General features: G+C 62.9%; 47 protein-coding genes and 1 pseudogene (1 of these 48 only partly in view). 23 read left to right on the forward strand and 25 right to left on the reverse strand.

Features of this window, described 5'->3' with window-relative positions; all coding sequences use genetic code 11:
- Positions 1 to 167: 167 nt before the first annotated feature.
- The 7 genes from JNA92_RS15940 to fdhA all read left to right on the forward strand — a co-directional run bounded on the left by JNA92_RS15940 (position 168) and on the right by fdhA (position 9219).
- The gene (locus tag JNA92_RS15940) at positions 168 to 1421 is read left to right on the forward strand and encodes a serine hydroxymethyltransferase (RefSeq protein ID WP_241805617.1); all 1254 of its coding nucleotides are present in this window, start codon (positions 168 to 170) and stop codon (positions 1419 to 1421) included.
- A 15-nt stretch (positions 1422 to 1436) separates the two neighbouring features.
- On the forward strand, positions 1437 to 2687 hold the full coding sequence (locus tag JNA92_RS15945) for a sarcosine oxidase subunit beta family protein (RefSeq protein ID WP_241805618.1): 1251 nt from the start codon (positions 1437 to 1439) through the stop codon (positions 2685 to 2687).
- Between the two features lie 14 nt (positions 2688 to 2701).
- Positions 2702 to 3037 (forward strand): sarcosine oxidase subunit delta, encoded by a 336-nt coding sequence (locus tag JNA92_RS15950; RefSeq protein WP_241805619.1) that lies wholly within the window; start codon positions 2702 to 2704, stop codon positions 3035 to 3037.
- On the forward strand, positions 3034 to 6051 hold the full coding sequence (locus JNA92_RS15955) for a sarcosine oxidase subunit alpha (RefSeq protein WP_241805620.1): 3018 nt from the start codon (positions 3034 to 3036) through the stop codon (positions 6049 to 6051). Before JNA92_RS15950 ends, JNA92_RS15955 begins: the two co-directional genes overlap by 4 nt.
- 261 nt (positions 6052 to 6312) lie before the next feature.
- Complete coding sequence (locus JNA92_RS15960) at positions 6313 to 6945, forward strand: sarcosine oxidase subunit gamma (RefSeq protein WP_241805621.1); 633 nt, start codon at positions 6313 to 6315, stop codon at positions 6943 to 6945.
- 10 nt (positions 6946 to 6955) lie between these two features.
- The gene (purU, locus tag JNA92_RS15965) at positions 6956 to 7813 is read left to right on the forward strand and encodes a formyltetrahydrofolate deformylase (RefSeq protein WP_241805625.1); all 858 of its coding nucleotides are present in this window, start codon (positions 6956 to 6958) and stop codon (positions 7811 to 7813) included.
- A 206-nt stretch (positions 7814 to 8019) separates the two neighbouring features.
- On the forward strand, positions 8020 to 9219 hold the full coding sequence (fdhA, locus tag JNA92_RS15970; RefSeq protein ID WP_241805626.1) for a formaldehyde dehydrogenase, glutathione-independent: 1200 nt from the start codon (positions 8020 to 8022) through the stop codon (positions 9217 to 9219).
- Between the two features lie 42 nt (positions 9220 to 9261).
- Here fdhA and JNA92_RS15975 read toward each other — a convergent pair whose 3' ends face one another.
- The 4 genes and pseudogenes from JNA92_RS15975 to JNA92_RS15985 all read right to left on the reverse strand — a co-directional run bounded on the left by JNA92_RS15975 (position 9262) and on the right by JNA92_RS15985 (position 11482).
- Positions 9262 to 9471 carry a hypothetical protein gene (locus tag JNA92_RS15975; protein ID WP_241805628.1) on the reverse strand — a complete coding sequence of 70 codons (210 nt, stop codon included), beginning with the start codon at positions 9469 to 9471 and terminating at the stop codon, positions 9262 to 9264.
- A 150-nt stretch (positions 9472 to 9621) separates the two neighbouring features.
- Complete coding sequence (locus tag JNA92_RS15980) at positions 9622 to 9885, reverse strand: DUF3077 domain-containing protein (RefSeq protein WP_241805629.1); 264 nt, start codon at positions 9883 to 9885, stop codon at positions 9622 to 9624.
- 96 nt (positions 9886 to 9981) lie between these two features.
- Positions 9982 to 10163, reverse strand: a pseudogene (locus tag JNA92_RS26110) (hypothetical protein).
- A gap of 386 nt (positions 10164 to 10549) precedes the next feature.
- Entirely contained in the window at positions 10550 to 11482 is a 933-nt protein-coding gene (locus JNA92_RS15985) for an RHS repeat-associated core domain-containing protein (protein ID WP_241805631.1), read from the reverse strand.
- Positions 11483 to 11648: 166 nt separating this feature from the next.
- Here JNA92_RS15985 and JNA92_RS15990 point away from each other — a divergent pair, with 166 nt between their 5' ends.
- The gene (locus tag JNA92_RS15990) at positions 11649 to 12227 is read left to right on the forward strand and encodes a DUF2780 domain-containing protein (protein WP_241805633.1); all 579 of its coding nucleotides are present in this window, start codon (positions 11649 to 11651) and stop codon (positions 12225 to 12227) included.
- Between the two features lie 80 nt (positions 12228 to 12307).
- Here JNA92_RS15990 and JNA92_RS15995 read toward each other — a convergent pair whose 3' ends face one another.
- From JNA92_RS15995 to JNA92_RS16005, 3 genes are all read right to left on the reverse strand, one after another.
- A complete protein-coding gene (locus tag JNA92_RS15995) occupies positions 12308 to 12622 on the reverse strand; it encodes a hypothetical protein (RefSeq protein ID WP_241805635.1) in 315 nt (104 codons plus the stop codon).
- The gene (locus JNA92_RS16000; protein WP_347269623.1) at positions 12597 to 13538 is read right to left on the reverse strand and encodes an RHS repeat-associated core domain-containing protein; all 942 of its coding nucleotides are present in this window, start codon (positions 13536 to 13538) and stop codon (positions 12597 to 12599) included. The genes JNA92_RS15995 and JNA92_RS16000 overlap by 26 nt, the downstream gene beginning before the upstream one ends.
- Before the next feature lie 270 nt (positions 13539 to 13808).
- Positions 13809 to 14696 (reverse strand): acyltransferase, encoded by an 888-nt coding sequence (locus JNA92_RS16005; protein ID WP_241805636.1) that lies wholly within the window; start codon positions 14694 to 14696, stop codon positions 13809 to 13811.
- A gap of 182 nt (positions 14697 to 14878) precedes the next feature.
- Between JNA92_RS16005 and JNA92_RS16010 the strand changes: the two genes are divergently transcribed.
- The 4 genes from JNA92_RS16010 (at position 14879) to creD (ending at position 19071) form a co-directional block, all read left to right on the forward strand.
- Positions 14879 to 15379, forward strand: a complete 501-nt coding sequence (locus tag JNA92_RS16010; RefSeq protein ID WP_012316630.1) for an ATP-dependent zinc protease family protein — start codon at positions 14879 to 14881, stop codon at positions 15377 to 15379.
- 111 nt (positions 15380 to 15490) lie between these two features.
- Positions 15491 to 16171 (forward strand): two-component system response regulator CreB, encoded by a 681-nt coding sequence (gene creB / locus JNA92_RS16015; RefSeq protein WP_241805638.1) that lies wholly within the window; start codon positions 15491 to 15493, stop codon positions 16169 to 16171.
- Positions 16171 to 17604 (forward strand): two-component system sensor histidine kinase CreC, encoded by a 1434-nt coding sequence (gene creC, locus JNA92_RS16020; RefSeq protein WP_241805640.1) that lies wholly within the window; start codon positions 16171 to 16173, stop codon positions 17602 to 17604. Before creB ends, creC begins: the two co-directional genes overlap by 1 nt.
- A 138-nt stretch (positions 17605 to 17742) precedes the next feature.
- A complete protein-coding gene (gene creD, locus JNA92_RS16025; RefSeq protein WP_241805643.1) occupies positions 17743 to 19071 on the forward strand; it encodes a cell envelope integrity protein CreD in 1329 nt (442 codons plus the stop codon).
- Positions 19072 to 19300: 229 nt separating this feature from the next.
- Here creD and JNA92_RS16030 read toward each other — a convergent pair whose 3' ends face one another.
- From JNA92_RS16030 to aceE, 5 genes are all read right to left on the reverse strand, one after another.
- Positions 19301 to 19924 carry a glutathione S-transferase gene (locus tag JNA92_RS16030; RefSeq protein WP_241805645.1) on the reverse strand — a complete coding sequence of 208 codons (624 nt, stop codon included), beginning with the start codon at positions 19922 to 19924 and terminating at the stop codon, positions 19301 to 19303.
- 3 nt (positions 19925 to 19927) lie between these two features.
- Complete coding sequence (gene msrA, locus JNA92_RS16035) at positions 19928 to 20596, reverse strand: peptide-methionine (S)-S-oxide reductase MsrA (protein ID WP_241805646.1); 669 nt, start codon at positions 20594 to 20596, stop codon at positions 19928 to 19930.
- A gap of 165 nt (positions 20597 to 20761) precedes the next feature.
- A complete protein-coding gene (locus JNA92_RS16040) occupies positions 20762 to 23452 on the reverse strand; it encodes a putative bifunctional diguanylate cyclase/phosphodiesterase (RefSeq protein WP_241805649.1) in 2691 nt (896 codons plus the stop codon).
- 269 nt (positions 23453 to 23721) lie between these two features.
- A complete protein-coding gene (gene aceF / locus JNA92_RS16045; protein ID WP_241805650.1) occupies positions 23722 to 25371 on the reverse strand; it encodes a dihydrolipoyllysine-residue acetyltransferase in 1650 nt (549 codons plus the stop codon).
- A 13-nt stretch (positions 25372 to 25384) separates the two neighbouring features.
- A complete protein-coding gene (gene aceE, locus JNA92_RS16050) occupies positions 25385 to 28030 on the reverse strand; it encodes a pyruvate dehydrogenase (acetyl-transferring), homodimeric type (RefSeq protein WP_241805651.1) in 2646 nt (881 codons plus the stop codon).
- Positions 28031 to 28413: 383 nt separating this feature from the next.
- On the opposite strand from aceE, the gene glnE reads away from it, so the two are divergent.
- The 8 genes from glnE to JNA92_RS16090 all read left to right on the forward strand — a co-directional run bounded on the left by glnE (position 28414) and on the right by JNA92_RS16090 (position 38508).
- Positions 28414 to 31347 (forward strand): bifunctional [glutamate--ammonia ligase]-adenylyl-L-tyrosine phosphorylase/[glutamate--ammonia-ligase] adenylyltransferase, encoded by a 2934-nt coding sequence (gene glnE / locus JNA92_RS16055; protein ID WP_241805652.1) that lies wholly within the window; start codon positions 28414 to 28416, stop codon positions 31345 to 31347.
- Positions 31348 to 31547: 200 nt separating this feature from the next.
- On the forward strand, positions 31548 to 32597 hold the full coding sequence (waaF, locus tag JNA92_RS16060; protein ID WP_241805653.1) for a lipopolysaccharide heptosyltransferase II: 1050 nt from the start codon (positions 31548 to 31550) through the stop codon (positions 32595 to 32597).
- Positions 32598 to 33656 (forward strand): lipopolysaccharide heptosyltransferase I, encoded by a 1059-nt coding sequence (waaC, locus tag JNA92_RS16065; protein WP_241805654.1) that lies wholly within the window; start codon positions 32598 to 32600, stop codon positions 33654 to 33656.
- Positions 33656 to 34780: a glycosyltransferase family 4 protein gene (locus tag JNA92_RS16070; protein ID WP_241805655.1), complete on the forward strand. Its 1125-nt coding sequence runs from the start codon at positions 33656 to 33658 to the stop codon at positions 34778 to 34780. Before waaC ends, JNA92_RS16070 begins: the two co-directional genes overlap by 1 nt.
- Positions 34777 to 35583, forward strand: a complete 807-nt coding sequence (gene rfaP / locus JNA92_RS16075) for a lipopolysaccharide core heptose(I) kinase RfaP (protein WP_241805656.1) — start codon at positions 34777 to 34779, stop codon at positions 35581 to 35583. Before JNA92_RS16070 ends, rfaP begins: the two co-directional genes overlap by 4 nt.
- The gene (locus JNA92_RS16080) at positions 35583 to 36317 is read left to right on the forward strand and encodes a lipopolysaccharide kinase InaA family protein (RefSeq protein WP_241805657.1); all 735 of its coding nucleotides are present in this window, start codon (positions 35583 to 35585) and stop codon (positions 36315 to 36317) included. The genes rfaP and JNA92_RS16080 overlap by 1 nt, the downstream gene beginning before the upstream one ends.
- A complete protein-coding gene (locus tag JNA92_RS16085; protein ID WP_241805658.1) occupies positions 36314 to 37066 on the forward strand; it encodes a lipopolysaccharide kinase InaA family protein in 753 nt (250 codons plus the stop codon). Before JNA92_RS16080 ends, JNA92_RS16085 begins: the two co-directional genes overlap by 4 nt.
- Positions 37066 to 38508, forward strand: coding sequence for a lipopolysaccharide kinase InaA family protein (locus tag JNA92_RS16090; protein ID WP_241805659.1), 1443 nt, complete (start codon positions 37066 to 37068; stop codon positions 38506 to 38508). Before JNA92_RS16085 ends, JNA92_RS16090 begins: the two co-directional genes overlap by 1 nt.
- Here the strand turns inward: JNA92_RS16090 and JNA92_RS16095 are convergent.
- From JNA92_RS16095 to JNA92_RS16130, 8 genes are all read right to left on the reverse strand, one after another.
- The gene (locus JNA92_RS16095; RefSeq protein ID WP_241805660.1) at positions 38469 to 41270 is read right to left on the reverse strand and encodes a dermonecrotic toxin domain-containing protein; all 2802 of its coding nucleotides are present in this window, start codon (positions 41268 to 41270) and stop codon (positions 38469 to 38471) included. The two genes, JNA92_RS16090 and JNA92_RS16095, sit on opposite strands and share 40 nt — an antisense overlap.
- A 66-nt stretch (positions 41271 to 41336) precedes the next feature.
- Entirely contained in the window at positions 41337 to 41513 is a 177-nt protein-coding gene (locus JNA92_RS16100; protein WP_241805661.1) for a hypothetical protein, read from the reverse strand.
- On the reverse strand, positions 41510 to 42622 hold the full coding sequence (locus JNA92_RS16105; RefSeq protein ID WP_241805662.1) for a PepSY-associated TM helix domain-containing protein: 1113 nt from the start codon (positions 42620 to 42622) through the stop codon (positions 41510 to 41512). Before JNA92_RS16105 ends, JNA92_RS16100 begins: the two co-directional genes overlap by 4 nt.
- 48 nt (positions 42623 to 42670) lie before the next feature.
- A complete protein-coding gene (locus JNA92_RS16110) occupies positions 42671 to 45103 on the reverse strand; it encodes a TonB-dependent siderophore receptor (RefSeq protein WP_241805663.1) in 2433 nt (810 codons plus the stop codon).
- Between the two features lie 216 nt (positions 45104 to 45319).
- Complete coding sequence (locus JNA92_RS16115; RefSeq protein ID WP_241805664.1) at positions 45320 to 46276, reverse strand: FecR domain-containing protein; 957 nt, start codon at positions 46274 to 46276, stop codon at positions 45320 to 45322.
- The gene (locus JNA92_RS16120) at positions 46273 to 46791 is read right to left on the reverse strand and encodes an RNA polymerase sigma factor (RefSeq protein WP_241805665.1); all 519 of its coding nucleotides are present in this window, start codon (positions 46789 to 46791) and stop codon (positions 46273 to 46275) included. The genes JNA92_RS16115 and JNA92_RS16120 overlap by 4 nt, the downstream gene beginning before the upstream one ends.
- A gap of 155 nt (positions 46792 to 46946) precedes the next feature.
- Positions 46947 to 47657 carry a 3'-5' exonuclease gene (locus tag JNA92_RS16125; protein ID WP_241805666.1) on the reverse strand — a complete coding sequence of 237 codons (711 nt, stop codon included), beginning with the start codon at positions 47655 to 47657 and terminating at the stop codon, positions 46947 to 46949.
- On the reverse strand, positions 47654 to 49591 hold the full coding sequence (locus JNA92_RS16130; RefSeq protein WP_241805667.1) for a putative nucleotidyltransferase substrate binding domain-containing protein: 1938 nt from the start codon (positions 49589 to 49591) through the stop codon (positions 47654 to 47656). The genes JNA92_RS16125 and JNA92_RS16130 overlap by 4 nt, the downstream gene beginning before the upstream one ends.
- 185 nt (positions 49592 to 49776) lie before the next feature.
- On the opposite strand from JNA92_RS16130, the gene JNA92_RS16135 reads away from it, so the two are divergent.
- Positions 49777 to 50220: a response regulator gene (locus JNA92_RS16135; protein ID WP_241805668.1), complete on the forward strand. Its 444-nt coding sequence runs from the start codon at positions 49777 to 49779 to the stop codon at positions 50218 to 50220.
- Positions 50221 to 50349: 129 nt separating this feature from the next.
- Here JNA92_RS16135 and JNA92_RS16140 read toward each other — a convergent pair whose 3' ends face one another.
- A complete protein-coding gene (locus JNA92_RS16140) occupies positions 50350 to 52527 on the reverse strand; it encodes a malate synthase G (protein ID WP_241805669.1) in 2178 nt (725 codons plus the stop codon).
- A 446-nt stretch (positions 52528 to 52973) separates the two neighbouring features.
- Here JNA92_RS16140 and JNA92_RS16145 point away from each other — a divergent pair, with 446 nt between their 5' ends.
- Positions 52974 to 53492, forward strand: a complete 519-nt coding sequence (locus JNA92_RS16145; protein ID WP_241805670.1) for a glycine cleavage system protein R — start codon at positions 52974 to 52976, stop codon at positions 53490 to 53492.
- Positions 53493 to 53720: 228 nt separating this feature from the next.
- On the opposite strand, the gene rarD is transcribed toward JNA92_RS16145, so the two are convergent.
- From rarD to JNA92_RS16165, 4 genes are all read right to left on the reverse strand, one after another.
- On the reverse strand, positions 53721 to 54608 hold the full coding sequence (rarD, locus tag JNA92_RS16150; RefSeq protein WP_241805671.1) for an EamA family transporter RarD: 888 nt from the start codon (positions 54606 to 54608) through the stop codon (positions 53721 to 53723).
- Between the two features lie 64 nt (positions 54609 to 54672).
- Entirely contained in the window at positions 54673 to 55647 is a 975-nt protein-coding gene (locus tag JNA92_RS16155) for a serine/threonine protein kinase (RefSeq protein WP_241805672.1), read from the reverse strand.
- Positions 55648 to 55717: 70 nt separating this feature from the next.
- Positions 55718 to 56482, reverse strand: a complete 765-nt coding sequence (locus JNA92_RS16160) for a TOBE domain-containing protein (protein ID WP_241805673.1) — start codon at positions 56480 to 56482, stop codon at positions 55718 to 55720.
- A 26-nt stretch (positions 56483 to 56508) separates the two neighbouring features.
- The gene (locus tag JNA92_RS16165; RefSeq protein WP_241805674.1) at positions 56509 to 57246 is read right to left on the reverse strand and encodes a ComF family protein; all 738 of its coding nucleotides are present in this window, start codon (positions 57244 to 57246) and stop codon (positions 56509 to 56511) included.
- A gap of 89 nt (positions 57247 to 57335) precedes the next feature.
- Between JNA92_RS16165 and bioB the strand changes: the two genes are divergently transcribed.
- A protein-coding gene (bioB, locus tag JNA92_RS16170; RefSeq protein ID WP_039602863.1) for a biotin synthase BioB crosses the window boundary here: on the forward strand, positions 57336 to 57671 show its beginning. 723 nt of this gene lie beyond the right edge of the window; only the first 336 of its 1059 coding nucleotides appear in the window; its start codon is at positions 57336 to 57338; its stop codon lies beyond the right edge, outside the window.

Below are 57671 nucleotides of genomic sequence, written 5' to 3' on the forward strand. Positions count from 1 at the left end.
CGGCAAGCCGGCGATAGGGCCGGTGCGAGCAACAAAAAAGCGAATGTCGTAAACGCGCCATTGCAAGGCGTGCGCAGGCATCTGACCCTCCCCGGCCAGTCATACCATCGCCACAAAGGGCCACAGTGCCTTACAGACAAGAAACGATCGCTGCCGGGAGAACCATGATGTTCAGCAAGCAAGACCAGATCCAGGGTTACGACGACGCACTGCTGGCGGCGATGAATGCCGAAGAACAGCGCCAGGAAGATCACATCGAACTGATCGCCTCGGAGAACTACACCAGCAAGCGCGTCATGCAGGCCCAAGGCAGCGGCCTGACCAACAAGTACGCCGAAGGCTACCCAGGCAAGCGCTACTACGGTGGCTGCGAGCACGTCGACAAGGTCGAGGCGCTGGCCATTGAGCGCGCCAAGCAGCTGTTCGGCGCCGACTACGCCAACGTTCAGCCGCACTCCGGCTCTTCGGCCAACAGCGCGGTTTACCTGGCCCTGCTGCAGGCCGGTGACACCATCCTTGGCATGAGCCTGGCCCACGGCGGCCACCTGACCCACGGCGCCAAAGTGTCGTCTTCGGGCAAGCTGTACAACGCCGTGCAGTACGGCATCGATACCAACACCGGCCTGATCGATTACGACGAGGTCGAGCGCCTGGCCGTCGAGCACAAGCCGAAGATGATCGTTGCCGGCTTCTCGGCATACTCCAAGACCCTCGATTTCCCACGTTTTCGCGCCATCGCCGACAAGGTCGGTGCATTGCTGTTCGTCGACATGGCCCACGTTGCCGGCCTGGTTGCCGCTGGCCTGTACCCTAACCCGATCCCGTTCGCCGACGTGGTGACCACCACCACCCACAAGACCCTGCGCGGCCCACGTGGTGGCCTGATCCTGGCCAAGTCGAACGAAGAGATCGAGAAAAAGCTCAACGCCGCTGTGTTCCCTGGCGCCCAGGGCGGCCCGCTGATGCACGTCATCGCCGCCAAGGCTGTGTGCTTCAAGGAAGCTCAGGAGGCTGAGTTCAAGAGCTACCAGAAGCAGGTCATCGAGAACGCCCAGGCCATGGCCCAGGTATTCATCGACCGCGGCTACGACGTGGTCTCCGGCGGTACCGACAACCACCTGTTCCTGGTCAGCCTCATCCGCCAGGGCCTGACCGGCAAAGATGCCGACGCTGCCCTGGGCCGCGCGCACATCACCGTCAACAAGAACGCCGTGCCGAACGACCCGCAATCGCCGTTCGTCACTTCCGGCCTGCGCATCGGCACCCCGGCTGTCACCACCCGCGGCTTCAAGGTCGCCCAGTGTGTGGCCCTGGCCGGCTGGATCTGCGACATCCTCGACAACCTCGGTGACGCTGACGTCGAAGCCGATGTGGCGAAGAACGTCGCGGCCCTGTGCGCAGACTTCCCTGTTTACCGCTGAGTGGAGTAAACGACCATGCAACGCTACTCGGGCTTCGGCCTCTTCAAACACTCCCTCAGCCACCACGAGAACTGGCAGCGCATGTGGCGCACGCCGACCCCTAAAAAGGTCTACGACGTGGTCATCGTTGGCGGTGGCGGCCATGGCCTGGCCACGGCCTACTACCTGGCCAAGGAACATGGCATCACCAATGTCGCGGTGGTTGAGAAAGGTTACCTGGGCGGCGGCAACACCGCCCGTAACACCACCATCGTGCGTTCCAACTACCTGTGGGACGAGTCGGCGCAGCTGTACGAGCACGCCATGAAGCTGTGGGAGGGCCTGTCCCAGGACATCAACTACAACGTGATGTTCTCCCAGCGCGGCGTCTACAACCTGTGCCATACCCTGCAGGACATTCGTGACTCCGAGCGCCGCGTCAGCGCCAACCGCCTCAACGGCGTCGATGGCGAACTGCTGAACACCGCCCAGGTCGCGGCCGAAATCCCATACCTGGACTGCTCGAAGAACACCCGTTACCCGATCCTCGGCGCTACCGTTCAGCGCCGTGGCGGCGTCGCCCGTCACGACGCGGTGGCCTGGGGCTACGCCCGTGCCGCCGACGCCCTGGGCGTGGACCTGATCCAGCAGACCGAAGTGATCGGTTTCCGCAAGGAAAACGGTGCAGTGATCGGTGTGGAAACCAACAAAGGTTTCATCGGCGCCAAGCGCGTGGGCGTGGTCACCGCCGGTAACTCCGGGCACATGGCCAAACTGGCCGGCTTCCGCCTGCCGCTGGAATCGCACCCCCTGCAAGCACTGGTGTCCGAGCCGATCAAGCCGATCATCGACAGCGTGATCATGTCCAACGCCGTGCACGGCTACATCAGCCAGTCCGACAAGGGCGACCTGGTGATCGGCGCCGGTATCGACGGCTGGGTCGGCTACGGCCAGCGCGGTTCGTACCCGGTCATCGAGCACACCCTGCAGGCCATCGTCGAGATGTTCCCGAACCTCTCGCGCGTGCGCATGAACCGCCAGTGGGGCGGCATCGTCGACACCTCGCCGGACGCCTGCCCGATCATCTCCAAGACCCCGGTCAAGAACATGTTCTTCAACTGCGGCTGGGGCACCGGCGGCTTCAAGGCGACCCCGGGCTCGGGCAACGTCTTCGCCGCCAGCCTGGCCAAAGGCGAGATGCACCCGCTGGCTGCGCCGTTCTCCATGGACCGTTTCTACAACGGCGCACTGATCGACGAACACGGCGCCGCCGCCGTCGCCCACTAACCGGAGACACCGTCATGTTGCATATTTTCTGTCCCCACTGCGGCGAGCTGCGCTCCGAAGAAGAGTTCCACGCCTCTGGCCAGGCGCACATCGCCCGCCCGCTGGACCCTAACGCCTGCTCCGACGAAGAGTGGGGCACCTACATGTTCTTCCGCGACAACCCGCGCGGTATTCACCATGAACTGTGGGACCACGTTGCCGGCTGCCGTCAGTACTTCAACGTCACCCGCGACACCGTGACCTACGAAATTCTGGAAACCTACAAGATCGGCGAGAAGCCACAGGTGACCGCAGGCGGCAAGCAAAGCAACGCACCGTCGACCGTCAAAGGCCAAGGGGAAAAAGTATGAGCCAGACCTATCGCCTCGCCAGCGGCGGCCGTATCGACCGCAGCAAGGTCCTGAACTTCACCTTCAACGGCAAGACCTACCAGGGTTATGCCGGCGACAGCCTGGCCGCCGCGCTGCTGGCCAATGGCGTCGACATCGTTGGCCGCAGCTTCAAGTACTCGCGCCCACGCGGCATCATCGCCGCCGGTACCGAAGAGCCGAACGCCATCCTGCAGATCGGTTCCAGCGAAGCCACGCAGATCCCTAACGTGCGCGCTACCCAACAGGCGCTGTACGCAGGCCTTGTCGCCACCAGCACCAACGGCTGGCCGAACGTCAACAACGACGTCATGGGCATCCTCGGCAAGGTGGGCGGCAGCATGATGCCGCCTGGCTTCTACTACAAAACCTTCATGTACCCGAAATCGTTCTGGATGACGTACGAGAAGTACATCCGTAAGGCAGCAGGCCTTGGCCGTGCGCCGCTGCAGAACGACCCGGACAGCTACGACTACATGAACCAGCACTGCGACGTGCTGATCGTCGGCGCCGGCCCTGCAGGCCTGGCCGCTGCCCTGGCGGCGGCGCGCAGCGGTGCCCGGGTGATCCTGGCAGACGAACAGGAAGAGTTCGGCGGCAGCCTGCTCGACAGCCGCGAGACCCTCGACGGCAAACCGGCCGCTGACTGGGTAAACGCCGTGGTCAAAGAGCTGCAAAGCCTGCCGGAAGTGACCCTGCTGCCACGCGCCACGGTCAACGGCTACCACGACCACAACTTCCTGACCATTCATGAGCGCCTCACCGACCACCTGGGTGACCGCGCCCCGATCGGCCAGGTTCGCCACCGCGTGCACCGTGTGCGTGCCAAGCGCGTCGTACTGGCCGCCGGCGCCCACGAGCGCCCGCTGGTGTACGGCAACAACGACGTGCCGGGCAACATGCTGGCAGGCGCTGTCTCGACCTACGTGCGCCGTTATGGCGTGGCACCGGGCCGCAAGTTGGTGCTGTCGACCAACAACGATCATGCCTACCGCGCTGCGCTGGATTGGCATGACGCCGGCCTGCAAGTCGTCGCCATCGCCGACGCCCGCCACAACCCACGTGGTTCGCTGGTCGAGGAAGCCCGTGCCAAAGGCATCCGCATCCTCACGTCCAGTGCTGTGATCGAGGCCAAAGGCAGCAAGCACGTCACCGGCGCCCGCGTGGCGGCCATCGATGTGCAGGCACACAAGGTCACCAGCCCAGGCGAAACCCTCGACTGCGACCTGATCGCGACCTCCGGCGGCTACAGCCCTATCGTCCACCTGGCCTCGCACCTGGGCGGTCGCCCGGTATGGCGTGACGACATCCTTGGCTTCGTGCCCGGTGATGCGCCGCAGAAGCGTGTGTGTGTGGGTGGCATCCACGGTGTGTATGCACTGGGCGATGTGATTGCCGATGGTTTCGAAGGGGGCGTGCGCGCAGCCACTGAAGCCGGCTTCAAGGCAACCACCGGCACGCTGCCAAAGACCGTTGCGCGCAAGGAAGAGGCCACCGTGGCGCTGTTCCAGGTGCCGCACGACAAAGGCAGCAAGGGGCCGAAGCAGTTCGTCGACCAGCAGAACGATGTGACCGCCGCCGGTATCGAACTGGCCACCCGCGAAGGCTTCGAATCGGTCGAGCACGTCAAGCGCTATACCGCGCTGGGCTTCGGTACCGACCAGGGCAAACTGGGCAACATCAACGGCCTGGCCATCGCCGCCCGTTCGATCGGTATCACCATTCCGGAAATGGGCACCACCATGTTCCGCCCCAACTACACACCGGTGACTTTCGGTGCGGTAGCGGGCCGTCACTGTGGCCACTTGTTCGAACCCGTGCGCTTCACTGCCCTGCATGCCTGGCACGTGAAGAACGGCGCCGAGTTCGAAGACGTCGGCCAATGGAAGCGCCCTTGGTACTTCCCCAAGGCGGGTGAAGACATCCACACCGCCGTGGCCCGTGAGTGCAAGGCCGTGCGCGACAGCGTGGGCCTGCTGGACGCCTCGACCCTGGGCAAGATCGATATCCAGGGCCCGGATGCCCGCGAGTTCCTCAACCGCATCTACAGCAACGCCTGGACCAAGCTCGACGTGGGCAAGGCCCGTTATGGCCTGATGTGCAAAGAAGACGGGATGGTCTTCGACGACGGCGTGACCGCCTGTGTCGGCGACAACCACTTCTACATGACCACCACGACCGGCGGTGCCGCTCGCGTGCTGCAGTGGCTGGAGCTGTACCACCAGACCGAATGGCCAGAGATGAAGGTGTATTTCACCTCGGTCACCGACCACTGGGCCACGCTGACCCTGTCTGGCCCCAACAGCCGCAAGCTGCTCAGCGAGCTGACCGACGACATCGACCTGGACAAGGACGCCTTCCCGTTCATGACCTGGAAGGAAGGCACTGTCGGCGGCGTGCCGGCCCGTGTGTTCCGGATTTCGTTCACCGGTGAGCTGTCGTACGAAGTCAACGTGCAGGCCAACTACGCCATGGGCGTACTGGAAAAAGTCATCGAGGCCGGCAAGAAGTACAACCTGACCCCGTACGGCACCGAAACCATGCACGTACTGCGTGCCGAGAAGGGCTTCATCATCGTTGGCCAGGACACCGATGGTTCGATGACCCCGGACGACCTCAACATGAGCTGGTGCGTGGGCCGTAACAAGCCGTTCTCGTGGATCGGCCTGCGTGGCATGAACCGCGAGGACTGCGTGCGGGAAAACCGCAAGCAGCTGGTGGGCCTCAAGCCTGTGGACCCGACCAAGTGGCTGCCCGAAGGCGCCCAGTTGGTGTTCGATCCGAAGCAGCCGATCCCGATGGACATGGTCGGCCACGTCACCTCCAGCTACGCGGCCAACTCCCTGGGGTATTCGTTTGCCATGGGTGTGGTCAAAGGCGGCTTGAAACGCATGGGCGAGCGCGTCTATTCGCCGCAAGCCGATGGCAGCGTGATCGAGGCAGAAATCGTGTCTTCGGTGTTCTTCGATCCGAAGGGTGAGCGGCAGAACGTTTGACTCCAGGCCCTGTGTCGAGCCGGCTGGCCCAAACGCCGGCAAGCCGGCTCCCACAGGTGCGATGCAGTTCTGAAGGCTGATGCTGTACCCGTGAGCGCTGGCTTGCCAGCAAAGAGGCCAAGCTGATGTCTTTCACAGGATCGATGCAGTTCTGAAGGTAGGTGCGGTCCCTGTGGGAGCCGGCTTGCCGGCGATGAGGCCGGCAAATACGCCCTGCAAGCTGCTTCGTATCGACGACCAAGAATTCAAGGCAGGTAAGAAATGAGCGCTATCAACGTCTTCCAGCAAAACCCCGGCGCCGACGCCAAGGCGCAGTCGCCGCTGCACCACGCCGACCTGGCCAGCCTGGTTGGCAAAGGCCGCAAGAACGCAGGCGTGACCCTGCGTGAAAAGAAATTCCTCGGCCACCTGACCCTGCGCGGTAACGGCCACGACCCGGAATTCGCCGCCGGCGTGCACAAGGCCCTGGGCCTGGAGCTGCCAGTGGCCCTGACCGTAGTCGCCAACGGTGAAATGTCGCTGCAGTGGCTCGGCCCCGATGAGTGGCTGCTGATCGTCCCCGGTGGCCAGGAGTTCGCCGTCGAGCAAAAGCTGCGCACAGCCCTCGAGGGCCAGCACATCCAGGTGGTCAACGTCAGCGGCGGGCAAAGCCTGCTGGAGCTGCGCGGCCCGCACGTGCGCGAAGTGCTGATGAAGTCCACCAGCTATGATGTTCACCCCAACAACTTCCCGGTGGGCAAAGCGGTGGGTACCGTGTTCGCCAAGTCGCAACTGGTGATCCGCCGCACGGCCGAGGACACCTGGGAACTGGTGATTCGCCGCAGCTTTGCCGATTACTGGTGGCTGTGGCTGCAGGACGCTTCTGCCGAGTACGGCCTGAGCATCGAAGCCTAAGGAGAGCAACATGAGTCGGGCACCGGATACCTGGATTCTCACCGCCGACTGCCCGAGCATGCTCGGCACCGTCGACGTGGTGACGCGGTACCTCTTCGAGCAGCGCTGCTACGTGACGGAGCACCATTCGTTCGATGACCGGCAGTCGGGGCGCTTCTTCATTCGCGTCGAGTTCCGCCAGCCGGACGGTTTTGACGAGGTCGGTTTCCGTGCCGGCCTTGCCGAGCGGGGTGATGCGTTTGGCATGGTGTTTGAACTGACCGCACCGAATCACCGCCCCAAGGTGGTCATCATGGTGTCCAAGGCCGACCATTGCCTGAACGATCTGCTTTACCGCCAGCGCATCGGCCAACTGGGCATGGACGTGGTCGCGGTGGTGTCCAACCACCCCGACCTCGAGCCACTGGCACACTGGCACAAGATTCCCTATTACCACTTCGCACTGGACCCCAGCGACAAGGCCGGGCAAGAGCGCAAGGTATTGCAGGTGATCGAAGAGAACGGGGCCGAGCTGGTTATCCTTGCCCGTTACATGCAGGTGCTGTCGCCTGAACTGTGCCGGCGCCTGGATGGTTGGGCGATCAATATCCACCATTCGCTGTTGCCGGGGTTCAAGGGCGCCAAGCCTTATCACCAGGCGTACAACAAGGGTGTGAAGATGGTGGGTGCCACGGCGCATTACATCAACAACGACCTGGATGAAGGGCCGATCATCGCCCAGGGGGTCGAGGTGGTGGACCATAGCCACTACCCCGAGGACCTGATTGCCAAGGGGCGTGACATCGAATGCCTGACGCTGGCGCGGGCGGTCGGGTATCACATCGAGCGGCGGGTATTCCTCAACGCCAATCGGACTGTCGTTTTGTAGAGGCCTTTCGGGCCTCATCGCCGGCAAGCCGGCGATGGGCCCCACCCCGTTCGGCCTGCCGTAAAAAGGCATTCCCCTGTCGCTTTCAGTCAGTGCCTCGCGCCCCATCAAGCCCACAATTCTCTGCATTCCAGTAACACATGTCGCCCATGGACGGCGGCGCTTCAACCAACGCTGCATAAATACAAATCAAGCGAGGTAAGAGCATGTCAGGCAATCGTGGAGTGGTGTACCTGGGCGCTGGCAAGGTCGAGGTGCAGAAGATCGACTACCCGAAGATGCAGGACCCGCGCGGCAAGAAGATCGAGCACGGCGTCATCCTCAAGGTGGTCTCCACCAACATCTGCGGCTCCGACCAGCACATGGTCCGCGGCCGCACCACTGCCCAGGTCGGCCTGGTCCTGGGCCACGAAATCACCGGTGAAATCGTCGAGATGGGGCGTGATGTCGAACGCCTGAAAATCGGCGACCTGGTATCGGTGCCGTTCAACGTCGCCTGCGGCCGCTGCCGCTCGTGCAAAGAGATGCACACCGGTGTCTGCCTCACCGTCAACCCGGCCCGCGCCGGCGGTGCCTACGGCTATGTCGACATGGGCGACTGGACCGGCGGCCAGGCGGAATATGTGCTGGTACCGTACGCCGACTTCAACCTGCTGAAGCTGCCGGATCGCGACAAGGCCATGGAGAAGATCCGTGACCTGACCTGCCTGTCCGACATTCTGCCCACCGGCTATCACGGTGCCGTGACGGCTGGCGTAGGCCCAGGCAGCACCGTTTACGTTGCCGGTGCCGGCCCAGTCGGCCTGGCCGCCGCTGCCTCGGCGCGCCTGCTCGGCGCTGCCTGCGTCATCGTCGGTGACCTGAACCCGGCCCGCCTGGCGCATGCCAAAGCGCAAGGCTTCGAAGTGGTCGACCTGTCCAAGGACACCCCGCTGCACGAGCAGATTGTCGACATCCTCGGCGAGCCTGAAGTGGACTGCGCCGTCGACGCCGTTGGCTTCGAGGCACGTGGCCATGGCCACGAAGGTGCCAAGCACGAAGCCCCAGCCACGGTGCTGAACTCGCTGATGCAGGTCACCCGCGTTGCCGGCAACATCGGTATTCCGGGCCTGTATGTGACCGAAGACCCGGGCGCGGTCGATGCCGCCGCCAAGATTGGCGCGCTGAGCATCCGCTTCGGCTTGGGCTGGGCAAAATCGCACAGCTTCCACACCGGCCAGACCCCAACCATGAAGTACAACCGCCAATTGATGCAGGCGATCATGTGGGACCGCATCAATATCGCCGAGGTGGTAGGCGTGCAGGTGATCAACCTGGATCAGGCGCCGGAAGGGTATGGCGAGTTTGATGCGGGGGTGCCGAAGAAGTTTGTGATCGACCCGCACAAGATGTGGGGCGCGGCGTGATTGCGTGAAGTAACAAAGAGCCCCTTAATATGAGGGGCTCTTTTATGGCTGCTCGCTTGCCTCTTGCACAACCAGGACAGAGCCTTTGTCATCGGTGGCCAGCAAGCCGCTGGTGTGGGTTCCTTCCGTATTCACCTCTGCCAACGGTTGTTCCGCATTACGGAAGATGGCGCGATGCTGGTCGCCTTGCTTCACGGTGATGAGCATGTCGCCCTGGTAGAAGTAAAGCGAACGCTTCGGTGCTTTGCTCATGGTTCAAGTCCCTGTCGAGCTGGATGAAGAGGCTCTGCTCAAAGCCCATTCTGACCAGCCGCAGGAATTTTGATACTGGCAAAAATAACAGTTTTCGAAGCTCATGCAGGCTGTGTGGCCGGCTTGCCGGCGATGAGGCCAGCACAAGGCTCAGCGCATCATACCCAGCTCGGCATTATCCATCAGCGCCTTGGCTAGCGCGCTCAGATAATGTGAAGCCCACAGCAACTGCGGCTTGTTTTCCATCAGGCCGTCTATGGTCAAATCTCGTACATAGCCCAGTAGTTCCGATGCCTGTTCGCGTGCGCTCTGGCAGGGGATGCCCGGCGCAATGCAGAACAGCGGGTGGGTCTGGCCTTCGCCCTGGTAGAAAAAAGTCTTGCCTACGGTGGTCTTGGTGTCTTCGCTGGTCATATTTCAATCTCCCTGAAGGTTCTCGACTGCCAGGCCCTGCGCAATCCTTGTAGAAGCGGATTTATCCGCGAAGGGCCAGCCCAGCCGATACAAGCCTCAGTGCAGCGTTCGCGGCTCCGCCGGCAGCTGCACTTGGACCAACGCCGTCTCAAGCAGCACCCGCAGCGTTTCGAGTTCATGCATCGTGGCCATCATCAATATCGAAACCGGCGACTTGGGCTGCAGCAGAAGCGCCTGATGCGCGACGTGTGGGGTGGATCGGGGACAATCTTAAGCATGATGGAACACCTTGAATGAGGGCCATCACCATCTGCTGTCAAACAATTGGTGGCAGCTGTACATGGGTTGACAGACCGGTAGGTGAACCAAAACCCGGCGCACACGAAGTGCCCCATGCACAGCTGCCATAAGAGCGAGCCATGTGATTCATACCAAGGCGGCCTGTCAAAGCCGGTCGCTGATTTCGCAGCGACCGCCCGAGACTAGTGCCGAGCCCAGATCATCGCAATGGCTCAAGCGGCTTGGGACTGTAATTCAGAAACGTCCTACATGTAAGCGGAAGATTCCTGGATTTATTTGAATAAGTCGACCGCAGCGCTGTCTGGATAGTCTCGGTCGAGTCCGCTGAGGTGTTGGCCTAAACATTAGTGCTCATGATTGCTCATTATCCGCGGCGCAGAGCTGCGTTGTCGCTGTCCAATTCACGGATGCGTGTTTTATAAACCTTGATGGCCTCCCTTGTACGCGCTAATGATGCTTTTTCATACTTAGCGTTGTTTCCCCTGCTTAGCTGTTCAGTCATGGCTGACTTGTATCTGGACTCTTGGATTTGAAGAGTGTCTAACTCGCGTTCCAATCGTTTTATATCACGTTTCTGCAATTGCCTCTGTTTCGCGTCCCACCTGCGCTGGGAAGGGCTTTTTGATTTATTTTGTCCTTTCAGTTGAGCATTTTCAGGAATCGCTGGCAACGATTTAGTCTGGTTAGGAATAGCCTGCACCGACGTCTGAATATTTACGGCTATCGGAGGCTGCTTGGTTTGTGGAGTTCTTTGACGGAAAATATTACGGAAGCCTTTGAAAACGCTGCGGATGAAGCGGGGGATATTTCCTGATGGATCAATGTTGTTGATAGGATCGCCTTTGCAGTACGCGTAAATATTCAGGCCACCTTCGTCAAATGGGCTATAGATGTCGGGGCTGGAAAAACGTAGGAGCGCGGGACGATACATCCGAGTGCCATTGCCCAAAAGATACGCTTCTATATCGAGGTGGCGTCGTTGCCCGTTGAAGGCGAGCAATGCGTCAGCATGGCCAGGTTCACCATGCCCATAAGGTGAATAGGCCATTGTTTCAGAGCGCATGCCCAATACAGAGTTCGCTTGGTCTACCTCTAATAAGGCGCATGCTTTCGACTTGTCTAGTTGAGCGAGCGCTATGTCATCGGACCATAAGATACTTCGCGTTGCGTTCTCAGAAAGCTCAGTTGCCAAGTGATCATTTTGGTAAAAGTGCATAACTTTCCCTTCCAGCGCGGTTCCCCGACTCTCTGCTGGCGAATCTGGGCTCGAAACTTCTTTTTCCGTATTGGTCGCCATGGGTTCAATTCTTCAATGAGCTATAGAAGGCCTCCAATGTGCGCCCTAGTGAATTCGGCTTCAACTGGCATTTTTGACAGGTGACATACAGGCAGGAACCACCGCCTGAATATTCAGTCCAATCGATCGTTTCCCAGGCCATTCCCGGTCAAAGAGGTCCCTCCCGATGAAAGCATTCACTCTGGCAACCCTGATGACCCTGGCCGCAAGCCCGGTGTTCGCCTTCAACCTCAGCGATGCCGCCAATGCCGTCTCGGCCATGCAAAACCAGAATCAGCAAGCCCAGGTGCAGGCGCCTGAGGCGCAGGCCAACCTGCTCAATACCCTGGGCAGTGAACTGAACATCACCCCGGAACAGGCTGTGGGCGGCGCAGGGGCGATGCTGGGGCTGGCGCGCAACAACCTCAGTAGCGACGACTACGGCCAGTTGACCAAGGCCGTGCCGGGGCTCGACCTGCTTTCCGGTGCCAATGCCTTGGGTGGCCTCAGTGGCCTGGGCGAACTGCTGGGCAACAACAGCGAAAACCAGTCGGCCCTGAGCAAGGCACTGGGCAACGACGTTGAAAATCGTACGGACCTGGATGCAGCGTTCAAGGCGCTAGGGATGGATACCGGCATGATCGGCCAGTTCGCTCCGCTGATCCTCCAGTACCTGGGGCAGCAGGGCATTGCCGGATCGCTGCTGCAGAACCTTGGTAGCCTGTGGACTACACCGGCGCCGCTGGTACAACAGCCGTCTGTCTAAGGTAGAAGCCGATTCGCAGAGTAGGCTAGGGCTTGGGCGCAACAGCACCAGGGATTGCCAGTTTCGGCGCCGACAGAGTGCTACACAGTCGATGCAGGTGTGCCGAAAAGTCTCTTGATCGGCCCGCGCAAGTTGCGGGGCGCCGCTTGACGTTTTGATGCTGCAAAGAGCCCCTCAGCGGGAAGGGCTCTTGTGTGGCTGTTCGGCTGGCCGTCCACGATGAAGATAAAGCCTTCGTCACCGGTGGCCAGCGGGCCACCATCTTGCGCCTGGTCTTTGCTGAGCTTTGCCAGCGGCTGGTGCCCAGTGCGGAAGATGGTGCAATGCTGATCGCTCTTTTTTTCAGTGATCAGATGATTTCCTATAGTTCTAAAAGGGTCTGGGTTGGAGGACATTCAAATCCGAAGGATCTTCGCCCCGTAAAAATTTAGGTTTTGGTATCGGATCATGCCTAGGGCTGTAGTAGGGACTTCCACGAACGCCGTCGACAATCTCCACGAAATAGGGCTTTGTACGCCTTAACATAGGACTGGGTGATCGGCTTTCAGGCGGAGTCGAGTCCCTGGACGTATGCCGGCTCTCGGCCTGGCTGGATTGTATCGGATCGATAGTAAATGTAGGGGCCGCGCCTCCGTTCGCTGAAGCCAGTGTAGATTCGCGTGCTGGGCGCATTATTGTCAGGCTGGACGCGTGCCCACGGTGTGCGGGGCCTACCATGCTTTCGTGCGCTGAGGCAGTATGCGTTTGCGCTTGCCCGACTAAAGGGAGTGTCGCTCGGCGGGGTAAAGGGTGTGTCGCTTGGGGGGGGGTCGGAATATGGGGGAGCGAGCGAGGTCTCCAGAGCATTCCTATCGGGGTTCTTCCACTGGGATCCACGTTGTTCACTGGGTCATCCTCGCAATAGCAATACGCATTCAGCCCACCACGTCCAAATGGGCTCAAACTGTCGGGTGAGTTAAAGCGCATCCTCTCAGGGCTATAGGATCGATAGCCATTCCCCAATGGGTAGTCGCAGCGTAATGAGATATACGCTTCTCCATTGAACCCAAGCAATGTCAATTGCGATGGCAGTCTCGGGTCATGGCCGTAGGCGGTGTAGAGGTGAGGCTCAGCGTGGCCAATTTGTTGGACCTGTAACACGGTGCCGTTATCTTCTACTGCCAGTAAGCAAGGGCCTTGGCCATCCGATTGTTGCTCGGCGAGTGGGATGGCGTACGCGCGGAGAATTGTGCGGTGCCTGTCGCCTAGCATGATCATGATGGGCCTTTCGGCGCGATAGAAGTATAACGAGCGGGTTGATGCTGTAAGCATGACTCATGTCCCTGCGGCACTGAGTGAGAGGGGTTGCCAAGAGTCCATTCTGAGCAGGCGCAGGGATATTTAAAACTGGCAGGAATACTAGTTCTACAGCCCGCCGCGAAACCTGTGGGAGCCGGCTTGCCGGCGATGAGGTCGGCACGACCGACGCAAAGCTCCAGATAATGTCAGGCCCAAAGCAACCGCGGCTAACGCTGCTACAGGCCTTGCGCAATCTGGGTGGTGCGGGGAACCCGCGCAAGAGCCCTCACAGGTGCGCCACGCTCAATCCATCTCGCTTCGCAACCGCTCGATCCGCTGGTCCTTCTCGATCCACAGCTGATTCACCCAAGCCTGCACGGTCTGGCGGAATGCCGGGTCATTCTCGTAATCCCCGGCCCACAATGCCGGGTCCAGTTCACGCACCTGAATGTCGATAACCACGCGGCTGATGCTGCCGTTGAGCAGGTCCCAGAACCCCGGTGCCTTGTTGCCGGGGTACACGATGGTCACGTCCAGCAGCGCATCTAGCTGCTCGCCCAGCGCCGCCAGTACAAACGCCACGCCCCCTGCCTTCGGCTTGAGCAGGTAGCGGTACGGTGACTGTTGTGCCTGGCGCTTGGCTTCAGTAAACCGGGTGCCCTCCAGGTAGTTCACCACGGTCACCGGCTGGCGCTTGAACAGCTCACAGGCCGCTTTGGTGATCTCCAGGTCCTTGCCCTTGAGCTCGGGGTGTTTCTCCAGGAACGCCTTGCTGTAGCGCTTCATGAATGGGTAATCCAGGCCCCACCAGGCCAGGCCCAGCAGGGGTACCCAGATCAGCTCCTTCTTGAGGAAAAACTTGAAGAACGGCGTTCGGCGGTTGAGGCTTTCGATCAGCGCGGGAATGTCTACCCAGCTCTGGTGGTTGCTCACGGCCAGGTAGGAGGTGTCTTTACGCAGGTTTTCGACGCCGCGGATGTCCCACTGGGTTGGGATGCACAAGGCGAAAATGGCCTTGTCGATTTCCGACCAGGCTTCAGCGACCCACATCACGGCAGCGGAGGCGTAGTCACGCCAACGGCCCGGCAGCACCAGTTTGAGCAGAGCGAAGACCAGCAGCGGGCAGATCAGCACCACGGTGTTGAGCAGCAGCAGGGTGGTCGTAAGAATGCCGGTCAGCAGGCGACGCATAGGGAAACTCTTGTTGTGGGATTTGAACGGGCGGCAATGATAAGCAGCGCCGCAGCCTACGCCAAATGTCCAATGCCCAGCGGCCAGGACAAATGTTTCACATTATGTTGTTTACCCTTGTGACAGCGAACCTATCCTGCCTGCACAGTCTAAGCACACAACCCTTTCAAGGAAGCCTGCCTGTGAAACCAATGCTAGCCCTGTTGTCGCTGTTGGCGCTGCCGGTAATGGCCGCGGAACCTACGCTTTACGGCCGTTACGAGAACATTTCTTTGCCTGAGCTGGGCGAAACCCTGAAGGCCAAGATGGATACCGGGGCTTACACCGCTTCGTTGTCGGCCAAGGACATCGAGCGCTTCACGCGCGACGGCGAGGACTGGGTGCGTTTCCGCTTGGCGACCAAAGAGTCCGACGGCAAGGTCTACGAGCATAAGGTTTCGCGGATCAGCAAGATCAAGAACCGCGCTGACGAAGACGACGAAGGCGATGCGCCCGAGCTGTCGCGCCGGCCGGTAATCGACCTTGAATTGTGCCTGGGTGATGAGAAGCGCACCGTGGAAGTGAACCTGGTCGACCGCAGCAGCTTCAACTACCCATTGCTGGTGGGTGCCAAGGCGTTGCGCGAATTCAAGGCCGCGGTAAATCCGGCAAAACGGTTCACTGCGGGCAAGCCTGACTGCTGAGCAGTCGCGAGCCGCAAGCTACAAGCTACAAGCTGCAAGTTAAAGCAGATCGGTGTAAGTTCATGCGATCCGCTTTTACTTGAAGCTTGAAGCTTGAGGCTTGCAGCTCAGATGCCCCACATCCTCATCGTCGAAGACGAAGCCGCCATCGCCGATACCTTGGTCTACGCCTTGCAGGCCGATGGCCATAGCACCGAATGGGTGACCCTCGGCGGTGTAGCCCTGGAGCAACAGCGGCTGCGCCCTGCCGACCTGATCATCCTCGACATCGGACTGCCCGATATCAGTGGTTTCGAAACCTGTCGCCAGCTGCGCCGCTTCAGTGAGGTGCCGGTGATGTTCCTCAGTGCGCGTGATGGTGAAATCGACCGTGTGGTCGGCCTGGAGATCGGTGCCGATGACTACGTGGTCAAACCCTTCAGCCCGCGTGAAGTGGCGGCGCGGGTTCGTGCGATCCTCAAGCGCATGGCGCCGCGGCAAGAAACTACCACCGAGGCGCCGCTGTTCCAGCTCGATACCCTGCGCATGCAAATCAGCTATCGCGCTCAGCCACTGGTGCTGACGCGCCATGAGTTCCGCCTGTTGCAGTGCCTGCTCGAACAGCCACAACGAGTGTTCAGCCGCGAACAGTTGCTCGATGCCCTGGGGGTGGCCTCCGACGTCGGTTATGAACGCACCATCGACAGCCACATCAAGAGCCTGCGTGCCAAGCTGCGCCAGGTAGCTGCCGACGCCGAGCCGATCCAGACCCACCGCGGCCTGGGTTACAGCTACAGCCCGGAACACGCCTGATGCGCCTGGGCATCCGGATCTTTCTGGTGTACTTCCTGTTCGTCGGCTTGGCCGGTTACTTCCTGCTCAATACCGTGCGCGAGCAGATCCGCCCTGTGGTACGCCAGTCTTCCGAGGAAACCCTGGTCGACACGGCCAACCTCCTGGCCGAGATCCTCCACGATGACGTCAAGGCCGGTACCCTGGCCCAGAGCCGCCTGCCTGAGGTGCTCAAGGCGTACGGCTTGCGCAGCCCGGGCGCACAGATCTGGGGCCTGGCCAAGAACCAGGTCAGCCACCGCATCTATGTGACCGATGCCAAAGGCATCGTGCTGCTCGATTCCAGCGGCCAGGACCTGGGCAAGGACTATTCGCGCTGGAATGATGTGTACCTGACGCTGCGCGGCCAGTACGGTGCTCGTTCCACTCGCAGCGTGGAAGAGGATGAAAGCACCTCGGTGATGCACGTGGCCGCGCCGATCGTAGACCAGGGGCAGGTTATCGGCGTGGTCACAGTGGCCAAGCCCAACAGCTCGCTGCAACCGTACATCGACCGCTCCGAGCAGCGCTTGCTTGGCCTGGGGGTGGGGCTGATCGGCATGGGCCTGTTGATCGGCGCTGCGCTGTCTTGGTGGCTGGCCCGCTCCCTGCGCCGGCTGGCCCGCTATGCGCAGGCGGTCAGCGAAGGCCAGCGCGCCGCGTTGCCTTACTACAAGGGCGGTGAGCTGGCGCACCTGGCCAATGCGGTGGAGCGCATGCGCACACAGCTTGAGGGCAAGGCGTATGTGGAACGCTACGTTCACACCCTGACGCACGAGTTGAAGAGCCCGCTGGCGGCTATACGCGGCGCGTCTGAATTGCTCCAGGGTGATATGCCTGCCGAACAGCGGGCGCGCTTTGCCGGCAACATCGAGCGTGAAAGCGAGCGGCTGCAGCAGATGATCGAACGTTTGCTCAACCTGGCGCGCGTCGAGCAGATGCAGGCGCTGGAAGAGGAGCAGCAAGTTGCCTTGGCGGCGCTGGTCGATGAGCTGCTGCTGGCGCATGCCGCACGCATCGACGCAAACGGCCTGCAGGTGCGCCAGCGGGTGCCGGCAGGGATGTGGCTGCTGTGCGATCCGTTTCTCATGCGCCAGGCGCTGGCCAACTTGCTCGACAATGCGCTGGATTTCACCCCGCCGGCCGGGGCGCTGCTGTTCGAGCTGGAACGCGATGGCGAGCGGGTGGCGCTGAGCCTGTTCAATCAGGGGGAGGCGATACCCGCGTATGCCATCGGCCGGGTTGCCGAGCGTTTCTATTCGCTGCCGCGGCCGGGGAGTGGGCGCAAGAGCACCGGGCTGGGGCTGAACTTTGTGGATGAGGTGATGCAACTGCATGGTGGGTCGCTGGCGGTGGACAACGTCGATGGCGGGGTCCGGGTGCGGTTATGGCTGCCGGTGCGGCGCATCAGCTGAGATTGCTGGGGCTGCTTTGCAGCCCATCGCTGGCTTGCCAGCGATTTGGCCCTCGAAAATACACACGATCTCCACACACGCTCCTCAATGCCTCCATGCAAGGCGCAGACACTGCGCCCACTGCCAATGGAGGCCCCTATGAACAAGACCCTCGGTTACAAACTCGGCATGATCGCCGTGCTCATCATGCTGCTGCTCATCCCATTGCTGCTGATCAACGGCCTGATCGATGAACGCCAGGCCCTGCGTGACAACGTACTGCAGGACATCGCCCGTAGCGCCAGTTTCGACCAGCAGATCAGCGGGCCGCTGCTGGTGGTGCCATACCGCAAGGTGCAGCGCCGCTGGATCGACAAGGGCGGCCAGAGCGTGCAGGAAACCAGCACTGTCGCCGGCCACCTGTATTTCCTCCCGGAAACCTTCGATGCCGACCTCGGCGTGGACACCGAACTGCGGGCGCGGGGTATCTACCAGGCGCGGCTGTTCCATGCCAAAGGGCGACTTGCGGGCCGTTTTCAGCTGCCGGAGCGCTGGGGCATCGACAAGGACTTCGACGACTACCGCTTCGACAAGCCGTTTCTGGTGGTCGGCATAAGCGACATTCGCGGCATTGAAAATGCCCTGGAACTCGACATCGATGGCCAGCGCCTGGCGTTCGAAGCCGGGACCAGGCTGGACTGGCTGCGCAGTGGCGTGCACGTCGCGCTGCCGCAACTGGATGGCCAGCAGGCCCGCGCGTTCACCTACGGTTTCGATCTGGCACTGCAAGGCACCGGGCAACTGCACCTGTTGCCAGTGGGCCGCACCAGCAGCGTGGACATGCGGGCCAACTGGCCGCACCCCAGCTTCGTTGGCAGTTACCTGCCAAGCCGCCGCGAAATCGACGACAAAGGCTTCAGCGCGCACTGGCAGACCTCATTCTTCGCCACCAACCTTGAAGATGCCCTGCGCCAATGTGCCGGCAGCGGGCAGTGTGCGGAGTTCAGCGAGCGGACCTTCGGGGTGAGTTTCATCGACCCGGTGGACCAGTACCTCAAGAGTGAGCGGGCCATCAAGTACGCGTTGTTGTTCATCGCCCTGACCTTTGCCGGTTTCTTCCTGTTCGAGGTGCTGAAGAACCTCAGCGTGCACCCCGTGCAGTACACCCTGGTGGGGGTGGCTCTGGCGTTCTTCTACCTGCTGTTGCTTTCGTTGTCCGAGCACATCGGTTTTGGCCTGGCGTATGGCCTGTCAGCCTCGGCCTGCGTGTCGCTGCTCGGCTTCTACCTGAGCCACGTATTGCGCAGCCTGATGCGTGGCGTGAGCTTTGCGGCGGGGTTGGCGGTGTTGTACGCACTGCTCTACGGGCTGCTCAGTGCCGAGGACTATGCGCTGTTGATGGGCTCGCTGCTGTGCTTTGGCTTGCTGGGTGTGTTCATGGTGCTGACCCGTCGCCTGGACTGGGCCCGGGTGGGGAGGGCGGCATGAGGGAGGACAGAGAGATCGGGCGGTGGCTGGCTCACAGGATTGGGCAGCTGTTTCCCGTGATGCCCCGCTGAGGCCGATGGTTGCCATGCAGAGCAATCGCCGGCAAGCCCCACAGGTTCGCTGCAGTTCTGAAGGGCAGTCCACATCCCTGTGGGGGCAACTGTCTTGCTCAACGTGCAAAAGCTGGCGCGATGCCGGTGGGAGCCGGCTTGCCGGCGATCGCGCTGTATCAGGCGATCGGTGCTGTGGCGACCATCGACGGGCGCTTGGCCACCTCGGCATACCACGCCGCCAACCCTGGCTGCCGCTCGCGCCAGCCGAAATCGGGCTGGCGCAAGTCCAGGTAGCCCAGCGCACAGGCCACGCCAATCGCGGCCAGATCAAAGCCGGATATCAGTTCAGCCAGGTGCTCCTGCTCCAGGTTGGCCAGGCTGCGGCGGATTTTCTCCCGCTGCGCTTCGAGCCAGCCGTCCCAGCGCTTGTCCTCAGGCCGCAGGACGCTCTCATAGCGGCTGGAAACCGCCGCATCCATGATCGCGTCGGCCTGCGACACCAGCGTCATGCGCCGCCAGCGCGCCGAGCCCTCGCGCGGCAGCAGCGGCAGGCCGACATGCTGCAGGTCGAGGTATTCGCAGATGACCCGGCTGTCATGCAGCACAGTGCCATCTTCCAGGCGCAGGGCCGGGATCTTGCCGATCGGGTTGCCGTGGTTGAGCTGGTCATCGCCGCTGACCGGGGTGATGTTCACCCCCTGCAGCGCCACGCGCTCAAGCTGCCCGGTCTCGTGCAGCACGACCATCACCTTGCGCACGAATGGCGACAGCGGTGAGTGGAACAGGGTCATCGTGCTCATGGTTCAGTTGCCCTGCAGGCTGGGTGGCAGGCACACACCGGTGCCGCCGATACCGCAGTAGCCGTCTGGGTTCTTGGCCAGGTACTGCTGGTGGTAAGCCTCGGCGAAGTACACGGTCGGCGCCTGGTCGATTTCGGTGGTGATCTCGCCGAAACCGGCCTTGTTCAGCTCGGCCTGGAAGGCGTCGCGGCTGGCTTTGGCGTCTTCGAGCTGCTGGGGCGAGGTGCAGTAGATGGCCGAGCGGTACTGGGTGCCGACGTCGTTGCCCTGGCGCATGCCCTGGGTCGGGTTGTGCAGTTCCCAGAACATCGCCAGCAACTCGCGGTAGCTGACCTTGTCCTTGTCGAACACCACCAGGACGACTTCAGTGTGGCCAGTCAGGCCCGAGCAGACTTCTTCGTAGGTGGGGTTGGGGGTAAAGCCGCCCGCATAGCCGACCACGGTGCTGACCACGCCTTCACGCTGCCAGAAGCGGCGCTCGGCGCCCCAGAAGCAACCCAGGCCGAAGATCGCGAAGTCGACGCTGCCTTCAAAGAACGGGCCGAGCAGCGGGGTGTCTTTGAAGACGTAGTGGAACTCGGGCAGGGACATTGGCGTTTCGCGGCCAGGCAGGGCCTGTTCCGCGGTTGGCATGACGTTTTTGTTCACCAGGATTTCCGAACGCAGGACCATGGCCGTTCCTCTGTGTTTTCAGTTGGACAGGATGTGGCCTCATCGCCGGCACGCCGGCTACACCAGCAACCCCACAGGCGTTGCTAACGGTGCCTACCTGTGGGAGCCGGCTTGCCGGCGATGAGGCCCGAATGGGCTCTATAGTGCCCGAGGATTACGCAGCTGTCAGGCCATTGGACCGCGCGGATAGCGCTTGAGTCGTTCGGCCAGCTCCCGCCCCGGGATCGGCCGGTCGAACAGATACCCTTGGCCCACATCGCAACGATGCCGGCGCAGGAAGGCCAGCTGCTCAGGCGTCTCGATCCCTTCTGCCACCACCTTGAGCTTGAGGTTGTGGGCCATGGCCACCACCGCCGAGGTGATCTCCATGTCGTCCTGGTTGTCGGGGATTTCGTTGATGAAGCTGCGGTCGATCTTGATGATGTCGATCGGGAATTTCTTCAGGTAGCTCAGCGACGAATAACCGGTGCCGAAGTCATCCATGGCCAGGGTCAGGCCCAGTGCCTTCAGCTCGTCGAGCTGACGGTGGGTATCCTCGGTAGCTTCCAGCAGCAGGCCCTCGGTCAGCTCCAGCTCCAGCAGGTGCGCAGGCAGGGCTTCTTCATGGAGGATCGAGGCGATCGACGCCACCAGGTCGGGGTCGGAGAACTGCTTGGGCGACAGGTTGATGGCCACGTGCAGGTTGCCCATGCCGGCCTCGCGCAGTTGCTGGCTCATACGGCACGACTGGCGCACCACCCACTTGCCGATGGGGATGATCAGGCCGGTTTCTTCCGCCACGCTGATGAACTGGTCCGGGCGGATCATGCCGCGCTCGGGGTGGTTCCAGCGCAGCAGTGCTTCGAGCCCCAGCAGGCGGCCACTGCGCAGGCACAGCTTGGGCTGGTAGAACACCTCCAGCTCGTTCTGGGTCAAGGCGCGGCGCAGGTTGTTCTCGACGAACAGCTTGTAGCTGGCTTCGGCATTGAGCACTTCGGTGAATACCTGCACCTGATGCTTGCCGTTGGCCTTGGCCTTGTGCAGGGCAAGGCCGGCATTTTTCATGAGGGTGGTCGGGTCACTGCCGTGCAGCGGCGCGCAGGCCAGGCCTACCGAGGCGGTCACGTTGATCAACTGGTTGTCGACGAACATCGGCTTGTCGAGGGTGCGCAGCAGCTGCTGGGCGACGCCCTGGCCGTCTTCCAGGCTGGTGTCGTCGAGCAGCACGGCGAATTCGTTACTGGCGAAGCGGGCCAGCACGCCGCCAACGCTCAGGCTGTTACGCAGGCGCCGGGCCAGGCTGATCAGCAGCTTGTCACCGGTCTGGTGGCCAAGGCTGTCGTTGATCCGCTTGAAGTTGTCGATATCCACCAGCAGCAGGCAGATCGGGCTCTGCTCATCCCGGGCAAAGCGCTCGTCAAGGCTGCGGATGAACGCCGGGCGGTTGCCCAGGTTGGTCAGGTTGTCGGTGTAGGCCAGGCGCTCGATGCGCTGCTGGGCCAGCTTGGTCTGGGTGACGTCTTCGTAGATGCCGATGTAATGGGTGAGCTCACGGTTGTCGCCATACACCTTGGAAATCGACAGCTGGCCCCAGTAGGGCTCAAGGTTCTTGCGCCGGCTTTTGAATTCGCCCTGCCAGCTGTTGCCCATGGCCAGGCTCGACGGGGTGTCGAACAGCAGTTCGCTGAGGTTCTCCAGCGCCGGCAACTCTGCCAGGTGGTGGCCTTGTACTTCATCGGTGCTGTATTGAGTGATCGCGGTGAAACTTGGGTTGACGTACTCCACCACGCCGTCGCGGTTGACCAGCAGGAAGGCGCTGGCGCTTTGCTCCACCGCGCGCTGGAACAAGTGCAGGGCGCTGGCGGCGGTGCGCCGGTTATGGTTGGTGATGACCTGGGCGAACTGGTCGGCCAACTCACCGGCAAAGGCGATTTCGTCCGACTGCCAGGTCCGCGGCTGGCCGGTCTGCTCCAGGCACAGCACGCCAACCACCTGGCCATCGACGCGGATGCTGGCATCGAGCATGGCATTGTTGTCGGCGTAGAGGCTCTCGGCCAGTTCACGGGTGCGCGGGTCGTGGTTGGCGTTGTGGGCATCGATGGCGCGGCTGGCGTGCAGGGCATCGAGGTAGTCGGGGAAGCGGCTGGCATCGATGGGCTCGGGCAGGCGATGCACTTGCTCGCTGCGCAACCAGGCGCTGATCGGCTCCAGGCGCTGGTCTTCCAGGTGCCAGATGCTGGCGCAGTCCACCTTGTAGATCTCGCAGGCGCTGCGGGTTATCAGTTGGGCGGCTTCGAGCAGCGAATTTTCCGCGCTGTAGCGCTGGCGGGCGAGGCGCAGGATCAGGTCCTGCTGGCTGCGCACGCGCTCGAGGTGTTCCAGCTGTTCCTGCTGGGCGCGCTGGTTCAGCTGCAGGGCAAGTTGCAGGCGGCTGTTACGCGATTCAAGGTCGTCGGCATCCACTTCGACAGCCTCTTCGGGCAGGTCGTCGAGTACCGTCAGAAACCCGCGCAACAGTTGGCGGTTGTGCTGCCTGTAGGCTTCACCCGCTTCGAGCAGGCGCAGCGAGCGCGGCTGGGCATGCAGGGTGTAGCGCACACGGTAATAGCCACGGGTGCTCAGTTGCCGCTGAATCTCGTCATGCAGCCGGTAGCGGGCCTCAGGCTCCATCAGGCTGGCATACGGTGAATCGACCAGCGCGCACAGCTGGGAAGCCGCTAGCCCGAACTGGCGTTCGCAGGCCGGGTCGAGGTAAAGCATTGCCCAAGTGGCTTCGTTGAGCCTTTCGAAACGCAGCATGCCGAGCCGTGAAGGCACGGGAAGCTGCGTGACGACCTCGGCCGCCACACGGCTGGCGGCATCGGGTTGGCTTTTCATCGAAGACTCGCTTGAAGAGGTGACGCGGCCTGGACGGCGGCGCATCTGGCAAGGTTGCATCATGTCCCGGAGGCTGGCAAGCGGCCATGAGGGGTGTCATGTATATGTTTTCGGCTGTGGTGGCCGATTCCTTAGCGATCCTGCAAAAGCAGGGGCTTCATCGCGCCCTTACAGGCAAAAAAAGCCCCGCCAGGTGGCGGGGTTGAGGTACGAGCGTGGCAGCTCGAAAAGGGTACCTGCCCCCCAAGGGAGGGCAGGCTGGCTGCGTGTTACAGCAGCATGGTGCGGATATCCGCCAGCACGTCGCCCAGGCGCTTGGTGAAGCGCGCGGCGGCCGCGCCATTGATCACACGGTGATCGTAGGACAGCGACAGCGGCAACATCAGCTTCGGCTGGAAGGCTTTGCCATCCCAGACGGGCTGCATGGTCGCCTTGGACACACCGAGGATCGCCACTTCAGGCGCGTTGACGATCGGCGTGAAGCCGGTGCCGCCAATGTGGCCGAGGCTGGAGATGGTGAAGCAGGCGCCTTGCATGTCGTCAGCCGACAGTTTCTTGGTGCGTGCCTTCTCGGCCAGCGCTGCGGCTTCGGCAGCCAGTTGCAGCAGGCTCTTCTGGTCGACGTTCTTGATCACAGGGACCAGCAGGCCGTCCGGGGTGTCCACGGCGAAGCCGATGTGCACGTACTTCTTGCGGATCACGGCTTTGCCGCTTGGCGCCAGCGAGCTGTTGAAGTCCGGCAGTTCCTTGAGCAGGAAGGCGCAGGCCTTGAGCAGCAGTGGCAGTACGGTCAGCTTGACGCCAGCCTTCTCGGCCACGGCCTTCTGCGCCACGCGGAAGGCTTCCAGCTCGGTGATGTCGGCGGAGTCGAACTGCGTTACGTGCGGCACGTTCAGCCAGCTGCGGTGCAGGTTGGCGGCACCGACCTGCATCAGGCGGGTCATCGCCACTTCTTCCACTTCACCGAACTTGCTGAAGTCCACCACCGGGATCGGCGGGATGCCGGCGCCGCCGGTCGCGCCAGCAGCTGCCGGTGCGTCCTTGGCCTTCTGCATGACCGACTTGACGTACACCTGCACGTCTTCTTTCAGGATGCGGCCGTGCGGACCGGTCGCGGTGACCGCGCCCAGGTCTACGCCGAACTCGCGGGCCAGCTGGCGAACAGCAGGGCCTGCGTGAACCTTGGCGTTGCTGCCGGCAGCCGGCGCGGTAGCGACCGGTGCAGGGGCAGCAGCTGGAGCAGCGGCAGCAGGTGCGGCGGCCGGAGCAGCCTCAGCCTCAGCCTTGGCCGGTGCAGCAGCGGCAGGCGCTGGTGCAGCAGCCGGAGCGGCGCCTGCAACTTCCAGTTTGAGGATCAGGTCACCGGTGCCGACTTCGTCGTCCAGCTTGGCGATCACTTCCTTGACCACACCTGCGGCGGGCGAAGGGATTTCCATGGAGGCCTTGTCCGACTCCAGGGTAATCAGCGACTGGTCGGCTTCGACGGTGTCGCCGACCTTGACCAGTACTTCGATGATCTTGGCCTTGCCCGACGAACCGATGTCCGGTACGTGGATATCCTGCACGCTGGCGGCAGCAGGGGCTGCAGCCGGCGCAGGGGCGGCTTCGGCAGCTGGCTTTTCAGCGGCAGCCGGAGCGGCGGCAGGGGCAGGTGCGGCAGCGGGAGCCTCGGCCGCCGCAGCGGCGCCCTCGGCTTCCAGTACCAGCAGCTCGTCGCCTTCTTTCAGGCGATCGCCCAGCTTGACCTTCAGTTCCTTGATGACACCGGCCTTGGGGGCCGGGATTTCCATGGAGGCCTTGTCGGACTCCAGGGTCAGCAGGCTCTGGTCAGCCTCGATACGGTCACCGACCTTGACGAACAGCTCGATGATTTCACCTTCACCGCTGCCGATGTCAGGTACGCGAATGAGTTCGCTCACTTAAAAATACTCCTCAGCAGTCCAGTGGGTTGCGCTTGTCCGGATCGATGCCGAACTTGACGATGGCGTCGGCCACCACCTTCGGTTCGATCTCGCCACGGTCAGCCAAGGCTTCCAGGGCAGCCAGCACCACGAAGTGGCGGTCGACTTCGAAGAAGTGACGCAGCTTCTTGCGGCTGTCGCTGCGACCGTAGCCATCGGTACCCAGGACCTTGAACTCTTTGCTCGGTACCCACTGGCGAATCTGTTCGGCGAACAGCTTCATGTAGTCGGTGGACGCGATGACCGGGCCCTTGCGACCGGCCAGGCACTCTTCGACGTAAGTCTGCTGAGGCTTCTGGCCAGGCTTGAGGCGGTTGGCGCGTTCCACGGCCAGGCCGTCGCGACGCAGTTCGTTGAAGCTGGTGACGCTCCACACGTCGGCACCGACGTTGAACTCTTCACGCAGGATCTTCGCCGCCTCGCGGACTTCGCGCAGGATGGTGCCGGAGCCCATCAGCTGAACGTGGTGCGCGGCTTCGCGGGTATCTTCTTCCAGCAGGTACATGCCCTTGATGATGCCTTGCTCGACACCGGCCGGCATGGCTGGCTGCTGGTAGGATTCGTTCATCACGGTGATGTAGTAGAAGATGTCCTGTTGCTCTTCGGTCATCTTCTTCATGCCGTCCTGGATGATCACCGCCAGCTCGTAGCCGTAGGTCGGATCATAGGTGCGGCAGTTCGGGATGGTGCCCGCCATCATGTGGCTGTGACCGTCTTCGTGCTGCAGGCCTTCACCGTTGAGGGTGGTACGGCCGGCGGTGCCGCCGATCAGGAAGCCACGGGTGCGGCTGTCGCCAGCGGCCCAGGCCAGGTCGCCGATACGCTGGAAGCCGAACATCGAGTAGAAGATGTAGAACGGCAGCATCGGCTGGTTGTGGCAGCTGTACGAGGTACCGGCAGCGATGAACGACGACATGGCGCCGGCTTCGTTGATGCCTTCCTCGAGGATCTGGCCCTTCTTGTCTTCGCGGTAGAACATCACCTGGTCTTTATCGACTGGCTCGTAGAGCTGGCCGACCGACGAGTAGATGCCCAGCTGGCGGAACATGCCTTCCATACCGAAGGTACGGGCTTCGTCCGGGATGATCGGCACGATGCGCTGGCCGATGTCCTTGTCCTTGACCAGCTGCGCGAGGATACGCACGAAGGCCATGGTGGTGGAGATTTCGCGGTCGCCCGAGCCGTCCAGGATCGCTTTCAGCGTTTCCAGAGGCGGGGTCGGCACGCTGAAGCTCTTGGCACGGCGCTGCGGTACGAAGCCACCCAGGGCTGCGCGGCGCTCGGCCAGGTACTTGGCTTCGGCCGAACCTTCTTCGGGCTTGTAGAACGGCAGGTTCTCAAGGTCGGCATCCTTGACCGGGATGTCGAAGCGGTCACGGAAGTGGCGCAGGCTGTCGACGTCGACCTTCTTGGTGTTATGCGCGGTGTTCTTGGCTTCGCCAGCACCGGTGCCGTAACCCTTGATGGTCTTGGCCAGGATGACGGTTGGCTGCTCTTTGTGGTTGACCGCCTGGTGGTAGGCCGCATAGACCTTGTACGGGTCGTGACCGCCACGGTTGAGCTTCCAGATCTCTTCGTCGGACAGGTCTTCGACCATGGCCTTGAGCTCTGGGGTGTTGAAGAAGTTCTCACGAACGTACGCGCCGTCTTTGGCTTTGTAGTTCTGGTACTCGCCGTCGATGACTTCGTCCATGCGGCGCTGCAGGGCACCGTTGGTGTCCTTGGCCAGCAGTGGGTCCCAGAAGCGGCCCCAGACGACTTTGTTGACGTTCCAGCCGCCGCCACGGAACACGCCTTCGAGTTCCTGGATGATCTTGCCGTTGCCGCGAACCGGGCCGTCGAGGCGCTGCAGGTTGCAGTTGATGACGAAGATCAGGTTGTCCAGCTTCTCGCGGCCGGCCAGGGCGATGGCACCGAGGGATTCCGGCTCGTCGCACTCGCCGTCGCCCATGAAGCACCAGACCTTCTGCTTGCCGGCCGGGATGAAACCACGGGCTTCCAGGTACTTCATGAAGCGCGCCTGGTAGATCGCCTGGATCGGGCCCAAGCCCATCGAAACGGTCGGGAACTGCCAGAAGTCAGGCATCAGCCATGGGTGCGGGTACGAAGACAGGCCTTTGCCGTCCACTTCCTGACGGAAGTTGTTCATCTGCTCTTCGTTGATGCGGCCTTCCATGAAGGCACGGGCGTAAACGCCTGGCGAAGCGTGGCCCTGGAAGAAGATCAGGTCGCCGCCGTGTTCTTCGGTCGGGGCCTGGAAGAAGTAGTTGAAGCCGATGTCATACAGGGTGGCACTGGAGGCGAAGCTGGAGATGTGGCCGCCCAGGTCCGAATCCTTCAGGTTGGTGCGCATCACCATGGCCAGCGCGTTCCAACGCACCATCGAGCGAATGCGGCGTTCCATGAACAGGTCGCCAGGCATGCGTGCTTCGTGGGTGACAGGGATGGTGTTGCGGTATGGCGTGGTGATCGCGTACGGCAGCTGAGAGCCACTGCGGGTGGCCAGCTCGCCCATGCGGGTCATCAGGTAATGAGCGCGGTCTTCGCCTTCTTTGTCGAGGACCGACTCCAGGGCATCCAGCCATTCCTGGGTTTCGATTGGATCGAGGTCTTGCATGGCTTGCTCCAGGGCGGAAAGGCCACCAGAATCGGGGGCCTGAGTTTGCGACTGGCCTTATGGGCAGACGTCGTGAATTCTTGGATTACCGGAGTGTGACCCGGCGGCGTGTAGTTTTACTACATTTGCTTTCGCATTTCATGCTTTTGCACGGGTGGGGTAGTAGTAAAACTACACAAATGCGACGTTTGGTCGCACCGTGGCTTGTGAGGAAAAACGTTCATGTTGGTTGGCGTTGTGCTACGAGCGGGTGATTCTTGATGTTTCTTGCCAATGATTCGTTTTTTTCAGCTATTTCCAACTTTTGTACGACAGTCCAACCGTGGTCCGGTTTCCTCGTGGCCGCTTTTTCCTCTCTCTTTCTCGCCGATCAAGGATAGACCATGCGCCTGCCTTTGCCGCTCGAACTGCCTGCCTCCCTGCAACCGCTGGTCGCCCGTAATCGGCAGTTTCTGCTCGATGCCCTGAGCAGCCACCCGGCGCTCGACCCGAACGCCTGGAGCCCGGCTCACCGGCAACAGTTCGACCAGGTGGCCGCCGCCAGCGACTTCGTGCTCGGCCTGGCCCAGCGTGAGCCGGCGATGCTGTTTGCCCTGCTGGCCAGCGGCGAGATGGACCGCCGTTATGCGCCGGGCGAGCTGCGTGGGCACATTGCGGCAACGGCCCAGGCGGCGTCGAGTGAAGACGAGCTGGCACGCAACCTGCGCCGCGAGCGCAACCGCCAGCAGCTGCGCATCATCTGGCGCGATATCACCCGCCAGGCCGAACTGGGCGAGACCTGCCGTGACCTGTCCGACCTGGCCGACGCGGCCATCGACGAAGCTTATCAATGGCTGTATCCGCGCCACTGCCAGCAGTTCGGTACGCCGATCGGCAACCGCAGCGGCGAACCGCAGCATATGGTGGTGCTGGGCATGGGTAAGCTGGGGGCGGTCGAGCTCAACCTGTCATCGGATATCGACCTGATCTTCGCCTTCCCCGAGGGCGGTGAGACCGAAGGGGTCAAGCGCTCGCTGGACAATCAGGAGTTCTTCACCCGTCTGGGCCAGCGCCTGATCAAGGCGCTCGACCCGGTCACCGTCGATGGCTTCGTGTTCCGCGTCGACATGCGCCTGCGCCCCTACGGCTCGGCCGGTGCGCTGGTGCTCAGTTTCAATGCCCTGGAGCAGTACTACCAGGATCAGGGCCGCGACTGGGAACGCTACGCGATGATCAAGGCGCGGGTGGTGGCTGGCGACCAGGCGGCAGGCGCGCAATTGCAGGAGATGCTACGCCCGTTCGTGTACCGGCGTTACCTGGACTTTTCGGCGATCGAAGCGCTGCGCACCATGAAACAGCTGATCCAGCAGGAGGTACGGCGCAAGGGCATGGCCGAGAACATCAAGCTCGGTGCCGGTGGCATCCGTGAAGTGGAGTTCATTGCCCAGGCCTTCCAGCTGATCCATGGCGGGCGCGACCTGAGCCTGCAGCAGCGGCCATTGCTGAAAGTGCTGGCGACCCTGGAAGGCCAAGGCTATCTGCCGCCGGCTGTGGTGGCGGAGCTGCGCGAAGGCTATGAGTTCCTGCGCTATACCGAGCACGCCATCCAGGCCATTGCCGATCGCCAGACGCAGATGCTGCCCGATGATGAGACTGACCGTGAGCGCGTGGCCTATGTGCTTGGCTTTAGCGGCTGGCAGAGTTTCCACGAGCAGCTGATGCACTGGCGCGGCCGTGTCGACTGGCACTTCCGCCAGGTCATCGCCGACCCGGATGAAGAAGACGGCGAGGGTGACCTGGTGGTTGGCGGCGAGTGGTCGCCTTTGTGGGAGCAGGCGCAGGATGAGGAGGCCGCCGGCCGTCAGCTGGAAGAAGCCGGGTTCAAGCAGCCCGCCGAAGCGTTGCGCAGGCTGGCGGGGCTGCGTGCCAGCCCACAGTTGCGGTCGATGCAGCGCATCGGCCGTGAACGCCTGGATGCCTTCATCCCGCGCCTGCTGGCCCAGGCGGTCGAGCATGACAACCCTGACCTGGTGCTGGAACGGGTATTGCCGCTGGTCGAAGCTGTGGCGCGGCGTTCGGCCTACCTGGTGCTGCTGACTGAAAACCCGGGGGCCTTGCGCCGCCTGCTTACCCTGTGTGCTGCCAGCCCGTGGATCGCCGAACAGATTGCCCGTTACCCATTGCTGCTCGATGAGTTGCTCAATGAAGGCCGCCTGTTCAGCCCGCCGCTGGCGCCGGAGCTGGCCGCCGAGCTGCGTGAGCGGCTGACGCGCATCCCCGAGGACGATCTTGAACAACAGATGGAGGCCTTGCGCCACTTCAAGCTGGCCCACAGCCTGCGCGTGGCCGCTTCCGAAATCAGTGGCAACCTGCCATTGATGAAAGTCAGCGACTACCTGACCTGGCTGGCCGAAGCCATTCTTGACCAGGTGCTGGCCCTGGCCTGGCGCCAGACCGTGGCGCGTCACGGCCAGCCCAAGCGCACCGATGGCAGCCTGTGCGACCCGGGCTTCATCATCCTTGGCTACGGCAAGGTAGGCGGCCTGGAGTTGGGCCACGGCTCGGACCTGGACCTGGTGTTCATCCACGACGGTGACCCGCAGGCGGAAACCGATGGCGCCAAGCCGATCGACAGCGCGCAGTTCTTCACGCGGCTGGGCCAGCGCATCATCCATTTGCTGACCACGCAAACCAATTCCGGCCAGCTGTATGACGTCGACATGCGCCTGCGGCCCTCGGGCGCCGCGGGGCTTTTGGTCAGCTCGCTGGGCGCGTTCGAGCGCTACCAGCAGAACGAAGCCTGGACCTGGGAACATCAGGCCCTGGTGCGCGCCCGCGTGCTGGTGGGCTGCAAGCAGGTGGCGGCAGCGTTCGAGGGGGTGCGTGCCAAGGTTCTGGGCCAGGCCCGTGACCTGGACAAGCTGCGCAGCGAAGTCAGCGAGATGCGCGCCAAGATGCGCGACAACCTCGGCACCAAGGCTACCGCCGCAGGCACCGCGGGCAATGCCTTCGATGCGGGGATGGCGTTCGATATCAAGCAGGATGCCGGCGGTATCGTCGATATCGAATTTATGGTGCAATACGCCGCTTTGGCCTGGTCACACGACCATCCGGCCATACTGCGCTGGACCGATAACATTCGCATTCTGGAAGAGCTGGAGCAGGCAGGCTTGATGCCGGCCAGCGATGCGGTTTTGTTGCGTGAAGTGTACAAGGCGTTTCGCTCAGCCTCGCACCGCCAGGCCCTGCAGAAGCAGGCCGGGGTGATCGATGCGGCACAGTTTATCGATGAGCGCCGCGACGTTCGAAGGATTTGGGCGCAGCTCGGTTTGACTTGAGGGCCAATCGCCGGCAAGCCGGCCTGCAAAGGTGCCTTGCAGTACCTGAGGCCTGCATGCCCCCTGTGGGGCCGGCTTGGTGGCGATTGGGGCGCGAAGCGGCCCGGGTGGTACACTGTCCGCCACATAGCCTGAATATAAAGAGGGGAGGCCAGGCTGTACCGCAGCCTGTAGCCTCCCCGAGCGTTTCTGGACTAAGCATGAGAATACTGATCATTGGCCCCAGCTGGGTTGGCGACATGGTGATGGCGCAAACCCTGTTCCAGTGCCTGAAACAGCAGCACCCCGACTGCGTGATCGACGTGCTGGCGCCCGAGTGGAGCCGGCCGATCCTTGAGCGCATGCCCCAAGTGCGTCAGGCCTTGAGCTTCCCGCTCGGCCATGGCGCGCTGGAACTGGCTACGCGCCGGCGCATCGGCAAGTCCCTGGCCGGGCAGTACGACCAGGCGATCCTGCTGCCCAACTCGCTGAAGTCGGCGCTGGTGCCGTTCTTTGCCGGCATCCCCAGGCGCACCGGCTGGCGCGGCGAAATGCGCTTCGGCCTGCTCAACGACGTGCGTAAACTGGACAAGGCCCGCTACCCGTTGATGATCGAGCGCTTCATGGCACTGGCCTACGCGCCGGGTGCCGAGCTGCCGCAGCCTTATCCTCGGCCGAGCCTGCAGATCGAAGCGCCGAGCCGTGACGCCGCGCTGGCCAAGTTCGGCCTGGAGCTGGACCGCCCGGTGCTTGCGTTGTGCCCAGGCGCCGAGTTCGGGGAAGCCAAGCGCTGGCCGGCAGAGCACTACGCCAACGTTGCCGACGCCATGATTCGCCAAGGCTGGCAGGTCTGGCTGTTCGGCTCGAAGAACGATCACCCGGTCGGCGAACAGATCCGCGACCGGCTGATCCCGGGTTTGCGTGAAGAGTCCTGCAACCTGGCAGGCGAAACTTCGTTGGCCGAGGCGATCGACCTCATGTCCTGCGCCAACGCGGTGGTGTCCAACGACTCCGGGTTGATGCACGTTGCGGCGGCGTTGAACCGCCCTTTGGTTGCCGTCTATGGCTCGACCTCGCCGGGCTTCACCCCGCCGTTGGCCGAGCAGGTGGAGGTCGTGCGCACGGGCATCGAGTGCAGCCCATGCTTCGACCGCACCTGCCGCTTCGGCCACTACAACTGCCTGCGTCTGCTGGAGCCGGGCAAAGTCATCGCCGCCCTGCACAGCCTGGGTGGGCCGAACCTGATCGATACCGTGGCCGAGGTCGAGTAAGTGCGGGTACTGATCATCAAGACCTCGTCGCTGGGTGATGTGATCCACACCCTGCCGGCGCTCACCGATGCCGCCCATGCGATCCCGGGCATCCGCTTCGATTGGGTGGTAGAAGAAGGCTTCGCCGAGATCCCCAGCTGGCACCCGGCGGTCGACCAGGTGATACCGGTGGCCATTCGGCGCTGGCGCAAGAATGTCTGGCAGACCATCAAGAGCGGCGAGTGGAAGGCGTTCAAGCAACGCGTGCGCGAGCGCAAGTACGACCTGGTGATCGATGCCCAGGGGCTGGTCAAGTCGGCTTGGCTGACCCGCTACGTCAAGGCGCCGGTGGCTGGCCTGGACCGTTACTCGGCGCGCGAGGGCTGGGCCAGCCGCTTCTATGACCGGCGCCTTTCGGTCGCCGTCGGCCAGCATGCGGTAGAGCGCGTGCGCCAGCTGTTCGCCATGGCGCTGGCCTATGACCTGCCCGAAGGTATCGGCAAGTACGGCCTGGACCTGGACCGCCTGCAACTGCCGCCGGCAGCGCCGTACGTGGTGTTTCTGCACGGCACCACCTGGGCGACCAAGCACTGGCCCGAGGCCTACTGGCGCGAGCTGGCTGAACGCTTGGGCCGCAGCAGGCTGCAGGTATGCCTGCCATGGGGCAACCAGGCCGAGAAAGACCGCGCCGAGCGTATTGCCCAGGGCTTGAACAACTGCCAGGTGCTCCCCAGATTGAACCTTGCCGGTGTTGCCCGCGTGCTGGCGGCGGCAAAGGCCTGTGTTGCGGTGGACACTGGGCTGGGCCACCTGGCGGCGGCGCTGGATGTGCCTACCATTTCGCTGTTCGGCCCGACCAACCCGGGCCTGACCGGCGCCTATGGCCGTGTACAAGTCCATCAGGCCAGCGATTTCCCCTGTGCACCGTGCCTGCAGAAAAAGTGCACCTACAAACCGAGCGCCGACGACCTGCGCCGGTTCGATCTCAAACGCGAGTGGCCACTGTGCTTCACTCGCCTGAATCCCGAGCATGTGGCGAGCCGCTTGAGCGCGTTGCTGCTGGCTGAGGATGTCCGTTGATGCAACTGGCTTTCGTGCTTTACAAATATTTCCCCTTCGGCGGGCTGCAGCGCGACTTCATGCGCATTGCCCTGGAATGCCAGAAGAGGGGCCACCAGATCCGTGTCTACACGCTGATCTGGGAAGGCGACGTTCCGCCCGGGTTCGAGGTGCTGGTGGCGCCGGTCAAGGCGCTGTTCAACCACCGTCGCAACGAAAAACTCAGTGCCTGGATGCAGGCCGATCTGGCCAAGCGCCCGGTAGACCGGTTGATCGGCTTCAACAAGATGCCGGGCCTGGACGTGTATTACGCGGCCGACGGCTGTTTCGAGGACAAGGCCCAGACCCTGCGTGGCGGCCTGTACCGCCGCTGGGGCCGCTACCGGCACTTTGCCGAGTACGAGCGGGCCGTGTTCGCCAAGGATGCGCGCACTGAGGTGCTGATGATTTCAGAGGTGCAGCAACCGCTGTTCATCAAGCATTACGGCACCCCTGTCGAGCGCTTCCACCTGCTGCCGCCCGGCATTTCCCAGGACCGCCGTGCGCCGGCCAATGCCGCCGAGATCCGCGCGGCGTTTCGCAAGGAGTTCAACCTGGGCGATGACGACCTGCTGCTGGTTCAGATCGGCTCCGGCTTCAAAACCAAGGGCGTCGACCGTAGCCTCAAAGCCCTGGCCGCTCTGCCGGCGTCTCTGCGCAAGCGCACCCGGCTGATGGTCATAGGCCAGGACGACCCCAAGGTGTTCCAGCTGCAGAGCGCAGCTTTGGGCCTGGGCGAGCAGGTGCAGTTTCTCAAGGGGCGCAGTGACATTCCACGCTTCCTGTTGGGTGCGGACCTGTTGATTCACCCGGCCTACAACGAGAACACCGGCACCGTGCTGCTCGAAGCACTGGTGGCGGGCTTGCCGGTGCTGGTTTCCAAGGTCTGCGGTTATGCCCATTACATTGCCGAGGCCGACAGCGGCCTGGTGCTCGACGAGCCGTTCGAGCAGGAACAGCTCAATGGCTACCTGCAGCGCATGCTCGAAGCGCCAACGGCGCGTGCGGAGTGGTCGCGCAATGGGCTGGCCTTTGCCGATACCGCCGACCTGTACAGCATGCCGCAGCACGCCGCCGACGTGATTCTGGGGCAGGAGAGCGCATGAAGCTGATACTGGCCGAACCTTTCAAGCGCCTGTGGGCGGGGCGTGATGCCTTCGATGCCGTGGAAGCCCTGCAAGGCGAGGTGTACCGCGAGCTGGAAGGTCGCCGCACGCTGCGCACCGAGGTCGATGGCGAAGGTTTCTTCGTCAAGATCCACCGGGGCATTGGCTGGGGCGAAATCTTCAAGAACCTGCTCACCGCCAAGCTTCCGGTGCTGGGTGCCGGCCAGGAATGGCGGGCCATCGAGCGCCTGCATGAAGTCGGCGTGCCGACCATGACTGCAGTGGCCTACGGCGAGCGTGGCAGCAACCCGGCCACGCAGCATTCGTTCATCGTCACTCAAGAGCTGGCGCCGACCATCAGCCTGGAAGACTTCAGCATCGACTGGGTCAGGCAGCCGCCTGAGCCTGCGCTCAAGCACGCGCTGATCGCCGAAGTGGCGAAGATGACCGGCGGCATGCACCGCGCCGGGGTCAACCACCGCGACTGCTACATCTGCCACTTCCTGCTGCACACCGATCGCCCGGTGACGGCGCAAGACTTCAAGCTGTCGGTCATCGACCTGCACCGCGCCCAGACCCGGGCGAAAATCAGCCGCCGCTGGCGGGACAAGGACCTGGCCGCGCTGTACTTTTCGGCGCTGGACATCGGCCTGACCCGGCGCGACAAGCTGCGTTTCCTGCGTGGTTACTTCCAGCGCCCGCTGCGCCAGGTCCTCAGCGAGGAAGCCGCGCTGCTGGCCTGGCTGGATCGCAAGGCGCAGAAACTCTACGATCGCAAACAACGCTATGGGGATGCACTCTGATGGCGGGTTGGACACTGGCGCCGGGCTATGAACACCTGGCGGCGGACTTCGGCACTCTTGATGCGGTGTTTGCCCTGCAGGGTGAGCGCCTGACCCGTGACCCGCTCAGCGAGGTGGTCCGCGTCGAGCGTGACGGGGTCAACTATTACGTCAAGCGCTACACCGGCGCCGGCAAACACATGCGCCGTTACCTCGGCCGGCCGCGTATCAAGGCCGAATGGCAGAACCTCAAACAGTTCGCCAAATGGGACATCCCCACCGCCGAGGTTGTGGCCTGGGGCCTTGAGCGCAAAGGCCTGGCGTTTGGCCGTGGCGCGATGATCACTCGCGAGCTGCCCCGCACCGAAGACCTGTCGGCGCTGGCTGAGCGCAATGATCCGCGCCTGGCCGATCGCGCCTGGGTCGACCATATCAGCCAACAGCTGGCGCGCCATACCCGGGTCATGCATGAACATCGTTTTGCCCACAACGACCTCAAGTGGCGCAACCTGTTGGTCGATGACCGGGGCACGCTGTTCTTCATCGATTGCCCCACCGGCGACTTCTGGCGCGGTTTCATGTGGCGCCACCGGCTGATCAAGGACCTGGCATGCCTGGACAAGGTCGCCAAATACCACCTGACGGCGACCCAGCGTCTGCGCTTCTATTTGCAGTACCGCGGGCGTCAGCGCCTGAATACACGCGACAAGCGCCGGGTCCGTCAGGTACTGAGCTTCTTTGAGGGAAGGGAATGACCGATTACCTGGCCAGCGCGGACCTCGCGCTGCTCAAACGCCATGGCCTGAATGACTTCGAAGCGCTGTGGGCGCTACAGCTCGATGCCGTGGACGAACCCAACACCGGCCGTGGCGGCTGGAGCAGTGTCTATCGCCTGGAGCTCGAGGGTAAAGGGTATTACCTCAAGCGCCAGAGCGACTACCTGACCCGCACTTTGCACCGCCCGTTCGGCGAGCCGACGTTCGCCCGTGAGTTCCGCAACATCAGCCGTTACCAGAAGCTGCATATCCCGGCCTTGCAGGCAGTGTTCTACGGTGAGCGCAAGCACGCGGGCCAGCACCGGGCGATTCTGCTCACCCGTGCCCTGGATGACTGGAGCGACCTGGAAAGCCTGCTGGGCCAATGGCCGCAGCTCGGTGACGCTGAGCGCAACGGTATCCTCCAGGCCTGTGGCCAGCTGGCGCGCACGCTGCACAGCGCCGGCCAGGTGCACGGCTGCTTCTACCCCAAGCACATCTTCCTGCGCCAGCGCCGCGAAGGCTGGGACGCGCAACTGATCGACCTGGAAAAGACCCGGCCACTGCTGTTCGGCATGCGCGACCGCCTGAAGGACCTGGAGCCGCTGCTGCGCCGCGCCCCGGCCTGGAGCGAAGCGCAGGTGCGCACGCTGCTGGCTGCCTACCTTGCCCTGCCGGCCGACAGCGCGCTGGTCGGCACCTGGTTGCAGCGGCTGACACAACGCCGTCGTGAAAAAGAGGCCCGCTGATGCGTTTGTCTGAATTGAAAGATGCCGGGCGCAGCCCTTCACTGCCGCTCTCGATCAGCCTGGCCGACGCCGCTGGCAACGCCGAACTTCAGTTGCTCAGCCTGCTGCGGGTGTTGCCGGGCCAGCGCTATGTCGGTGCCGGGGTATGGCGCGGTACGCCGGTGTTGGCCAAGTTGCTGGTGGGTGGCAACGCCGCGCGCCATTTCCAGCGGGAGCTGGAGGGTGTGAAGCTGCTGGCCGAGCAGGGCCTGACCACGCCCAGGCTGCTTGCCGATGGGCTCAAGGACGGTGAGGGTGGCTGGCTGCTGTTCGAGTTCCTCGACGGCGCCCAAAGCCTGGCCGATGCCTGGGACAAAGTGGCAGGCTTGCCGGTGCTTGCCGACGAACAGCACCTGGTGCTTGGCGAAGCATTGACCGCCGTTGCCCAGATGCATGCCAAGGGCCTCTGGCAGGAAGATCTGCACCTGGACAACCTGCTGCGTCACGGCGGCAAGCTGTACCTCATCGATGGCGCTGGCATCAAGGCCGAAACACCCGGCCAGCAGCTGTCGCGCCCGCGTGTGCTGGAAAACCTCGGGGTGTTCTTCGCGCAGTTGCCCAAGCGCCTGGAGCCCTTCATCGAAGAGCTGCTGGTGCACTACTTGCTGGCCAATGCCGAGCACGCCTTGCCCATGGAGGCGTTGCAGAAGCAGGTGGACAAGGTGCGCAGCTGGCGGCTTAAGGACTACCTGGAGAAGGCCGGCCGCGAATGCACGCTGTTCAGCGTCGAGCGCAGCCTCTCGGGCTTACGCTCGATCCGTCGCAGCGAAGTCCAGGCCATGTTGCCGGTGCTGGAACAGGCCGATACCTTGATCGACCAGGGCCACCTGTACAAGACAGGCGGCGCGGCCAGCGTGGCGCGTGTCGAAGTGGGTGGGCGCTCACTGGTGCTCAAGCGCTACAACATCAAGAACACCGCACACTGGTTCAAGCGCTTCTGGCGCCCGAGCCGGGCCTGGCACTCCTGGATCGAAGGCCATCGCCTGGAGTTCCTGGGCATCGCCACGCCGCGCCCGTTGGCGGTGCTGGAGCAGCGCGTCATGGGCCTGCGCAGCCGGGCGTACCTGGTCACCGAACATGTCGATGGCCCGGACCTGACTGCGTGCTTCGCGCCCTATGTGGAAAACGGCGAGGCGCCTGAAGAGCAAGTCGATGCCTTGGTGGAGGTGATGCAGCAACTGATCCGCGAGCGTATCAGCCACGGCGACTTCAAAGGCCACAACCTGTTCTGGCACAACGGCCAATGGTCATTGATCGACCTCGACGCCATGTGCCAGCACGCCACCGCGCTCAGCTTCGCACCGGCCTACGCCCGTGACCGGGCACGGCTGTTGCGTAACTGGCCGAGCAGCAGTGCCTTGCATCAGCGCCTGGACCGGCTGTTGCCAAGGCTCGGCGAGTAGGCATCCGGCAGCGCCAGCCAATCGCTGCTGCGCCCGGCCTGGCGTACCCGGATGCGCCACTGCTGGTCTTGCCAGCGCAGGATCGCCCACGGCACCACGCCGGCTTGCCGGGCGTGCGGGATCACCAGGTGGTAGCGCCCGGCGAGCAGGTGCGCACGCAAGGGCAGTTGCCCGGCAGGGGTTTGCAGGTAGAGCTGGTCGTCTGCCTGGCACAGCCCCGCCTGCGTGCCCACCGCTTCACCCTCCAACGGCGGCTGCAGGCGGCAGCTGGCCAGCAACTGCGGTAGATCGGGCAAGCCGTCGTACCACAGCACCGGGGAGTCGATCACCCAGTTGCCATTGGCCAGGCGTTTGACTGGCTGCAGCAGGTAAGCGTCCGGCTGCGTAGGGTCGATGACACGCCAACGACGCCCGTCGAACGAGACCTGGTAATAGCGGCCGTGGGCGTCCTGGATGAAGTATTGGGTCAGCCCTTCGAAGGCTGATGATTTTTCAAAGACGCCTTCACCGTGCACACCGTCAATGGTGAAGCGCAGGTGCTCGAGCGCAGGCGTGATGCTGTAGCGCGAGGGCAGTGGCAGCGGTGGTTGCGTCGGCAGGCCACGCATCATACGGCGCATCAGGCCGGCGCTGACCGCGCCGGTACCTGCATCGTTGGCATAGCTCAGGGCGTTGTAGGTATGGGTCAGCACACCGTTGATATCGTCCTCGCTGAAGGCTTCCAGGCCCGCCCAGGTTTCGATCACCATGCGTCCCATGGCTAGGGGAATCTGTACACGCGCAGGCAGTACCAGGCTGATCAGGTCGAGCAGGCGCCACACCAGCGCGGTGCCCTGCTGAAGATCTGCCTCCCCGGTGGTGCGGCTCCGGGCATCGACCACCGCCAACCAGCCGCGTACCTCGGCCATGTAGTAGGCGAAGAACAGGTCATCCTCGATTGCCAGGATGCGCAGTGCCGGGCCGAGCCGGCCCTTGTTCAGCAGTTTTTCGATGCGCACAGGTGACAGCAGCGGCAGGCGGCTCGCGACGTAGGCGCGCAGGGCCGGTTGCTGGCGCAGCAGCCGCATCAGTTCGCGAGCATTGCTCAGCCGGCGCCAGGCGCGGCGGTCGGGTGCGTCCGGTGTGTACAGGACGAAGGCGTCTGTGCCAGAGCCTTCGGCGTTGATCAGCAGAACCCCTTGCAGGGTATGACCATGGATCGTCAATTGGCGCACGGTGATGCGGTGGTTGTCCACGGGCGGGCGCAGCGCGTTGTGTGGGTAGTCCAGTACCTGGCGTACCCAGCGATAGCCTTGTTCACCCTGGGCGTTGCCAAGGTGCCCGGCATAACGCGCCTTGGCCACTTCGGCACGCATGCGGGCCCGGTTGATCAGGGCATGGGCATTGAGCCTCCAGCCCCCGACCGGGGAATCGATCAATTGGGTTTTCAGGTAAGCATCATAGCTGCCGCCGACATTCAGGTTTCTGATCATCGCCTTGATGTAGGCCGGGTTCAGTGCCTCGGGTAACGGCTTGTCTTGGCGATGGGTCACCCGGGCGGTGAGCCAATAGTCGTAGTCGAACCAGTTCAGGTTGCACAAAGCCAACTCGTCCAGCGGGTAACTCTCCCTGGTCAGCTCGACCATTACCCCACCGACCTGCTCGAAGCCCCGCCAGGTGACGTAGATCGAAGGGTTGAAGGGGTTCAGCTGCGGGCCGGCCTGACGGCTGTGCACCACATGGACCATGATGTCGGCAGCTGCGTAGCGCAGGCCATGATCGTGGCGCAGGCGTTCCTCTACACGGGCGCGGGCCCAGCCCAGCAAGCTGTCCTGCTCGCGAAACTGCGCCAAGGTGAGGATGCCTGGTGCGGCGATGCGATTGCCGGCGGCGACCAGTTGTTGCATGGCCTGCATGATGTGCGAAAGCGCCTGGGGCCCTGCCGTGGTCAACCAGTTGGGCAGGTTTTTTTCCAGCAGCAGGCCGTAGCGCGTGTCGAGCAACGCCTGCTTGCCGACATCGGCCGTCAGTGACAGGGCCTCGCGCAGCGCCTCGGCCGTGGGTGCCAGCGCGCCCTGGGCAGTGGCCCAGGCGTGGTTGACACGCAGGCGCTGCGCTTCGATCAGGATGTCGATTTGGGCTTGCACCGGGTCATCGGCATACCATTCATAGCGCAGGCGGTCGGCCTTGGCGGCGTGCTCCATACGCTCGGCATCGACCAGCAGGCGCAGCAGTGGCGGGCCCTGTAGCGGGTCGTCGAGGCGTTCGCACAGCTCAAGGTGCAGGTCGGCCAGCGAGGCATAGGCCTCGATGCCTTGGGTTAGGCCGCACAGCAACGCCGGCCCGCGGGGCTGCTCCGGGGAGAGCTCGGCGGCCTCGTCAGTACCGGTGATGACCACGAACATCCCTGGTAGCACGGCGCGGCTGTGGGGCTGGCTACGGCTGAGGACCAGGCGGTAGACCTGGGCACGTGTGGCCATCGCTTGGGGGCGGCGTTGCCAGGCGTAGGGCAGGTCCAGGCACAGGCTCAGGGCATCGGCCTGAGGGGTGGGCAAGGTTTGGTCGCCCAGGCGCAGGGTCAACTCGGCATGCATCATGGCCCGGCGCAGATCGCACAGGCGCACCCTGCGCGAGCGGCCCTGGGTATCGGTGGCTGCCCAGTATTCCGCCAGCTCGCCCTGTAGCTGCTGACGGGTGAGCCGTGGCCGGTCGGGGCTCGGCATTTGCGCCAGGAGGGCGGTGATCTGATGGTCGAGGAATTCGATACGTTCCAGCGGTAGCATGTTGCGCTCCTTCGGTCAGGGAGGCGCAACGTTACGGCCCGGGGCAAGGGCCGAAGCGGTAGCCGGTTATCGCCGGCACAACCCGCGCAGGCTTAGGATGACGGGCACGGCCAGGCCCAGCCAGGCCAGGGCATCCCACGCACCGTCACCCAGCAAGGCGGCGAACAGGCCGGCGGCACCGAGCAGGCCGATGGCGGCTGGCCAGGTGAAAATGCGCAGGGTCTGTTGCGACGTGTGGCTCATGCCCGGGCCTCCCGGGGTTTGCGCTGTTTGCCCCACCACAGGTAGAGGCCGCTGCCGAGCACGATGATGGTCAACCCATCGAGCACTGCCCAGAGGATCTGCATCGGCCGCCCACCGTAGTCGCCGAAGTGCAGTGGCTGCGACAGCCCCATGGCGTCCATGTACCAGGGGCGTTCGCCCACGGCGGTCACCTGCAGGGTGCGCGCATCGATCAGCACGGGCGTGAGCAGGTGCGAGGTAAGGTGGGTGGCGCCTTTCATGAACACGGCGTAGTGGTGCTCGCTGGAGAACCGCGTGCCGGGGAAGGCGATGAAGTCTGGGCGCATACCGGGCGCGGCCTGCTTGGCGATGTCCAGCAGTCGGCTGGCCGGGGCGCGCTCGGTGAGTGGCGGGGCGTCACGGTAGGGCGCGACCATGGTGGCCAGGCTGTCGTTGCGCCAGGCGGCGATGACCAGGTCGGACAGGGCGCTGATGACCCCGGTTACACCGACGGTCAGCGCCCAGGCCAGGGTCACCACCCCGATCAGATTGTGCAGGTCCAGCCAGCGCAGGCGCCGGGACTTGTCGTGGCGTACCGTGGCGAACTGCAGGCGGCGCATGAAGGGTGCGTAGAGCACGGTGCCGGAGACGATCGCCACCACGAACAGTACACCCATGAACGCCAGCAGCAGCTTGCCGGGCAGCCCGGCGAACAGGTCGACGTGCAGGCGCAGCATGATCATCATGAAACCGCCGTTGGCGGCCGGCATGGCGACGGCCTCGCCGGTGCGGGCATCGAGCATGAAGGTGTGTGACGAGTTGGGGTCGGTACCCGCCGTGGCAGCGGTGATGGCCACCACGCCGTTGCTCTCGTCCTCGTCATAGCCAACGTACTGCATTACCTCGCCGGGACGATGCTGCTCGGCCTTGAGCACCAGCTGTTGCAGGTCCAGGTGGGGGGTGCCTGCAGGCATTTCGCGCAGCGCGGGGGCGTCGCCGAGCAGGTGTTCGATTTCGTGGTGGAAGATCAGCGGCAGGCCGGTGATGGCCAGTAGCAGCATGAACAGGGTGCAGACCAGGCTGCTCCAGGTGTGAACCACGGACCAGCGGCGGATGGTTTGGCTTTTCATCACGGTACCAAAGTTTCTCATGGGGGCCGCTTGGCGGCCCCTGGGTACTCAGAACTTGTAGCTGGCGCTTGCTACGACGCTGCGCTCGTCACCGTAGTAGCAGTAATAACTGTCACAGGTGGAGATGTAGTCCTTGTTGAACACGTTGGTCGCGTTGACCGCTACCGACGCACCCTTGAGGCTGTTGCTCAGGCGCCCTAGGTCGTAGTGCACGGAGGCATCGAACACGGTGTACGCATCAGCCTTGCCCAGCCAGGTGTTGCCTTGATCACCATAGGTATTGCCGGTGTAACGCGCGCCGGCGCCGATGCCGAAGCCGTCGAGCACGCCGGTGTGCCAGGTGTAGTCTGCCCACAACGAGGCTTGCTGGTTGGGCATCAACTGCAGGCGGTTGCCTTTGTAAAGGCCGTCCTGCACTTCGGACTTGGCCAGGGTGTAGGCAGCTGTCATCTTCAGGTTTTCGGTGACGTCGGAAACGGCTTCCAACTCCAGGCCATGAACTTTCACTTCGCCAGTCTGGCTAGTGACGGTCACACCGCCCTCGTTGTTGGTGACCGAGACGTTCTTCTGAGTCAGGTCATATACGGCTGCCGACAACAAGGTGTTGGAGCCCGGTGGCTGGTATTTGATGCCCAGCTCCCACTGCTTGCCTTCTGTCGGTTTGAAAGACTCCGTGGCGGATGCGGACGCATTGCTTGCCGGCTGGAACGACTCGGCATACGAAAGGTAAGGCACCAAGCCCGAGTCGAAGACGTAGCTGATGGCCGCGTTGCTGCTGAATTTCTTGTCTCTCTGGGTGTTGGTGGCATCGCCCTGGTTCAGGAATCTGGTGCTGGTATGCACCCAGTCTTCACGACCGCCCAGCGTCAGGCGCCAGTTGCCCAATGCCATCTGGTCCTGAAAATACAAGCCGGTCTGGCGGGTTTTCTGGTTGTAGTCATAGAACGCCGTTGAGCGATCCGGGCGTGTGATCGGTAGCCCGTAGACCGGGTTGATGACGTTGCTGTCCGGCACGTTGAAGCCAAAGATCGACAGGTAGTTCGTGTTGACGCGTTGGTGGTCCAGGCCGATCAGCAGGGTGTGGCTGATGCCCCCCGTGGTGAAGTCAGCCTGGAAGTTGTTATCCACTGCGAATTGGCTGATGTCTTCATCGGTATTGGTAGACATACGGCTGACGGTACCGTCGTCTTGCACTGGAGGTGTGGTTTCGTTGTAGCTGCCAGGGGTGATGGTCTGAAAGGACAGATCAGTCTTTGTGTAGCGAAGGTTCTGGCGGAACTGCCACACATCATTGATTCGGTGTTCGAAGGCATACCCCAGCGCGTAGTAGGTACGGTCGTAGAACTCGTAGTCCGGATCCCCCAGGTTCTTGTGGTGGGAGATCTTGCCGAATGGCATGTCGATCTTGGTGCCCTGGATGGGGCGGAACTGGCTGGTAGCGCCTGTATCGTCGCGGGTGAACTGGGTCAGCAGGGTCAGTGACGTGTCGTCATCGATGTTCCAGGTCAGGCTTGGGGCAATGTTGTAGCGCTTGTCGTCTATGTGGTCGATCTGCGTTCCGCCATCGCGGATAACGCCACTGATGCCATACAGGAACTGGCCTTGGTCATCGATTTTACCGGTACTGGCGAAGTTGATCTGTCGGTGGTTATCGCTGCCGTATTGCACTTCAATTTCGTTGGCGCTTTCGGCCTGGGGGCGGCGGCTGACCATGTCCAGCAGGCCGCCGGGTGGGGTCTGCCCATAGAGTGAGGACGCCGGGCCACGCAGCAATGCGAGGCGGTCCAGGTTCCAGGTTTCGGCTTTAGGGTTAGCGTAGACGCCGCGTGGCAGCGGCAGGCCGTCAAGGAACTGAGTCGGTTCGAAGCCCCTTACGCGCATCCAGTCATAGCGTGTGTCGCTGCCGAAACTGGCCGATACGATGCCTGGCATGTAGCGCACCGCATCATCCAGACTGTGGACGCCGCGGTCGCTCATCTGCTGACGGGTGGCGACGGAAATCGAACGTGGAATTTCGACCAGCGCGGTATCGGTCTTGGTGCCCGCGGCGCTGCGTTTGGCCAGGTAGCCGTCAACCGGCCCCCAAGCGCTTTCGTACGAGGCATTGGCATTGATCGCAGTCTCGGGCAACGCCAGGGTGCCATCAGGGACTGCCACCAGGCTGTAGCTGCCGACGGTGCTCTGCTGCAACTGCAAGCCGGTGCCGAGCAGGGCTGCCTGCAGGGCGCCGAGGCCGTCGTATTGGCCGTTGACCGGCGCCGAGTTGCGGCCGCTGACCAGTGCCGGGTCGATGGCCAGGGCAATGCCCGACTGGCTGGCGATCTGGTTCAGGGTGGTGGCCAGCGGGGCGCTGGGCAGGTCGTAGGCGCGCTGTGCGGACTGCTCGGCGGCGAACAGGGCAGGGCTGGCCAACGGTGCAGCCAGGGCGATGGACAAGGCCATCAGGCTGGGGCGCAGGATACGATCAACGGCACGGGACATGCAGCGGTTCCTCGACGGATAAGTGCTAATTGCTTCCTTGCCGAGCGAGATTTCAGAAGTGACAGGGGCCTCTGAAAAAAAATCGAAATGGTTTGTATTTGTACGCAGCCAGCTCAGCCTCATCAACGGCAAGCCGGCCCTCACGGGGCGGCATTGCGCTGATCAACAGTGAAGGAACGCAGCACCGGGCGTCCCGGCGACGAGGGCGTTGAGGCCCTACTTGGGCACCACGTTGATCCACCACTGGGTATGCCGCTCGATCTTCACCGGCAACGCGGGGGCCAGTGAAGCCAGGGCCAGGTCGGTATCGGTCAGCGGGAAGCTCCCCGTCACGCGCAGGTCGGCCACTTCATCGGCTACGCCCAGGTGGCCGCTGCGGTATTGGCCCAGCTGCGCCACCAGGTCGGCAAGACGCACGTTGTCCACCACCAGCATGCCGCGGGTCCAGGCATCCGCACCGGTTTGCACGGGGGCGATACGGCCCAAGCCATTGGCGTTCATGAGCACCTGCTGACCCTCACGCAGGACCTGCTCGTCACCACTGTTGAGCGGCTGGGCTGCAACCGAGGACTGCAGCACTTCCAGGCGGGTACCGTGGTTTTCGCGCCGCACCAGGAAGCGAGTGCCCAGGGGGCGCAGGCGGCCATCGTCGGTGCGCACCAGCAACGGGCGAGGGTCCTGGTGGCCGGTCTCCACCGAGATTTCCCCCTGGTGCAGCACCAGTACACGCTGGTCCCCTTCGTAGTCGATGTCGACTGCCGTGTGAGTGTTCAGGCTCAGCAGCGTGCCGTCTTCCAGACGCAGGGTCCGCAGTTCGCCGGTGGCGGTGCGCTGATCGGCCAGCCAGTAGCTTGCCGATAGCGATGGCGCGCCGACCCAGGCCAACAGTGAGCCGAGCAGGAACATGCCAGCCAGCCCGCCGCCCACCTTCGCCACCCGCCGGCGCAACCCTGCGCGCGATTGCTGCAGGGCCTGGCGCGCGGGGCCGGCTGCGGCGCTGACCCGCTGATCGAGGGTGCCCAGCTGGCGCCAGGCGCGAGCGTGTTCCTCGCTGGCGGCATGCCAGCGCATGAACTCGCTGCGCTCGTCGAGCGTACCGGTGCCGCCGTCCAGGCTCAGTTTCCAGGCGATGGCCGCTTCAAGGACCCCGGCAGAAACCGGTGAGTTGTTCACGTCGGCTCCCCATACAGCGCTACATAGCACTGGCGCATGCCTTGGGCGATGTACTGGCGTACCCGCGATACCGATACACCCAGGCGCTCGGCGATTTCGGCGTGGCCCATGCCATCCAGGCGATTGTGCAGGAACGCTGTGCGTGCCTTGCTCGACAGCTTGCCGAGCAGGCGGTCGATGGCCTTGAGGTCTTCGAGGATCAGGTGTTGCAGTTCAGGGGAGGGCTGTTCGGCTTCTGGCAGGCGGGCGAGCTCGGCCAGGTAGGCCTGCTCCAGGGCGGCGCGGCGAAAATGGTCGAACATCAGCCCTTTGGCTACTGCGGCCAGGAATGCGCGCGGCTCACGGGGGGTGTCCAGGTGTTCGCGCCCGAGCAGGCGCACGAAGGTGTCCTGGCTCAGGTCTTCGGCACGCTGGCGGCAGGCCATGCTGCGTTGCAGCCAGGCGAGCAGCCAGCTGCGGTGGTCGCGGTACAGCGTACCGACCAGTTCGGCGTGTGGGCTCTGAGCAGAAGACAAGCAGTGTCCCCCCCGGAACGAATGCGTTAACTAACGATAATTATTCGCGATTGTTGCAGAGGCGGGGGGCAGGCCGCAATGGACGCTTATCGGGTTGCCACTATCAGGGGGGCTGCGCCCGATCTCACAGGGCAGCGCCTTCAACCCACAGGTTTCTAAAGCCCGTGCCCCTGTACATTGCGCCGGCGCCACCCGCGCAAGCGCTGCTCCAGCTGCAGTGGGCTGTCCAACTGCTGGCGACGCGCCTGGCTGAACAGGATCAACGCCAGTTCAGCAGTGACTTGGGCATCGGCGCTGGCGTGGTGGCGCTCATCCACCTGCAGCCCGAAGCGTGCCACCCAGTCATCCAGCCCTGCTTCGCGCAGTACCGTGTCCGGGTTGAGCATGGGCGCCAGTTCAGCGACATCCAGGAACGGCTGCTGCAGGCGATGGCCAAGGGTTTCTTTCAACGCCCGAGCCAGCATGCGTTGGTCGAAAGGTGCATGAAACGCCAGCACCGGGCTGTCACCCATGAACTCGAGCAGTTCGAGCAACGCCTTGGCTGGGTCGCTGCCAGCAGCCAGGGCGCTCGGGCCCAAGCCATGGATGAGTACACTGGCGTTGGTTTTCTGGGCCGGGCGGTGCAGGGTGCGCTCGAACTGCTGGGAAAAGTCGATGGCGCCGTCTTCGATGGCTACGGCACCGATCGACAAGACCTGATCGCGGTTGGGGTTCAGGCCGCTGGTCTCAAGGTCCAGCACCACCCAGCGCTGCTCACGCAGCGAGCACACGCCCAGCGGTGCGGGTTTTGGCAGGCGCGCCAGGCGTTGATGCAGCGCATCGTCCAGGGCCGGGGCGGCAGGCCGTAGCCAGGCGAACAGGCTCATAGCTGGTACCGCAGGGCCAGGCTGCTTTGCAGGCGCTGCGCCTGGCGCAGGGACTCACGCAGGATGCGCCGGTCCAGATGGTTGAGGCTGTCCGGATCGAGGCGGTTGGAATAAGGCTGATTGTCGCGGGTCTGGCGCTGGTGCTGCTGCATGCGCGTTTGCTGGATGAAATGGTAGGCCTCTTCGTAGGCCGCGCCGTCGAGCGCCTGGATAACGCCTTTGTCGACCAACTGGCGCAGGCGCTCCAGGGTGTTGCAGGCGCCGATGCCGTTGGCCAGGGCCAGCAGCCGCGCACCATCGACGAAGGGGGTCAGGCCCTGGACCTTGAGGTCCAGGGTAGCGGCCTTGTCGTTGCCTTGGCGGGTCAGGACGAATTCGCGCAGGCGGCCTACCGGAGGCCGCTGACGCAGGGCGTTGTCGGCCATCATGCGCTGGAAGATGCGGTTTTCGGCAACTTGTTCAAGCACGCTTTGGCGCAGCTGTTCGCAACCCTGTTCGTCGCCCCAGACCACACGCAGGTCGAAATAGATGCTCGAGCCGAGCAGGTTCTCTGGGCTGGCTTCACGGATGAAGCCAGCGAAACGCCGTGCCCATTCAGCGCGCGACAGGCACAGCTCGGGGTTGCCCGCCATGACGTTCCCCTTGCACAGGGTGAAGCCACATTGGGCCAGGCATTGGTTGATGTAGTGGGCCAGCGGCAGCAGGCGGGCGCGAATGGCTTCGGCTTCGTGGCTATCGGCCGCCTCGAACAGGATGCCGTTGTCCTGGTCGGTATGCAGGGTCTGCTCACGGCGCCCTTCGCTGCCAAAGCACAGCCAGCTGAATGGCACCCCAGGGTCGCCACGTTCGGCCAGCGCCAGTTCGGTGACCCGGCAGACCGTGTGGTCGTTGAGCAGGGTGATGATCTGGGTGATCTGGGTCGAGGAGGCGCCGTGGGCAAGCATGCGCTCGACCAGCTGGCCGATCTCCCCACGCAGCGCTACCAGCGAGTCCAGGCGCGGTGCATGGCGGATGGTGCGGGCCAGGTGCACGAGGTCGACCCGTTGCAGGGAGAACAGGTCGCGCTCCGAGACCACGCCGCACAGGCGCTGGTTGTCCACCAGGCAAACATGGGCGATGTGCCGCTCGGTCATGGCCATGGCCGCGTCGAAGGCACTGGCCCGCGGGCTGAGGTAGAACGGTTTGGCGGTCATGTGCCGCTCGATGGCGCTACCGAGGTCGGCATCGACAGTGGCCACCACCTGGCGCAGGTCACGCAGGGTGAAAATGCCCACCGGGTAACGCTGCGCATCCACCACCACGATGCTGCCGACCTGCTGCTCGTGCATCGACCGCACGGCGTCGCGCAGCGGCGTGTTCGGGGTGCAGACCACCGGGTGACGCATGGCCAGTTCACCCAGCGGGGTGTTCAGCGAGTATTGGGTGCCGAGCGTTTCCACCGCTTGCTGACGTACCTGTTGATTGACTTGGTCTAGCAAGCTACTGACGCCGCGCAGCGCAAAATCCCGAAACACATCCGACAGGGAGAACACACGGATGAAGGCGGCTTTGTTCAATTGCAGGCAGAACGTATCCTCGCCTGCCAGGTGCTCGGTGCGGGTAGCGCGTTCGCCAAGCAGGGCGGCCAGCGGGAAGCACTCCCCGCTGGTGATCTCGAAGGTGGTTTCCACGCCGGGCTTGACCAGGTGCTGGCGCTCACCGACCACGCGGCCCTGCTTGACGATGTAGAAGTGCTCCACCGGGCCGTCGGTGGGTTTGATGATGCTTTCCCCGCTGGCGTAGAAACGCAACTGGCACTGTTCCACCAGGAACGCCAGGTGGCTGTGTTCCATTTGGTTGAACGGCGGGAAACGCTGCAAAAACTGCAGGGTGCCCTGAATGTTTTGCAGAACTGCGGTTCTGCCCGCCTGGCTGTAGGCGTCGTTTTTGCTCATGACACTGACCGTATCGCTACGCCGAACTATATATATCTATATATAGGTGCGGCCTTGTTGTTCTCGGCCCCCATGGTCGGCTGACGGCCGTGCGGTGCCCATTGGACGTAAGTCTATGAGCGTAATGTGATCAATATCGCAAGCTGCGGTCTTACCGATGAGCAAGACTATTTGATGAGACGACCATGGTTGAGCATGACGACATCCTGAGTGACGCCGAGCGCGAGGCATTGGCCGGTCTGAGTGCGCCCGTCGCATCCAGGCCGGTGGTATTGGTGGTTGATGACAACCCGGTGAACAGCGAGGCTTTGTGCCTTTACCTCAAGAGCAGAGGGATCGACTGCATGAAGGCCGATGGTGCCCAGGAGGCGATGTTCAAACTGCATTACGAACCGCGTATCGCCCTGATGATCACCGACCTGCGCATGGAGCCCAAGGATGGCCTGGAGCTGATTCGGCAGATTCGTGAGTCGGAACGCGCGGCGTTGTCGATCATCGTGGTGTCAGGCGACACCGATGTGAAGGAGGCGGTGGATGTGATGCACCTGGGGGTGGTGGACTTTCTGCTCAAACCGGTGGATCTGGGGAAATTGCTGGGGTTGGTGAAGAAAGAGTTGCAGCTAGGGTAGCTCAGGTGGCTGTTCTGGCCGTTCGCCGGCAGGCCGGCACTCACAGGGTTTTCACAACCTTTGGGGTCAGTGGTGTGCCTGTGAGCGCCGGCTTGCCTGCGATCGGGCCGCCGAGCGGCCCGTTGCAGGTTACAGCCCGTTACGCGCCTTGAACTCGCGGCGGCGGCGGTGCAGGACCGGCTCGGTATAACCGTTTGGCTGCTTGGCACCCTCCACCACCAGTTCCACTGCAGCCTGGAATGCAATGTTGTCGTCGAAGTTCGGCGCCATCGGGCGGTACAGGGCATCACCGGCGTTCTGCTTGTCGACAACGGCTGCCATGCGTTTGAGGCTTTCCAGCACCTGCTCCTGGGTAACCACGCCATGGCGCAGCCAGTTGGCCAGCAACTGGGCCGAGATACGCAGGGTAGCGCGGTCTTCCATCAGGCCCACATCGTTGATGTCGGGCACTTTGGAGCAACCCACGCCCTGGTCGATCCAGCGAACCACGTAGCCGAGGATACCCTGGGCGTTGTTGTCCAGCTCGTTACGGATCTCTTCGGCCGACCAGTTGGTGTCAGCTGCCAGCGGGATGGTCAGGATGTCGTCGACCGAAGCCGGGGTGCGGCTAGCCAGCTCGCGCTGACGCGCCTGTACATCGACTTTGTGGTAGTGCAGCGCGTGCAGGGTGGCGGCGGTCGGTGACGGAACCCAGGCGGTGTTGGCGCCGGCCAGCGGGTGAGCGATCTTCTGCTCGAGCATGGCAGCCATCAGGTCCGGCATGGCCCACATGCCTTTGCCGATCTGCGCACGGCCTTGCAGGCCGGTGGCAAGGCCAACGTCTACGTTGTTGTTCTCGTAGGCGCCGATCCACTTTTCATTCTTCATGGCGCCTTTGCGCACCACGGCGCCGGCCTCCATGGAGGTGTGGATTTCGTCACCGGTACGGTCGAGGAAGCCGGTGTTGATGAACACCACACGCTCGGCTGCCGACTTGATGCAGGCCTTGAGGTTGACCGTGGTACGGCGCTCTTCGTCCATGATGCCGACCTTGACGGTGTTGCGCGGCATGCCCAGCAGGTCTTCGACGCGGCTGAAGATCTCGGCGGCGAACGCCACTTCTTCAGGGCCGTGCATTTTCGGTTTGACGATGTAGACGCTACCGGTACGGGTGTTCTTGCGGCTGGTGTTGCCGTTGAGGTTGTGCAGGGCGATCAGGTTGGTGAAAAGACCATCCTGGATGCCTTCGGGAATCTCGTTGCCTTGGGCATCGAGAATTGCCGGGTTGGTCATCAAATGACCCACGTTACGCACGAACAGCAGTGAGCGACCGTGGAGGGTCACGGTGCCGCCATTGGGCGCTGTGTACTCGCGGTCGGGGTTCATGGTGCGGGTGAAGGTCTTGCCGCCTTTGCTGACGCTCTCGGCCAGGTCGCCTTTCATCAGGCCCAGCCAGTTGCGGTAGACGATGACCTTGTCGTCGGCATCGACGGCAGCGACCGAGTCTTCACAGTCCATGATGGTGGTCAGCGCCGATTCCATCAGGATGTCTTTCACACCGGCGGCATCAGTGCTGCCGACCGGGGTGCTGGCATCGACCTGGATTTCCAGGTGCAGGCCATTGTGCTTGAGCAGCACGGCGGTTGGCGCGGCGGCATCGCCATGGAAACCGATCAGCTGGGCGTCGTCACGCAGCCCGCTGTTGCTGCCGCCCTTGAGGGCAACGACCAGCTTGCCGCCTTCGATGCGGTAAGCGGTGGAGTCGACGTGCGAGCCAGCAGCCAGCGGCGCGGCTTCGTCGAGGAAGGCGCGGGCGAAGGCGATGACCTTGTTGCCGCGGACCTTGTTATAGCCCTGGCCTTTTTCTGCGCCACCTTCATCGCTGATGACATCGGTGCCGTACAGTGCGTCGTACAGCGAGCCCCAGCGGGCGTTGGCGGCATTCAGGGCAAAGCGGGCGTTCATCACCGGCACGACTAACTGTGGGCCTGCCATGTGGGCAATTTCTTCGTCCACGTTCTGGGTGGTGGCTTGGAAATCGTCGGCTTGTGGCAGCAGATAGCCGATTTCCTGAAGGAAGCTTTTATAGGCGACGGCGTCGTGTGCCTGGCCTTTGCGTGCCTGGTGCCAGGCGTCGATCTTGGCTTGCAGCTCGTCGCGCTTGGCGAGCAGGGCTTTGTTCTTTGGGGCGAGGTCGTTGATGATCTTTTCTGCCCCGGCCCAGAACGCATCGGCCTTGACGCCGGTTCCAGGGATCGCTTCGTTGTTGACGAAGTCGTACAGGGCCTTGGCGACCTGAAGGCCACCGACTTGAACGTATCCAGTCATTGCTTGCCTCACCTTTGCTCAGCTATTTCGCTTTCGCTCTTCTGTATTAAGCCTGTAGCGCTTCTCTAAACACGGCACCAGTACATGCTCTCACCACTCATGAGAGCGGCTGGGTGCGGCTCGCCAGGCGGGCTGGCGAGCGGTTGGCGTATTTTCACAGGCGCCTTGGCAGACATCGTAACGACGTTTTGTAGTCCGCGCCGACGCATACTACATGAAGCAGCGGGCCGGTGAACATCAGACTAAAAGCGTCGCTCCGCGACCGGCAGGTCGCAGAGGGTCACGCTGGGAGTGGCTATGTTCGCAAAAAACCGGTGGATTGTTCCAGATAAATCTTGAAACAGTACACGATTAGTTCGCCAGACCGTCCTGCGGCAGGTTGCCGCGCCTTGCCTATACTGAACCAATTCCCGCCGCTGCAGGCGGCACGACGCAGAGGAAGGCCTGTGGATCATCTTGTACTGACCGTGATTGCTCCTGACAAGGCCGGCCAGGTCGAACGGATTGCCCAGTGCATAGCCGACCACAACGGTAACTGGCTGGAGAGCCGTATGTCGCGTATGGCCGGGCAATTCGCGGGCATTCTGCGGGTCGCCGTGCCGGCAGAGAGCTACGATGAGCTGGTGAAATCGCTTCAGGCCCTGGGGCAATACGATATCCGTGTGCTGATCGCAGAAAGCGGCATCGAGCCTTCCTGTACCTGGAAGCCGATCGCGATGGAGTTGGTGGGTAATGATCGCCCTGGCATCGTACGGGATATCACCCGTTTGCTGGCTGAGCAAGGGGTGAACCTTGAGCGTTTCACCACCGAAGTACGCCCGGCGCCGATGAGCAGCGAGCCGTTGTTCCATGCCGATGCCTTGCTGGCGCTGCCATTGACCTTGTCGCTGGACGACCTGCAGCACAAGCTGGAGAGCCTGGCGGATGACTTGATGGTGGAGTTGAAATTGCGGCCGCAAGAGTGAGCCCAAGCGCTAGCGGGTTATCCCGATTAATCGGGGAATGCCCTGTGGATAACCTGGGGGCGCTCCGCGCTAACCCAGAGACGGCAGGCCCTCCCGCTGTTTGTTCAAAAAACAGCCACTAATCAATAGCTTGTGCACAAACCACGGGGACGAGGGTGTGGATAACCTCTGGAGATGTTCTGCCAGGCCACGGACGGCGTGGCCTGCAGAGTTTTGATCATTTTTTGATCAGGCGCGCTTGCGCAGATTCAGCCAGGCATCGACGCTGTACAGCGCCAGGCCAGCCCAGATACACAGGAAAGCCATCAGGCTGCTGGGAGACAGGTGCTCGTCAAATAGTAGTACCGCTTGCAGCAGCACCAGGGTTGGCGCCAGATACTGCAGGAAGCCCAGGGTGGTGTAGGGCAAGTGCCGCGCAGCGGCGTTGAAGCACACCAGCGGTATCAGGGTTACCGGCCCGGCGGCGATCAGCCATAGCGCCTCGCTGCTGGTATAGAAACTGCCTTGTGCACTCATCGCCGCAGGGTGCAGCAGCAACCAGCCTAGCGCCAGGGGCACCAGCATCCAGGTTTCCACCACCAGGCCGGGCAGCGCCGCCACCGGTGCCTGTTTGCGGATCAGGCCATAGAAGCCGAAGGTCAATGCCAGTACCAGGGACACCCACGGCAGGCTACCGACTTGCCACACCTGTTGCGCCACACCTACTGCGGCCATGGCCACTGCCAGCCATTGCAGGCGGCGCAGGCGCTCACCCAGCAAAAGCATGCCCAGCAGCACGTTCACCAGCGGGTTGATGTAGTAGCCCAGGCTGGCCTCGAGCATGCGCCCGTTATTGACCGACCACACGTAGGTCAGCCAGTTGCCGGCAATCAGGGCGCCACTGAGGGCAAGGATGGCCAGGCGGCGTGGGTTGTCGCGCAACTCGCGCCACCACCCTGGGTGCTTCCACACCAACAGCAGCAGCGAGCCGAACAGGGCGGACCAGAGCACCCGATGGACGATGATCTCAACCGCCGGGACGCTTTGTATGGCTTTGAAATAGAGGGGGAACAAGCCCCAGATGATGTAGGCCGAGAGGCCAAGAATGTACCCGCGTCGCGGGTTTGCGGCGTGCATGCAGAATCCTTGCTTAGGTAGCTAAATACAGCGACGCCTATTGTAGACAGACCTTTGCAGGCATTTAGAACAATTTCAGTGGTTGCTCATCGAGCGCCGCCGTTTGCTCGCGCAGGGCCAGGATCTGATCGCCCCAGTAACGCGGCTGGCCAAACCAGGGGAAGCTGCGCGGGAATGCCGGGTCGTCCCAGCGCCGTGCCAGCCAGGCGCTATGGTGCAGCTGGCGCAAGGCACGCAGGGGTTCGATCAGGGGGAGCTCGCGCGGGTCGAAATCGTGAAACTCGTTGTAGCCGTCGATCAGCTCTGCCAGTTGGCCCAGGCGTTCTTCACGGCTGCCGGCCAACATCATCCACAGGTCTTGCACGGCCGGGCCCATCCTGCAGTCATCGAGGTCGACGACGTGGTAAACGTCGTCGCGGTGCATCAGGTTGCCGGGGTGCAAGTCGCCGTGCAGGCGCATCACCTTGTGCTCCGTGCGTGCGTAGATGTCTTCGACCCGTTTGAGCAGCTCGCGCGCTACAGACTCGAAGGCGGGCAGCAATTCCCGGGGTACGAAGTCGCCCTCCAGCAGGGTTCGCAGGGACGCGTGGCCGAAGTTGTCCACAGTCAAGGCCTCGCGATGCTCGAACGGGCGTGTGGCCGCCACCGCATGCAGGCGGCCGAGCAACTGGCCCAGGCGGTAGAGCTGGTCGAGGTTGCCTGGCTCCGGTGCGTGGCCGCCGCGGCGGGGGAACAGCGTGAAGCGAAAGCCCTGGTGCTCGAACAGGGTCTGTTCATTGTGTTGCAGCGGGGCGACCACCGGCACTTCGCACTCGGCGAGTTCGGCGGTGAAGCGGTGTTCTTCAAGAATCGCTTCATTGCTCCACCGGCCGGGTCGATAGAACTTGGCGATCAGTGGTTGCTCGCCTTCGATACCCACTTGGTAGACGCGGTTCTCGTAGCTGTTCAGGGCCAGTACCCGGGCGTCGCTGAGAAAGCCGAGGCTCTCCACGGCGTCCAGTACCAGGTCGGGGGTGAGGGTCGCGAAGGGGTGAGACATGGTGGCTCCGGGGTGGGCTGCAGGGGCTCATGGTATCAGTGACGGCCCTCTGGCGGGTGGCGCGAGCAACCTACACCGGTACCCCCAGCAATACGTGGGACGGATGGAACTGCACCCGGACCTGGCTACCGGGTGCCAGTGCCGCTCGTGCCAGCCAGTGGGCCTCGGCAAACGCACAGAGTGTCTGCCCATTACCCAACGCCAGCCTCACTTCACGGGTGTCATGCCCATCCGCGATCACCTGTTCCACCGTTGCCTTGAGCACATTGCTGCCCGCTTCGGCTTCGTCTGCGGCGCTCAACAGCTGCACCCACCCGGCCTTGAGCAGCGCCACCACCCTGGTGCCGAGCGCCAGCTCCAGGCGTGACGTGCTGTCATGGGTGATCAGTGCCTCGATTTCCAACCCGCCACCCAGCGCCAGGCTCACGCGGTCGTGCCGCCCTTCGCGGCGCAAGCCGCTGACCTGGCCTTGCAGCTGGTTGCGGGCACTGGTGCGCAACATCAGGCGCCCAAGCAGGTCAAGGTCGCTGGACTCTTCGGCCGCTTCGAGAATCTGCGCCTGCAAGGCCTGCAAACGCTGGTACAGGCGCAGTACCCGCTCGCCTTCGCCGGACAGGCGTGCGCCACCGCCGCCGCGCCCGCCGGTGCTGCGCTCGACCAACGGCTGGCTGGCCAGGTTGTTGAGTTCGTCTATGGCGTCCCATGCGGCTTTGTAGCTGATGCCTGCGGCCTTGGCGGCGCGGGTGATCGAACCTTGCTCAGCGATATGCTGAAGCAACGCGATGCGCTGTGGGCGGCGAGCGATATGCTGGGTGAGGAGAGCGGGCAGGGTCATGATGGCGCCTATCTGGGACTGACCGGTCAAGCTTGCCCCGGTTTTGCCGTGCGTGCCAGGCAATACACATCGACCCGACGTGCGCCGGCGCCGCGTAACAGGGTTGCGATGCTGTGCGCCGTGGCACCGGTGGTCAGCACGTCATCGACCACGGCCACATGCAGGCCGTGCAATGCGCCTTGATCAACCACCGCAAAGGCCTGTTGCAGATTGCGCCGCCTGGCCTTGGCATTCAGGCTTTGCTGCGCCGGTGTTTCGCGGGTGCGCTGCAGCCATCGCTCGTTGCAGTCGATTGCCAGGGCCTTGGACAACCACCTTGCCAGCATGCCTGCCTGGTTGAAGCCACGCTCGCGCTGTCGACGCTTTGCCAGTGGCACAGGCAACAGCAGCGATGGCTTGGCCAGGCCATCGGTAAAGCGGTGGCGCAAATCCAGGCTGAGCATTTCGGCCATCAAGCGCCCAAATGGCCACTGGCGATTGTGTTTGAAGCGGCTGATCAGTGTGTCCACGGGAAAGCTGTAATACCACGGCGCTACCACTTGTTCGAAGGCAGGTGGACGGCGGCTGCACTGCGCGCAGGTCAGGCCGGCCATTGGCAGCGGTAGCGCACACTGCATGCAGTACTCATTCAGCCACGGCAGTTCTTCCTCGCACGCCATGCAGATGGGGTGGCGCTGCTGGGCAGAAGCGCCGCACAGCAAACAGTGGTGATCAATATTCGTACACTTGTAAACCAGTGCTTTTAACCAAGGTTGACAGTTCATAGGCCTTCCATGACTATGCGAGCTATCCGTGATGCGCTGGCGGGCATTCCTGTCCCGGCGCCAGCTACAGCCTAAACAAGGAAACGCCGATGAGCGCCAGCACAACTGCAACAACACGTCACGACTGGTCCCTGGCCGAGGTGAAGGCCCTGTTCCAGCAACCGTTCAACGACCTGCTGTTCCAGGCGCAAACTGTGCATCGGGCGCATTTCGACCCCAACCGCGTGCAGGTTTCCACGCTGCTGTCGATCAAGACCGGCGCCTGCCCGGAAGATTGCAAATACTGTCCACAGTCGGGCCACTACAACACCGGGCTGGAAAAACAGAAGCTGATGGAGGTGCAGAAGGTGCTCGAAGAAGCGGCACGGGCCAAGGCCATCGGCTCGACCCGCTTCTGCATGGGCGCCGCCTGGAAGCACCCCTCG

The organism is Pseudomonas putida, assembly GCF_022627325.1.
In the GTDB taxonomy this organism is placed as follows: domain Bacteria; phylum Pseudomonadota; class Gammaproteobacteria; order Pseudomonadales; family Pseudomonadaceae; genus Aquipseudomonas; species Aquipseudomonas putida_X.

Excerpts from the sequence above, each read along its gene's own strand:
- JNA92_RS15940 (WP_241805617.1), top strand. The coding sequence starts at position 168 with ATGTTCAGCAAGCAAGACCAGATCCAGGGTTACGACGACGCACTGCTG.
- JNA92_RS15945 (WP_241805618.1), top strand. The coding sequence starts at position 1,437 with ATGCAACGCTACTCGGGCTTCGGCCTCTTCAAACACTCCCTCAGCCAC.
- JNA92_RS15950 (WP_241805619.1), top strand. The coding sequence starts at position 2,702 with ATGTTGCATATTTTCTGTCCCCACTGCGGCGAGCTGCGCTCCGAAGAA.
- JNA92_RS15955 (WP_241805620.1), top strand. The coding sequence starts at position 3,034 with ATGAGCCAGACCTATCGCCTCGCCAGCGGCGGCCGTATCGACCGCAGC.
- JNA92_RS15960 (WP_241805621.1), top strand. The coding sequence starts at position 6,313 with ATGAGCGCTATCAACGTCTTCCAGCAAAACCCCGGCGCCGACGCCAAG.
- purU (WP_241805625.1), top strand. The coding sequence starts at position 6,956 with ATGAGTCGGGCACCGGATACCTGGATTCTCACCGCCGACTGCCCGAGC.
- fdhA (WP_241805626.1), top strand. The coding sequence starts at position 8,020 with ATGTCAGGCAATCGTGGAGTGGTGTACCTGGGCGCTGGCAAGGTCGAG.
- JNA92_RS15975 (WP_241805628.1), bottom strand. The coding sequence starts at position 9,471 with ATGAGCAAAGCACCGAAGCGTTCGCTTTACTTCTACCAGGGCGACATG.
- JNA92_RS15980 (WP_241805629.1), bottom strand. The coding sequence starts at position 9,885 with ATGACCAGCGAAGACACCAAGACCACCGTAGGCAAGACTTTTTTCTAC.
- JNA92_RS15985 (WP_241805631.1), bottom strand. The coding sequence starts at position 11,482 with ATGGCGACCAATACGGAAAAAGAAGTTTCGAGCCCAGATTCGCCAGCA.
- JNA92_RS15990 (WP_241805633.1), top strand. The coding sequence starts at position 11,649 with ATGAAAGCATTCACTCTGGCAACCCTGATGACCCTGGCCGCAAGCCCG.
- JNA92_RS15995 (WP_241805635.1), bottom strand. The coding sequence starts at position 12,622 with ATGTCCTCCAACCCAGACCCTTTTAGAACTATAGGAAATCATCTGATC.
- JNA92_RS16000 (WP_347269623.1), bottom strand. The coding sequence starts at position 13,538 with ATGCTTACAGCATCAACCCGCTCGTTATACTTCTATCGCGCCGAAAGG.
- JNA92_RS16005 (WP_241805636.1), bottom strand. The coding sequence starts at position 14,696 with ATGCGTCGCCTGCTGACCGGCATTCTTACGACCACCCTGCTGCTGCTC.
- creB (WP_241805638.1), top strand. The coding sequence starts at position 15,491 with ATGCCCCACATCCTCATCGTCGAAGACGAAGCCGCCATCGCCGATACC.
- creC (WP_241805640.1), top strand. The coding sequence starts at position 16,171 with ATGCGCCTGGGCATCCGGATCTTTCTGGTGTACTTCCTGTTCGTCGGC.
- creD (WP_241805643.1), top strand. The coding sequence starts at position 17,743 with ATGAACAAGACCCTCGGTTACAAACTCGGCATGATCGCCGTGCTCATC.
- JNA92_RS16030 (WP_241805645.1), bottom strand. The coding sequence starts at position 19,924 with ATGAGCACGATGACCCTGTTCCACTCACCGCTGTCGCCATTCGTGCGC.
- msrA (WP_241805646.1), bottom strand. The coding sequence starts at position 20,596 with ATGGTCCTGCGTTCGGAAATCCTGGTGAACAAAAACGTCATGCCAACC.
- JNA92_RS16040 (WP_241805649.1), bottom strand. The coding sequence starts at position 23,452 with ATGAAAAGCCAACCCGATGCCGCCAGCCGTGTGGCGGCCGAGGTCGTC.
- aceE (WP_241805651.1), bottom strand. The coding sequence starts at position 28,030 with ATGCAAGACCTCGATCCAATCGAAACCCAGGAATGGCTGGATGCCCTG.
- glnE (WP_241805652.1), top strand. The coding sequence starts at position 28,414 with ATGCGCCTGCCTTTGCCGCTCGAACTGCCTGCCTCCCTGCAACCGCTG.
- waaF (WP_241805653.1), top strand. The coding sequence starts at position 31,548 with ATGAGAATACTGATCATTGGCCCCAGCTGGGTTGGCGACATGGTGATG.
- JNA92_RS16070 (WP_241805655.1), top strand. The coding sequence starts at position 33,656 with ATGCAACTGGCTTTCGTGCTTTACAAATATTTCCCCTTCGGCGGGCTG.
- rfaP (WP_241805656.1), top strand. The coding sequence starts at position 34,777 with ATGAAGCTGATACTGGCCGAACCTTTCAAGCGCCTGTGGGCGGGGCGT.
- JNA92_RS16080 (WP_241805657.1), top strand. The coding sequence starts at position 35,583 with ATGGCGGGTTGGACACTGGCGCCGGGCTATGAACACCTGGCGGCGGAC.
- JNA92_RS16085 (WP_241805658.1), top strand. The coding sequence starts at position 36,314 with ATGACCGATTACCTGGCCAGCGCGGACCTCGCGCTGCTCAAACGCCAT.
- JNA92_RS16090 (WP_241805659.1), top strand. The coding sequence starts at position 37,066 with ATGCGTTTGTCTGAATTGAAAGATGCCGGGCGCAGCCCTTCACTGCCG.
- JNA92_RS16095 (WP_241805660.1), bottom strand. The coding sequence starts at position 41,270 with ATGCTACCGCTGGAACGTATCGAATTCCTCGACCATCAGATCACCGCC.
- JNA92_RS16100 (WP_241805661.1), bottom strand. The coding sequence starts at position 41,513 with ATGAGCCACACGTCGCAACAGACCCTGCGCATTTTCACCTGGCCAGCC.
- JNA92_RS16105 (WP_241805662.1), bottom strand. The coding sequence starts at position 42,622 with ATGAAAAGCCAAACCATCCGCCGCTGGTCCGTGGTTCACACCTGGAGC.
- JNA92_RS16110 (WP_241805663.1), bottom strand. The coding sequence starts at position 45,103 with ATGTCCCGTGCCGTTGATCGTATCCTGCGCCCCAGCCTGATGGCCTTG.
- JNA92_RS16125 (WP_241805666.1), bottom strand. The coding sequence starts at position 47,657 with ATGAGCCTGTTCGCCTGGCTACGGCCTGCCGCCCCGGCCCTGGACGAT.
- JNA92_RS16130 (WP_241805667.1), bottom strand. The coding sequence starts at position 49,591 with ATGAGCAAAAACGACGCCTACAGCCAGGCGGGCAGAACCGCAGTTCTG.
- JNA92_RS16135 (WP_241805668.1), top strand. The coding sequence starts at position 49,777 with ATGGTTGAGCATGACGACATCCTGAGTGACGCCGAGCGCGAGGCATTG.
- JNA92_RS16140 (WP_241805669.1), bottom strand. The coding sequence starts at position 52,527 with ATGACTGGATACGTTCAAGTCGGTGGCCTTCAGGTCGCCAAGGCCCTG.
- rarD (WP_241805671.1), bottom strand. The coding sequence starts at position 54,608 with ATGCACGCCGCAAACCCGCGACGCGGGTACATTCTTGGCCTCTCGGCC.
- JNA92_RS16155 (WP_241805672.1), bottom strand. The coding sequence starts at position 55,647 with ATGTCTCACCCCTTCGCGACCCTCACCCCCGACCTGGTACTGGACGCC.
- JNA92_RS16160 (WP_241805673.1), bottom strand. The coding sequence starts at position 56,482 with ATGACCCTGCCCGCTCTCCTCACCCAGCATATCGCTCGCCGCCCACAG.
- JNA92_RS16165 (WP_241805674.1), bottom strand. The coding sequence starts at position 57,246 with ATGAACTGTCAACCTTGGTTAAAAGCACTGGTTTACAAGTGTACGAAT.